Consider the following 53,329-nt stretch of genomic DNA (forward strand, 5'->3'; position numbering starts at 1 on the left):
TGTTGGCCTTGGAGGGCTGCACCAGCAGCTTGGCCTTGTCGCGCGGCAAGTCCAAATACTCGGCAAATGGAGTGCCGGGGCCATAGCGGCGCAATTGCAGTTCTTCAAGCCAATCGGCCGTAACGGTGACCGAAGGCAGCCGGTCCCGGATCTGACCCACCGTGTCCTGCAACGGTGGCAGGTGATCCAGATTTGATCGAAAGTCTTCAAAATCATGGACCTGGCGAATGCGCTCCAGATCATGCGCCCAAAGGCTGCGCAGCCAGCCGCCGCGTTGGCGCAGCGACAGGTAGATCGTGATGTCGACCTCTTGCCCGGAGAAGCGATGGCGGATGGCATCCACCAGACATGCCGCAAGCTCGGGCGCTGCTGCATAGCCGTTTTCGAAATTACGGCTGGGGCGCAACCCGGCGAAGTTTTCTTCGCTGACGATCAGGCCACGTTTGTCGCCAAAATCGATCGAGTCCAAAAAACCGCGAACCTGTGTGCCAAATTCGGACAGCGTGCCGACGGTGCCATAGACTGAGTGGTTGGTGGCCGCCCGCGACAGGCCGGACTTGCGGGTGCGAAAGGGTAGCACCAGTGCGAAATGCGGCCAGATCAGTTCGCGATTGTCATAGAGGAAAGACTGTGCCGCAGTGGTTCCTGTCTTGTGCAGGCCCAGGTGCAGCAGGATGCGGCGCATCAGATCAGCCCTTCGGGCGGATCGGCGATGATGCGACCCTTGTCCAGATCGACTGTCGGCACGGCCTCGAGCGTGAAGGGTAGCAGAACGGTTGCTTTCAGACCCGGCCCGTGCAGTTCCAGAAGATCCGCCGCGCCGTGGTTCTGCACCGACTTGACCCGGCCCAGCAGGGTGCCGCCTGTATCATAAACCTCGAGCCCGATCAGGTCGGTGTGGTAGAATTCGTCATCCGGCAGGGACGGCAGCTGATCACGCCGCGCAAACAGGCGCAGGCCTTTCAGCGCGTCGGCCTCTTCCTTGGTCTCGACCCCGCCCAGTCGTGCGGCGAACCCGTTCTTGATCGAGCGGGTCAGAACCAATGGATACCGCTGGGCGCCGGTCTCATCCGTCAGAGGAGAATACGCTTCGATATCTTCCGGGATCGCGCAATAGCTTTTCAGGCGCACTTCGCCGCGCACACCATACGACCCCGCAACGCTGCCTACGCAGATCAGATCACTCATTTGGCTTGTCCACCGTCACACATAGACCATCTTGCCAGTCGCCCCGCGACGCACAGGCCTCGCGTTGGTTACTACGTTCAAAAAACACGCCGACAATAAATGCGATCAGCAACAGGATGGGAAGCCGTATCAGCCCGAACATCTGCCTATCGTACCTCGACCGGCAGTGTGTCGTAGCGGGATTCCCAGCCGACGCGTTCCAGCTCGGGCGAGTCCAACAGCTCTTCCGGCCAGCCGACGCAGAAGTATCCGATCAGGCGCCAGCCATCCGGAACGTTCAGGTCACGGGTCATCTTGTCGGGGTCCAAAATGGACACCCAGCCCAAGCCCAGCCCGTGTGTTCGCAGGGCCAGCCAGAACAGCGTGATTGCCGAAACGACGGAATAGCGCCGCGCCTCGGGCATCGTACCCGCGCCCAGACCTTGCCCCTTGTCGGTGGCATCGTCGCAGAACACGGCTAATTGCACTGGGGCTTCCTGCATCCCGGACAGTTTCAGACCGCTGTAGATCTGCGCTTTCTCACCGGAATAGCCAGCCAGAGACTCGGCATTGGCAGCCTGGAAATTCTTCAGCGCCGCCGCTCGTGCGGCTTCGCTTTCGACGCGGATCACGCGCCAGGGTTCGCTCAACCCCACCGATGGGGCCAGGCGAAATGCGTCGAGGCAACGCGTCAGCACTGCCTCGTCCACGGGATCTGTGCGGAACCGGCGCACATCGCGCCGGAGCCGCATCAACAGATCGAACTGCGTGCGAAAATCGTCGTTGAAAGTTTGATCCTGCACGCGCTCGCCTTCTTACTCTTCTGCGGTTGCTTCTTCTGCAGGTGCAGCAGCAGCTTCGGCAGCTTCAGCGGCCTTTGCAGCTTTCTCTTCCGCACGCTCCTGAGCTTTCTTGCCCGGGGTACCCTTGTTGGGGTTGTTACGCTCGGCCTTTTCACGGGTGCCGGCTGCTTCCAGCATACGTGCGATACGGTCGGTGGGCTGTGCACCCTGGTCCAGCCAGTACTGAACGCGCTCCATGTCCATTTTCACGCGCTCTTCGCTGTCTTTCGGCAGCAGCGGGTTGTAGGTGCCCAGTTTCTCGATGAAACGGCCGTCGCGGGGCATCCGGCTGTCAGCAGCCACGATGCGGTAGAAGGGACGTTTTTTCGAGCCGCCGCGGGCGAGACGAATTTTCATTGCCATGGTGGTATCTCCTTTGGATGGCGTGACCGGGAAGTGCCCGGTTATTCTTGGTATTCGTGGAAACGGATGATTATTCCTGATGTTTCCGGTGGTGTCGGATGACTTCCTGAATGATGAAATTCAGGAAAGCCTTGGCGAAATCAGGGTCCAGATTGGCCTGTATTGCCAGGTCTTCTAACCGTGCGATCTGCGCGGCCTCGCGCGAGGGATCGGACGGGGGAAGGTCGTGTTCGGCCTTGAGCTTGCCAACGGCCTGCGTGTGCTTGAACCGCTCGCCCAGCGTATAGACGAGGATCGCGTCCAGCCGGTCGATACTTTCGCGGTGTTCTTTCAACAGCGTGGCTGCCCGCGTCACGGGGTTGGTCATTGGCCGGTCCTTTCGGAGGTCAAAGCGGTGTAGGTCATGCGTAGGCCTCCATCCCGCCATTCACCAGATCCTCTGGGGCGGGGTGGCGCCAGATTTCGGTGGTGCCGAATTTCGGGTGCTCATAATGATAGTCGAGCTGGGCGCCCAACCGTTTGGCAACGGCTTTGCTGGCGTCGTTATCCGGGTCGATCAGCGAGATCGCGGTTTCCCAGCCCAGAATGTCATAAGCGTGGGTGCGCGCGGCCAAGGCGGCTTCGGTCGCGTAGCCTTTGCCGGTGGCATAGGTCATCAGCGTCCAACCGACCTCGGGCTCGGGCCAGCCTTCGGGGAACCACAGGCCGACACGACCGACATAGATGCCGGTCTCTTTTTCCTCGACGCCCCAAAAACCAAAGCCGCGAATGGCCCAATGTCCCAGCAGCATAGCGATCGACCGCCATGTCTCATCCCGACGCAGCGGGCCGCCAACATATTTGGCGGCGTCCGAGGCGAAAAACTCGGCCTCGGCGTCAAGATCGGCGACAGACGGCGCGCGCAGGATCAGGCGCTCGGTCTCAAGCCGGGGGATATGTTGGGCGATGGCGGTCATTTACTTCTTCTTGCCAAACCCGCTGAGACCCGGAGGCAGGGCCATGCCGCCGCCCATGCCAGGCATTCCGGGCATCTTGCCGCCCATCGCCTTGGCCGCCTGTTCCAGCGCTTTGGGGTCCATGCCCGCAGCCATTTCCTCGGGGCTTGGGCCGCCCTTGCCGAACATGCCTTTCATGGCTTGTTTCAGCATCTTGCCTTTGCCCATCTTGCCCATCTTTTTCATCATGTCCGACATTTGCCGGTGCATCTTGAGCAGCTTGTTGAGGTCGCTGACCTCCATCCCGGAACCCGCTGCAATCCGCTTCTTGCGGCTGGCTTGCAGCAGTTGCGGGTTCGCGCGTTCGCGTTTGGTCATCGACTGGATCATGGCGATCTGCTGGCGCAGGATTTTGTCGTCCAGACCGGCCTGATCCATCTGCTTGGCCATCTTGCCCATGCCCGGCATCATGCCCATCATGCCCTGCATGCCGCCCATCTGGATCATCTGTTCCAGCTGCATCTTCAGGTCGTTCATGTTGAACTGACCTTTGACCATGCGCTTCATCATGCGCTCGGTCTGTTCCATCTCCATCGTTTCCTGGGCCTTTTCGACCAGAGCAACGATGTCGCCCATGCCCAGAATACGACCGGCGATCCGGTCCGGCTCGAAGGTTTCGAGCGCGTCCATCTTCTCGCCCAGACCGACAAAACGAATGGGCTTTCCGGTGACTGCGCGCATCGACAGCGCCGCACCACCGCGCCCGTCACCGTCCATCCGGGTCAGAACCACGCCCGAGATGCCGACCTTGTCGTCGAACTCCTCGGCCACTTCCACGGCGACCTGACCGGTCAGGCCGTCGACGACCAGCAGGGTCTCGCGCGGGTCAACCGCGTTTCGGACCTGCTCGACCTCGTCCATCAGGACTTCGTCGATATGCAGACGGCCCGCAGTATCCAGCATGTAGACGTCGTAGCCACCCAGTGTCGCCTGTTGCTTGGCGCGTTTGGCGATATCGACCGGTTTCTGACCGGGAACAATTGGCAGGGTGTCCACGCCGACCTGCGTACCCAGAACGGCCAACTGATCCATCGCCGCGGGGCGATAGACGTCGAGCGAGGCCATCAGGACCTTCTTGCCCTCTTTCTCTTTCAGGCGTTTGGCGAGCTTACCGGTGGTGGTCGTCTTACCCGAACCCTGCAGACCAACCATGAGGATTGGAGCAGGCGGGTTGTCGATCTTCAGCTTGCCGGGGTCTTCCTCGCCACGCAGGGTATCGACCAGCGCATCGTGCACGATCTTGACGACCTGCTGGCCGGGCGTGATCGACTTGGTAACGGCCTGACCAGTCGCCTGTTCCTGTACCTTCTTGACGAACTCACGGGCCACCGGCAGCGAGACGTCAGCCTCAAGCAGCGCAACCCGGACCTCACGCAGAGCGGTCTTGACGTCTTCTTCGGACAGAGCACCCTGTTTGGTCAGCCGGTCAAAGACGCCGGAAAGGCGTTCGGATAGATTTTCAAACATGCCTTCGGCCTCCTTAGCCGGTTATCTGGTGGCACTTCCTAGGTAGGAAACACCGGTTAAATACACAATTGCCCCCACGGGCGAAACTCGCTGGTGGGGGGCGATCCCTGAACGACTCAAGGGACCGGAAGGATCGTCTCTTCCGGATGTTGGGCGGTTCATTATGTCCGTTTTCGTCCATAGTCAAGCCGGACGGGCCGGACAGGCCTTGATCCCGGTTGGCTTTAGCGGCATCAGCGGGCGATATTATCAGGAGCCCGCCATGGACGCATCATCCGCCTTTCAGGACACACTGCCGCTCAGCTCGGATGCGCTGCTGGCGCAATTGGACGACTGGGGACTGGCCTATCGGCTTCATACCCATGTGCCACTGCGCACGGTCGAAGATTCGAAATCGGTCGAGGATCAGTTCATGGTGCCGGGCGAAAACGCCCTGCGCCTGAAGAACCTGTACTTGCGCGACAAGAAAAAGCGGAACTATCTGGTTACGCTGGAGCAAAGCCGCGAGATTGACCTCAAGGCGCTGGGGGCGGAGCTAGGCGTGGGCAATCTGTCATTCGGCTCGGCGGATCGGCTGCTGCAGAACCTGGGTATCCGGCCCGGTGCGGTCAGCCCGCTGGCGATGATCAACGGAGTTCAGAACGACGTGCGGTTCTTCATGGATGGGGCGGCGCAGCAGGCCGACGTCATCTACATGCACCCGCTGGTCAATGATCGTACTGTTGCGATGGCGCGGACCGAACTGATGGCGTTCTTCGACCGGATCGGTTGTGAGGTGACCTGGCTGCCCTGAACCCAAGCCATAGAATAAGTGCGCCCAGCCGTTGTAGGAACAGGCTGGGCACGCAGGTTGTTATAGGTACAGACGATCAGGCCGCCAGTTCCAAAACGGCTTTTTGTGCCTTTGCCAACGTGGTTTCTGCGTCCAGAGCCATCTGGTCGGCGGCAACAACATCCACTTCGTGAATGCCGATAAAGCCCAGCACGTGTTTGGCGTAGTTGGTGGCGAAATCGACCTCGGACCCGACAGCGGTACCGCCCGAAGCGATGGCGAGAACCGCGCGTTTGCCTTCCAGCAGGCCCTTGGGTCCGTTCTCGGTGTAGCTAAAGGTCAAACCGACGCGGGCCACCAGATCGATCCATGCCTTAAACGCGGCGGGCACCGAGAAGTTATAGATCGGCAGACCGACGACGATGGTGTCGGCCTCTTGCAGTTCGTTCACCAGCGTATCCGACAGCGCCAGCTGATCGCGCTGGGTCTCGTCTCGCTGATCGGCGGGGGTGAAATTGGCATTGATCCAGTCTTCGGTCAGCAGGGGCAGGGGGCTGGCCAAATCGCGGCGGATGATGCGCGCGGCGCCCAGATGCTTGACGATGCGGTCGGACAGGTCACGGGTCGCAGACCCATCGCGGCGGGCCGAGGCGTCGATATGCAGGATGGTCTTGGTCATTTCACTTGATCCTTTTTGGATAGGGAATTCTCTTCTGCGCCCAATATGGATGTTGCGTGCGTGAACAAAACTCGGATACATCAACAGTTGATGTTGGAAATTGCACAGTAGTGGTGATGCCGTGGACAATTGGGACGAAGTGAGAACCGCCTATCAGGTGGCCCGCATGGGCACCGTCAGCGGCGCGGCCGAAGTTTTAGGTGTTCACCATGCAACGGTGATCCGCCACATCGACGCGATTGAGGCGCGGTTGGGAACCAAGCTGTTCCAGCGCCACGCGCGGGGCTATACGCCCACCGAGGCCGGAAATGACCTGCTGCGCGTGGCACAGGCGACCGAGGATCAGTTCAACCAATTGGTCGGGCGGATGAAGGGGCGTGGCGATGATGTCTCGGGTGAGTTGGTCGTGACGTCTCTGTCCTCATTGGCGCCGCTGGTGGTGCCAGTGCTCAGCGAGTTTCAGCGCCTGCATCCGGGTCTGATCGTACGCTACCTGACCGGAGACCGCCTGTTCCGCCTGGAATATGGCGAGGCACACGTGGCCATTCGCGCAGGGTCGGCCCCGGACCAGCCGGACAATGTGGTACAGCCCTTTGTCACCCAGGAAATCGGCCTGTTTGCCAGCAAGGGCTATGTGAAGCGCCACGGTAAGCCCGCAGGCGTAGAGGATTTCGCCAACCACTATTTCGTCAGCACCGACGACGAAAACAGCCGCGCTCCGTTTTCCCGGTGGTTGCGTGCGACAGTTCCCGCCGAAAACATCACCTTTCGCTGCACTAACAACTTCTGCATCCGCGAGGCAGTGCTGTCCGGTGCCGGGATCGGGTTCATGGCCCGTTGGGAGGCAAGCCGGGATCCCGATCTGATCGAGGTGATCGATCCGCTGCGGGAATGGTTCGGGAACCTATGGCTGGTGACCCATGTGGATCTGCACCGCACAACCAAAGTGCAGAGCTTTCTGACATACCTGAAGGATCAATCCAAAGGCTGGCTGGCGTGAGCCCTCAGGCACAGGGCCATCTGGCCATGCTTGTTTTTTCGGCCCTGGTGGCGGGCAGCTTTTCGCTGGGCTCGCTCGTAGCCAACGAGATCGCACCCGAGGCCCTTACGGCGGCGCGCTTCCTGATCGCCTCGGTCGTGATTGGCACTACGGCGCTGATAACCACCGGCCTGCCATGCAGCGCAGCGCAGGCGCCGTGGCGCTATCTGGTGCTGGGCGGGTTGTTTGCCACTTATTTCGTCCTGATGTTCCATGGCCTGAAAACCGCACCCCCGGTCAGTGCAGCCGCCGTGTTCACGCTGACCCCGGTGATGTCGGCGGTGGCCGGGTGGGTGTTGTTGCGGCAGATCACGACGCCCCGGATGGCCTTGGCCCTGACCGTGGGTGCCGTGGGGGCGCTCTGGGTTATTTTCCGCGCGGACTGGCAGGCATTCACCGCGTTTCAGATCGGCGGCGGCGAGATTATCTATTTCTGGGGCTGTATCGCGCATGCGATCTATACGCCGATGGTGCGCAAGCTGAACAGGGGCGAACCGGCGGTGGTGTTCAGTTTTGGCACTATGGTCGCGGGCTGTGTTTTGCTCACGCTCTACGGCTGGTCCGACATCCGCGCAACCGATTGGATCAACCTGCCTCTGATCGTCTGGGTGGGGCTGCTGTACCTGTCGATCTTTGCCACCGCAGTTAGCTTTGTTCTGGTGCAGTTTGCGACGTTGCGGCTGCCTTCGGCCAAGGTGATGGCCTATACCTACCTGACCCCCAGCTGGGTGATCCTGTGGGAAATCGGGCTGGGTCAGCAGCCGCCTCCGCTGTTGGTTGTTGTAGGTGCAATTCTGACCGTCGTTGCGCTTGTTCTGCTGCTGAAAACCGAAGAACAGCGCCGCACAACGACCCCGATGCCTGAATGAAGCTTGCTTTCCCCTCAAATTGTGCCAGCGTCGGATCCAGGCAACACACGGGCACGAGATGACGAGACCGGCATTCTTTCTGATCACAGCGGCAGGATTGGCTGCCTGTACTCAACCCGGACCGAGCACCGCAGTTTCAGAAGCAGATCTGCAAGGCAGTTGCGAGGCGCTTGTCTCAGCCGAAACCGGGGTGAGACCCGAGGACGTTTCTGCGGTTTCCACAAAGACCGAGCCTACGGGGTCAGTAACCACGCTGTCTGTTGTTGGCGCGCAGGCACCGTGGTTGTGTCTGTCGGACCCGTTCGGCGTCATCACCGGCGTTGAATACAGTCAGGAAGGATAGCCAGCATTCGGCGCAGGCCGTCCGTTGAGGCAGATCAAGGTCGATACATGCGAATATCCCTATGCTTGAGGGCAAGGAGGAATTCGCCATGTATACTCACATAATGTTCCCCGTTGACCTGCATCTTCCGCCAGAAGTTCGCAAAGCGGCTGATGTTGCAGCCGAGGTTGCCAAGTGGCAGGGCGCCAAGATCACTGTTGTCAGCGTGACCGGCACCCAACCCGGTGATCCGGTTCAGACGGATGCCACAATCAACGACGATCTGCGCGCCTTCGCTGAACAGCTTGCCACGAACAGCGGGACGGAAGTCGCATACCTAAACATCCACTCGGTCGATGTCGCGGCCGAGGTCGATGGCGACCTGGCCCGCGCTGCCGAGGAAATCGGAGCCGACCTGATTGTTGTGGGCACCCATGCGCCGCGGATCACCGACTATATCTTTTCGAGTCACGCCGGGTATCTGGCCAATCACGCGAAAGTTTCGGTATTCGTCGTGCGCTAGACTTAGGGATCGTCGGCTGCGGGCAGTTCAGCTTCCAGAAACCGTTCAAACGCATCCAGATTGACCGGTTCGAACTGCCCGAACCCCTGCATCCACACCGACGCCGTACGCAAGGCGTCGGGTTCCAGCTTGCACCATTTCACCCGACCGCGCTTTTCCTGACTGATCAGCCCTGCCTTGGTCAGGATGACCAGATGTTTCGAGATCGCGGCAAGCGACATCTCGAACGGTTCGGCGACATCGGTCACGGCCATGTCATCCTCAAGCAGCATTGCTAGGATGGCGCGGCGCGTGGGGTCGGCAAGGGCCGCGAATACGGTGTCGAGATCGTTTGACATGCCTCCGCTGAACCACAGCGCCCGGGTTTGGTCAACCATTTGGTTGAATATGCGGATTCAATGCATTTGAGCGGAACGGGAATGGGCAGGCGGTTTTGGCTTGCGTGGCGTCGGGTGAAAAATCGATTTAAAACAATGAATTAAGCTGCGGCAATTCGAGCGCTCAACGTCGTTGACTCTGCGCCCTTCGCCCCTTAGCACCGTGCCCAAGACTGAGCGAGGAAAACGCCCGTGACCGATGACGACCAAAAGCAGCGTATGGCGCAGCTGGAGGCTAAGATCGAGGCGGCGAAAAAGGCGAAAGAGCCCAAACCTCGCGCGGACGCTGACGTCTCGGGCGGCGAGCTTGCCTGGAGAATGGTCATCGAAATGGTATCCGGTCTGGGGATCGGATTTGGCATCGGATACGGGCTGGACAGCCTGCTCGGGACGATCCCGATCTTTCTGGTGCTGTTCACATTGCTGGGCCTTGTCGCGGGCGTGAAGGTTATGCTCCGCAGCGCGAAAGAGGTCCAAGAGAAACAAACGGCGGCAGATGCGGCCGAGAAGGACGAGAGGGACTGAACGTGGCAACTGAGACCACCGCAGCAGAAGGCAGCAGCCTGGTATTCCACCCGATGGACCAGTTCATCGTTAAGCCGCTGTTTGGCGACGGAGCGGTCGGCATGTTCACGGTCACCAACGTGACCCTGTGGCTGTTCTTCGCGGTACTGGCTGTGGCTGCTCTGCTGGTTCTGCCCACGTCCAAGCGCGCAATCGTGCCTAGCCGGATGCAGTCGATCGCGGAACTGACCTACGGCTTCATCTACAAGATGTTGGAAGACATCTGCGGCAAGGAAGGCGTCAAGTTCTTCCCCTATGTCATGACCCTGTTCATGTTCATCGTCAGCGCGAACTTCCTGGGCCTGATCCCGACCTCGTTCACCACCACGTCGCACTTCGCGGTTACCATCCCGCTGGCGCTGGCCGTGTTCCTGACCGTGACCATTCTGGGTTTCGTCAAGAATGGCGCCGCATTCCTTGGTCTGTTCTGGGTCTCCAGCGCGCCTCTGGCGCTGCGTCCGATCCTCGCGATCATCGAGCTGATCTCGTACTTCGTGCGCCCCGTCAGCCACTCCATTCGTCTTGCCGGTAACGTCATGGCTGGCCACGCGGTTATCAAGGTTTTCGCAGGCTTCGCCGCGGTCGCCGTGATCTCGCCCGTGTCCGTTCTGGCGATCACCGCAATGTACGGCCTCGAGGTCCTGGTGGCCTTTATCCAGGCCTACGTATTCACCATTCTGACCTGTGTTTATCTGAAAGATGCGCTGCATCCTTCGCACTAAGGTCCGATACCCCAACATCGAAACTTCCAATTCGTAAGGAGATACATCATGGAAGGCGATCTCGCACACATCGGCGCAGGCCTGGCAGCAATCGGTTCCGGCGCAGCCGCAATCGGGGTGGGCAACGTTGCAGGCAACTTCCTGGCCGGCGCTCTGCGCAACCCTTCGGCGGCTGCTTCGCAGACCGCAACCCTCTTCATCGGTATCGCATTCGCAGAAGCGCTGGGCATCTTCGCATTCCTGGTCTCGCTGCTGCTGATGTTCGCCGTCTAATCTGCGGAACCTGATCCTTACGCGCAGGTGGGCCCAAGCCATAGCGGCCCACCTGTTGTAAAGACAACGTTCCGACGGAGGACATCATGGCGACTGAACCCATTAGCGAAGAAGTAGTTGGCTCGTGCGTCGACTCGCATGGCTCTGCCATCGGGATGCCGCAGCTCTGCTTCGATTGGTTCCCCAACCAGATTTTCTGGCTGGTCATCACGCTGGTCGTCATCTTTCTGGTCCTGTCTCGCGTGGCTCTGCCGCGCATCGCGGCAATCCTGGCTGAACGTCAGGGGACCATTACAAATGACCTGGCTGCGGCCGAAGATCTGAAGGCCAAGGCGGTCGAGGCCGAAGAGGCCTACAACAAGGCGCTGGCCGATGCCCGTGCCGAAGCGCAGCGTATCGCTGCCGAAGCCCGTGCTGAAATCCAGGCTGGTCTGGATGACGCGATTGCCAAGGCGGACGCGGAAATCGCTGCAAAGGCGGCTGAATCGGAAAAGGCAATTGCCGAAATCCGTGCCGGTGCGCTGGAAAGCATTCAAGTGGTTGCCAAGGACACGGCGGCTGAACTGGTTACCGCACTGGGCGGCGAGGCGGATGCCTCTGCCATCGACAGTGCAGTTGACACGCAGATGAAAGGATAAGTGACATGCGGAACACTCTTGCTCTTATCCTGACCGTCGGCGCAGCCAGCCCGGCATTTGCCGCAAGCGGCCCGTTCTTCTCGCTTGGCAACACCGACTTTGTGGTCCTTCTGGGCTTCATCGTTTTCATCGCGGTCCTGTTCTACTTCAAGGTCCCGGGCTTGATCGGTGGTGCGCTGGACAACCGTGCCGCTGGCATCAAGTCCGAACTGGACGAAGCCCGCGCCCTGCACGAAGAGGCGCGCAGCCTGCTGGCCTCGTATGAGCGCAAGCAGCGTGAAGTGCAGACGCAGGCGGATGCCATCGTGGCTGCTGCGAAAGACGACGCCGCTCTGGCTGCTGAACAGGCCAAGGCCGATCTGGAAAAATCCATCGCACGCCGTCTGGCGGCTGCACAGGATCAGATCGCATCGGCGGAAGCGTCGGCTGTGAAGGAAGTCCGTGATCAGGCCATCACCGTTGCTGTTTCTGCAGCCAACGCGGTTCTGGCCAAGCAGATGACGGCGACACAGGCGAACAAGCTGATCGACGCGGCGATTGCCGATGTAGGTGAAAAGCTGCACTAAGCTTTGCCCAGAATGAACTTTGTGCGACCCGGCAGTTTCTGCCGGGTTTGCCATTTTGAGGGACAGGAATTTTGGCACGGCGCGACAGTCAGGTAGCTTCGCTACACCCAAACCTGACCTTAGCCGGTGCGGGCTGACCTGTTTCCGCCTGAGAAAAACAGGATTGCAGCCAGAACGGTGATCCCGATCTCAACCACAAACGTCCAATGGTTGAGGAATGAGAGTATCCAGTGCGAATGCGTGGCTTCAACGGTCACGAGCGGGTGGGAAAAGTTCGAAAGCGGCCAAAGCCAGGTGATTTCCCCAACGATGGAATCCAACGCCATATGGACCAGCCCACCGGCGCCGAAAAAGGCTACGACGCGCCCCGCCTGTGGCCAGCGCAGTCCGGCGATCAATCCCGCCAACATAATCCCTGCCCACAAAACCGGGCGATGTGTCAGGTAAGCGTGGTGATGATGGGCGCGGTCGTCGACTAAATAGAACCAAAGCATGTCCAGATCCGGTGCGATCGCGCCGAGCATTGCTGCGGCAAAGACGGCTTTCCCGACGTTCGGTGTGGCGGTTCGAAAGACCAGATAGGCTCCCGGCAAATGCCCGATGAACATCAGGTCTGACCTGTCTCGTGCTGCAGCCGTTGCTGCGCGATGGCTTCGTTGCGCTGGGCTTTCAGATGGTCTTCCATGCAGCGCTGGACAAAGCTGAGATGCCTGTGAATTGCGTCTCGTGCGCCCTCGGGGTCGCGGGCCTGTAGGGCGGTGTTGATGGCGCGGTGCTGATCCAGAATAGCCCCACGCGTGGTCTGCTGCTGGAACATGATCTGGCGGTTGTAGAACACGCCCTGTTGCAGCAGCTCGTACATCGACCGCATCATGTGCAGCATCACCACGTTATGGCTGGCTTCGATGATGGCCATGTGGAACTGGGCGTCCAGCTGTGCCTCATCCTCGCTGGCATTGCGTTCGTGGGCGGCCTGCATCTTGTTGAAAATTGCCTGTACGACCTTCAGATCGCTGTCCGATCCCAGCCGCGCGGCGCGTTCGGCAGCCAACCCCTCAAGGTCCTTTCGGAACGATAGGTAGTCGAACACCGCCTCTTCGTGACTGCCAAACAACCGGACCAGCGCCGGGGAAAAGGCCGAGCCCAGAACCTCGGCTACATAGATGCCTGATCCGGCCTTGGCGGTCAGCAGCCCCTGATCCTGCAGGCTCGAGATCGCCTCGCGCAGCGAAGGCCGGGACACGCCCAACCGGTCCGCCAGTTCACGTTCTGCCGGAAGCCGTTCACCCGGCCGCAGGATGCCGCGCAGGATCAGCATCTCGATCTGTTTTACCACTGCGATGGACAGCTTTTCGGGTTGGATTTTCTGAAAGGGCATGGGGTGTTCCGAAATTGGTCAAATCATATGACCACGTATTTGGGGGCGGTTCAAGGAAAGCTGATCACCTGTTTTGTTACAATAGGTCAGAACTATTGACTTTAATGGTGTGACACCTACGCTGCCGGGCATAAAGGAGGAGACCGATGTCGACGAAAGACCTGTTTGCTACGCGGGCGTCGCGGATGAAGGCGTCCGAGATTCGAGAATTGCTCAAGCTGCTGGATCAGCCGGGGATCATTTCCTTTGCCGGTGGTATTCCCGATCCGGCGCTGTTTCCGGCGGATGGCTTTGCGATGGCATTCCAGAATGCGTTGGGTCCTGAAAGCCAGGCTCAGGCACTGCAATACTCCGTCAGCGAAGGCTATGTGCCGCTGCGCGAATGGCTGGTCGATCACATGCGTCAGATCGGTATCGACTGCGGGCTGGACAACATCCTGATCACCTCGGGCTCGCAACAGGCGCTGGACTATCTGGGCAAGCTCTACCTGTCGCCGGGTGACACCGCACTGGTCGGCTGGCCCACCTATCTGGGCGCGCTGGCGGCTTTCAACGCGTACGAGCCACGTTTTGACCGGCTCAGCATCAACGGTAATCGCGGCGCTGCGGAATACAGGGCGGCCGCGGGAGAGGGGGCGGTGAAGTTCGCCTATCTCTCACCGGACTTCGCAAACCCAACCGGAGAGACCGTGGACTTGCGTGGGCGCGAACGCCTGTTGGATCTGGCCGAAGAATTGAACTGCGCTGTCATCGAAGACGGCGCTTATCAGACCCTGCGCTATGACGGTGAGGCGATCCCCCCGGTTCTGGCTCTGGAACTGGCGCGGAAGGGGTCGATTGAGAGCTGCCGGACGATCTATTGCGGCAGTTTCTCGAAGACTTTGTCTCCGGGATTGCGTGTCGGGTGGGTCGTGGCGGCCAAACAGGTGATCTCGCAACTGGTGCTGATGAAACAGGCCGCTGATCTTCATTCGGCGACGATCAATCAGATGGCTATCAATGACGTGGCGCGGGCCTGCTTTGACACGCATATCCCGATGCTGCGTCGTGTCTACGGTGCGCGTCGTGACGCGATGTTGGCTGCGTTGCAACAGCACATGCCGGATGGGGTCGAGTGGACTAAGCCCGAGGGCGGCATGTTCGTCTGGGTGACGCTGCCCAAGGGCATCGTCGGGGCTGATCTGCTGGCGCGGGCGCTCGAAACGGTTAAGGTCGCCTTTGTTCCGGGTCAGGCGTTCTTTCCGGACGGGTCCGGGGCCAACACACTCCGGCTGAGTTTCTCGAACTCGGATGAGGGTACGATCCGCGAGGGCATCCGCCGGTTGGGGGAAGTGTTGCGCGCCTGAACCGGGAAAGGTTCTGTTAACCATATTGCGGCAAAGCTGTGCGCATGATCCGGTATCTTTCCCTCCTCGTGCTGGCCGCCTGTTCGGCCGGCACGCCTTACTTTCGCGATGTGCCGGCCAGCCGGATCGCGGTGAACGGCAGTGTCTTCGACGTGCGCGTGCGCGGGGAGTTGGCCGAGGCTGTACGGGTCAACACCCAATACGCCCCCCGTCTGGGGCCGATCCGAGACCGTGCAGGGCTGGCCATGGCGAAGGTCTCGGGTTGTCCGATTCTGGATGTGCTGGGCGATGCGGCGGTGACCGTGGGCGTATTGGGCTGCGACCGCGAGGCCGGGGGGCGCTTGCTGCTGACGGCCGTGTCGACCCCGAATTACGAATGCGTCGATTATGGCATCTATGAGAACATTGGCAACGGAAACGGCTATCCGGTATTTGAGTGCACGCCGTATTGATATACGCGTTTTCCTGCGCATTTCGGCAAGATATTGTGGATAAGTCTGGTCGATATCCCATATCCTGCGCAAGTCCGTTGACTCACCCCCAATCCCTTGCGCAGACTTCAAAGACGTAGGAATCATGGGACCCGCTGCCTTTGCGCTTTAGCAAACTCAAACTCACCGGCTTCAAAAGCTTTGTCGATCCGACCGATCTGATCATCGCGGATGGGTTGACCGGTGTGGTGGGTCCGAACGGCTGCGGCAAGTCTAACCTTCTGGAAGCGTTGCGCTGGGTGATGGGGGAAAACCGCCCCAAGTCCATGCGGGGCGGTGCGATGGAAGATGTGATCTTTGCCGGGGCGGCGACACGCCCGGCCCGCAACTTTGCCGAAGTTGTCCTGACCATGGACAACTCGGAGCGTCTGGCGCCTTCGGGCTTCAACGACAGCGATCAGCTTGAGATCGTGCGCCGTATCACGCGCGACGTTGGCAGTGCCTACAAAACCAATGGCAAGGATGTGCGTGCACGCGATGTGCAGATGCTGTTCGCCGATGCTTCAACCGGGGCGCATTCGCCCGCGCTGGTGGGGCAGAACCGCATTGCCGAGCTGATCAACGCCAAACCCCGCGCCCGCCGCCGTATTCTGGAAGAGGCCGCCGGAATCTCGGGCCTGTATCAGCGCCGCCATGAGGCCGAGCTGAAGTTGAAGGGCACCGAGTCCAACCTGACCCGTGTAGATGACGTGCTGGAGCAGTTGGGCGGACAATTAGCGCAGCTTGCGCGTCAGGCCCGTCAGGCCGCGCGGTATCGTGAGATCGGGGAACAGCTGCGTCAGGCGGAAGGCATGTTGCTTTATCGCCGTTGGAAAGAGGCCGACATGGCCCGCCAGCAGGCTGAGGAAAAGCTGCGCGAGCGCATCACCGAGGCGTCCCGCGCCGAGGCTGAGGCGCGCGCAGCCGCCACAAAACGCGCCGAGATCGAAGAAACCCTGCCGCCGCTGCGCGAGGAAGAGGCAATCGCCGCAGCTGTCCTGCAACGCCAGCAGGTACAGCGCGACCAACTGTCGGATCAGGAAACACGCGCCCGTCAGACCATTGAAACGCTGACCAACCGCATCCAGCAACTGGGCAACGATATCGAACGCGAGGCGGGTCTGAACCGCGACGCGGGCCAGATGATCGAACGTCTGGAGTGGGAAGCGCGCGAGCTGGCCAAGGCTGCCGAGGGACATGAAGACAAGGTCGCTGAGGCCGCAGAGATTGCCCGTGAGGCCGCCGCGGTGTTGCAGGACCGCGAAGATCATCTCTCGCAGCAAACCGAGGATATGGCGCGGTTGGTGGCCCGCCACCAGTCGGCGCAGCGTTTGGTCGAAGACAGCCGCAAGACGTTGGCCCGGTCCGAGGCTGAAGAAGAAAAGGCGCGTGCTGCCGTGGATGAGGCGCGCGGTGCACTGACCCGCGCCAGTGAGGCATTCGAGGCTGCGCAAGAGGGAGAAGAAGAGGCCCGCGAAGCCGCCGAAGCCGCCGAAGAGGCGCTGGCTGCCGCCGATGAGCTGCGCAACGATACGCAGGCGCGTGAGGCCGAAGCCCGCGCGCAGAGGTCCGAGGCTGAAGGTGAATTGGGTGCGATCCGCGCGGAAACCACGGCTCTGGCCAAGCTGGTCGAGCGTGACACGGCTGAGGGCGGGCAGGTGCTGGACCTGCTGCGCGTGGAGCCGGGCTATGAAAAGGCTTTGGGCGCGGCTCTGGCCGATGATCTGCGTGCACCACTGGTCGATGGGGATGGCCCCTCGGGCTGGGTGCACGTTACGGGGTACGATGCCGACCAGCCGTTACCGGACGGGGTTGAACCGCTGGCATTGCATGTTTCCGGGCCGGATCGCCTGAGCCGGCGGATTGCACAGATTGGTCTGGTCGATGCGGATCAGGGCGCAAGGTTACAGGCGTCTTTGAAACCCGGCCAGCGGCTGGTGTCGCGTTCGGGTGATCTGTGGCGCTGGGACGGGTTCCGCGCCTGGGCCGAGGATGCGCCCAGTGCGGCGGCCTTGCGTCTGGAACAGCTCAACAAGCTGGAAGCGCTGAAACAGGAACTGACCCGGACCGAGGCGCAAGCCGATGGTGCGCGCGCTGCGCATGAGGCGCTTTCGCAGCAACTGGCGGATGTGACCGAAGCCGACCGCCGCGCGCGTGAGGCCCGCCGTGCCGCTGATCAGCGCATGGCCGAAACCGCCCGTCAGCTGAGCCGGGCCGAGGCGGATCGCAATTTGGCGCAGGGCAAGCTGGAGACACTGACCCTTGCCGTTGATCGCCACAAGGAAGACGCCATGTCGGCCCGCGCGCAATTGCGCGAGGCCGAGGGCGCGTTGAACGGGTTGGGTGACCTCGACAGCGCCCGCGCGCAGGTTGAGGACATCAAACAGACGGTCGAGGCTGCGCGGATCACCATGCTGACCCACCGCTCGACTCATGATGAACTGCGCCGCGAAGGCGAAGCCCGCACCCGCCGCTCGCAAGAGGTGACCAAGGACCTCAGCGGCTGGAAACACCGTTTGGAAACGGCTGAGAAACGGATTTCCGAACTGGCGGAACGCAAGGAAAGCTCGGAAGAAGAACTGTCCGAAGCCACGGCCGCCCCTGCCGAAATCGCTGAGGCACGGGAAGAGCTTAACGAGTTGATCGAAGCCGCCGAAGCCCGACGCGCCGAGGCCGCAGACAAGCTGGCCGATGCCGAGACGCAACAGCGCGAGGTCGTGATAGCCGAGCGGGATGCAGAACGTCTGGCCTCGGAGGCGCGTGAAACCCGGGCGGCGGCTGAGGCACGCTGTGATGCTGCCAAAGAAAGCGTCACCGCTGCGGCGGAACGAATTGCCGAGGACCAGCAGCTGACGCCGAACCAGTTGCTGAACCAGTTGGATGTGAACCCCGACCAGATGCCAGCGGCCGATGCCCTGGAGGCCGAAGTGAACCGCCACAAGCGGCAACGGGATGCGATGGGCGCGGTGAACCTGCGGGCGGAAGAGGATGCCAAGGAAGTTCAGGAAGAATTCGACACGCTGAACTCGGAAAAGGCGGATCTGGAAGAGGCGATCAAGGCCCTGCGCAGCGGCATCGCCAGCCTCAACCGCGAAGGGCGCGAGCGTCTGCTGACTGCGTTCGAACAGGTGAACTCGAACTTTGCGATGCTGTTCAAGCACCTTTTTGGTGGCGGTGAGGCCAATCTGGTCATGGTCGAAAGCGATGACCCGCTGGATGCGGGCCTCGAAATCATGTGCCAGCCGCCGGGCAAGAAACTCTCGACCCTCAGCCTGTTGTCGGGCGGGGAACAGACCCTGACCGCGACGGCGCTGATCTTTGGCGTCTTCCTCGCCAACCCGGCCCCGATCTGTGTGCTGGACGAGGTCGACGCGCCGCTCGACGATGCCAACGTCACCCGGTTCTGCGATCTGCTGGACGAGATGTGCCGCCAGACCGACACGCGGTTCCTGATCATCACCCACCACGCGGTGACAATGGCGCGGATGGATCGTCTTTTTGGCGTGACCATGCAGGAGCAGGGCGTCAGCCAACTGGTCTCGGTCGATCTGAAAAAAGCCGAGCAGATGGTGGCCTGATCGTTCACCGCAACGTTATGATGACCTTGCGGCGCCACAGGGTAAGTTGGTCGCATGACCCGATTTCTGATCCTTGCCCTGTTCACCGCCAGCCCGGCCATCGCCGCTGATTGGCCAACAAAACCCGGAGACGTCCCCCTGTCCCCCGACGAACTGGACGCCCTGGCAGGCCAGACGTTCACCTTCTACGATGACGGCCAGGCCGCTTTTTCGGCCGGAGGGGCTTATTCCTATACCTATTCCGCAGCCAATGGCGGGGGCACGGCCTATGGTTCCTATCGCATCGCTGAGGATGGCAGCGTCTGCATCGCCTATCGCAACGGGTTCAGCCGGTGTGATTTGTATGTGCGCAGTGGTGAGAGGCTGATCCTGATCGATGAGAAAGGGGACCGGTATCCGGTGCGGCCCGAGTGAAGCGGACATGCTCCGTCAGTCGTTTCCACCAGTGGTCGCTGCGCGAGACAAAGCTGACCTCGCCAAATTATACAAGTTTCTCGCTCAGAACTTCTCGAGCTACAGTGTCCACACTTTCGACTCTATCATTGATGTTGGGATTGTTGGCCAAACGCAAAAGCTCGTCTCGTAGCTCTGTGACCACCTCCGGAGTGGAGCGAGCGATGACAAGAACGATAGTCCAGTACTTCCAAACTGCGTCGCTCCCGACCAGTACACTCGTGATATGTGGTACTATTTCTGGTCCAGCTTGCTGCAACACGGACGCAATCGGTTCGGCCACCGGCCAATTCGCGTCTTGAACCCAGAAAAGCAGTTCGGGGATAGCCTCATTGAGTGAAGGGAATCCCATTTCTCTCGCCCGATCAGTTGCGAGCAAATCATGCTTGTCTTTAGGAATGCAACTGAGAACGTTCATATTTCGAAGGTAGCGACCATGCGTAAGCACGACAATGGGTTCCAAGCTGACATGGCGTTACAACCGCCCCAACAACTCCGCCGTGGGCCACGAATCTGCTGGCAGCCCAAGTCGCACCTGTTCCGCCTGAACCGCTGCCCGCGTGCCGGCGCCCAGAATGCCATCAACCTTACCCACGTCATGCCCACGCGACTGTAGTTTGCTCTGCAACTGTTTCATCTGCGCGCCGGACAGGCCCTGTGCCGGGTTGCCCGCGTTGTAGACCTGCGCACCTTCCAACCTTGTACCGAAATAGGCGGCGGTCAGGACGTAGACAAAGCTCTGGTTCCATTCGAAATAGACGTCAAAATTCGGATAGGCCAAAAAGGCCGGTCCGTTGTGCCCCTGCGGCAGGATCAGTGAAGCGGGCAGGTTGGCCAGCGACCCGTTGCGCGCCTGAATGCCCATCGCCTGCCATTCCGACACCGGGCGCGGTTTGCCGGGGCCGGAGAGAGACCAATCCATCTGCGCAGGCACCGTGACCTCTTGCAGCCAGGGCTGACCGGGCTGCCAGCCCAGATGCGACAGCATCTTGGCGCCCGACATCAGCGCATCCGGGGCCGAAGTTTTCAGCGAAACCTTACCATCGCCATCCGCATCCACGCCGTTTTCCAGAATGTCACGGGGCAACATCTGCACCATGCCGATCTCTCCGGCCCAGGCGCCGGTGGTACGGGCGGGGTCGAAATTGCCCTGTTGATACAGCTCAATCGCAGCGAACACCTGCGGGCGGAACAACTCGGGGCGGCGGCAGTCATGAGCCAGCGTCACCAGCGCGTTGCGGGTGTTGAAATCGCCCTGAAACGCGCCGTAGTCGGTCTCGAACGCCCAGAAGGCCAGAAGAACCCCGCGCGAGACGCCGTATTCGGCCTCGATCCGGTTGAACACAGCGTCGTATTTGCGCGACATGACCTGGCCGCGCTCGATCCGGTTTTGCGAGATCAGGTGGCGGGAAAAGTCGATGAACGGTTTCTGGAACACGCCCTGCGCGCGGTCGGCTTTCAGAACGGCGTTGTCCTGCTGCACGCCTTTGAAAAACGCGTTGACGGTGGATTTGTCGAACCCCTGCTGGACGGCCTCGGCCTTTAACCCCTTAACGAAGGAATTGAACCCTCCGCCGCATTGGGCCAATGCGGGCGAGGCAAAGAGGGCGGCGGCAATAAGGCCAGAGAGAAAGCGCATGGTGGCTCCGTCAGAAAAGAAAGTTGAGCCCAACCCACACCGACACGAGGCCGAGCGCAAGCCCCCAGACCTTCCATAGCATGTCACATGCGCGGAAAACCTCCGGCGCGCCGATTTCGCGCGGAGCATTGCCGTTGACCCAGGCCAGATCGCGGACCTGCCCGTCATAGCTGCGCGGGCCGGCAAGGGCGACGTTCAGGGCGCGGGCCATTGCGGCTTCGGGCCACCCGGCATTGGGAGAGATATGGCGGCGCGCATCCGACATCATCTCGGGCCAACGTGCCCATTGACCCGACAGGGCCACGATCATCACGCAGGTCAGGCGGGCCGGGATCAGGTTCAGCACATCGTCCAGACGGGCGGCGGCCCAGCCGAAATCGCGGTATTTCTCAGTACGGTAGCCGATCATGCTGTCGGCGGTGTTGATCGCTTTGTAGATCAGCAGGCCCGGCAGACCGGCGACCAGAAACCAGAAGGCGGGCGCAATGACCCCATCGCTGAGGTTTTCCGCAGCGCTCTCGATTGCTGACCGGGCCACCTGCGCCTCGGTCATGTCGCGCGTGTCGCGTGAGACGATCATGGCGACCTTAGCGCGCCCTTCGGTTAGCGAAGCGCGCAGCCCTTCACCAACTTCCCGCACATGGGTTACCAGAGATTTCTGGGCCAGCAGGATGGCGCAGATGATGATCTCAATCACCGGCCCAAGCAGGGCCAGCAGCCGCCCGACGATCAGCGCGCCGCAAACCAGCAGGATCACGACGACAATACCTTTCAACTGCCGCTGCGCGCCGTGGTTCAGGCGCTGGTCCAGCCAGCCGATGACGTTGCCCATCATAACGGCCGGGTGCTTCACCCGCGACCACAGCCAGTCCGGCTCGCCCAAGGCAGCGTCCAGGCACATGGCGCAGACCAGCAAGAAGGCCGTGCTCACAACGCGGCCTCCAGCCTGCTCCAGCCATCTGCAGGGGGCAGGCCTAGCCGCAGGTAGGTTTGGGAATAGGGGAAGACGCGGCTCCAGATATGGGCTTGGGCAAGACGGTCTTGCCAAGCCTTGGCAATGTCGACTTCGTACAGGCGGAACAGGGTGGTGCCGCCCACAAGGGTTGCGCCTTTGGTGGTCAGCAGATCGTCCAGACGGGCGGTTTCGACGGTCAGCCGTTGGCGGGTTGCCTCGGCCCATTCGACGTCTTGCAGCGCACGGGTTCCGATCCGCAGGGCGGGGCCGGACACAGCCCAGGGGCCGGTCAGATCGTTCAGTCGGGCGATCAGCTCGGGCTGGCCTATGGCAAAACCCAGCCGTAGCCCGGCCAAGCCCCAGAATTTGCCGAAACTCTTCAACACGACAACACCGGGCCGCGCGGCTAGATGGATCAGTGAGGCCTCGGGGGTGACATCGCAAAAGCTCTCGTCGATCACGGTCAGGGGAGCATTTGCGTCTGCCTCGGTCCAGATCCGCCCGTCGGGGTTGTTGGGGTGTACGATGACGCGGGCCTCGGCCGGGGTGTCGGGCTGTATGGACCAACCCTGCGCGACAAAGGCGGCGGCGTGTTCGTTATAGGTGGGCGTCGTGATCTGCACCCGGCCTTGTGGCGCCAGCGCAGGGATGCGGGCAATCACTGCCGAGGCGCCGGGTGCGGGCAGGATCGCAGCCCCTTCCGGGACTGACCAGAACTGGCGTGCGGCTTGTGTCAGGTTCTCAAACGTGCCGTGGTCGGGCAATTCCGCCCAGTCCGAGGAGATCAGGCCGGAAACCTCATACGGGTGCGGGTTGATACCGGTGGACAAGTCCATCCAATCCGCGCGAGGTCCGCCATAGCAGGCGACGGCCCCGTCCAGCCCTCCGCCATGGTCACGCGCGGCGCGCGGGTTCAAGTTGTCGTTTTCGCCTGCCATGGGTTTTCTCGCCGGAATCGCTTGTTTCGGCCTGCTTCAAGCGGATTTTTGCCGTTTACACAAGCAAATCCGCCCGTTCGGAGCCCCTAACGGGTGCTGTTAACACTTTGTTAAGGAATAAGCGGGATCACGATTTACGGGGGACGGCACCAGACGCTTTATCATGTGCCGAGGTTGTTGCGAATGAATGTTTTGATTGTTGAGAGTAACCCCGACCTTGGTCGGGTCTGGAAAAGGCATCTTGAACGGCACGGTGCCGAAGTGACATTGGTGCCGGGACAAGAGGCTGCTATTCTTGCGCTCTATGGCCAGGATTTTGATATCATAGTATTGGATCTGGTGTTGGAAACCGGAAGTGCGTTGGCAGTAGCGGATTTCGCCAGCTACCGCCGCCCCGAGGCGCGGGTGATCTTTGTCACCAACACCACCTTTTTCTCGGACGGGTCGATTTTTGCCCACAGCCCCAACGCTTGCGCGTATGTCCAAAGCGCAACGCCGCCAGAGGACCTAGCGGCGATGGTCGAACATTATGCGGCGGGCCGCTGATCGCGCCTGTGGGGCTCCAGATAATCCAAGACGGGGTTCACCGGGATGATCCGGTTCGGATTAATCGTGTCGTGACTGAAGTGATAGTGGCGCACGATGTGGTTCATGTTCACAGTCCCGGCGACACCCGGCCACTGGTACAACTCGCGGGTATAGGCCCATAGGTTTGGGTAATCGACCAGCCGCCGACGGTTGCATTTGAAGTGAAGGTGGTAGACCGGGTCAAACCGGATCAGGGTGGTAAACAGGCGCCAGTCGGCCTCGGTCACGCGGTCGCCCATCAGGTAGCGATTTCGGGACAGGCGGTCGTCGAGCCAGTCCAGCGTGTCGAACAGGGGGGCTACGGCGGCGTCATATGCCTGTTGGGTGGTGGCAAAGCCTGCCTTGTAGACGCCGTTGTTGACGTCGGAATAGATGCGCGCGTTGACCTCTTCGATTTCATCTCGCATCGCGTCGGGCCAGTAATCGTCGGTATTGCCAGTGATCCCGTCAAAGGCCGCGTTGAACATGCGGATGATTTCCGAACTTTCGTTGGAAACGATGGTCTCTTGCTGCTTGTCCCACAGGATCGGCACGGTGACACGACCCGTGTAGGAGGGGTCGGCCTTGGTATAAATCTGGTGCGCGAAATCGAATCCATAGAGCGTATCGCCGGTTGCACCGTGGTCATCCGTTTCGAAGGTCCACCCCTTGTCCAGCATATCCGGATGCACAACAGAGACCGAGATCAGGTCACTCAGCCCTTTCAGTTCGCGGAAGATCAGCGTGCGGTGTGCCCATGGGCAGGCATGGCTGACATAGAGGTGATAGCGGTCAGGTTCTGCTTTGAAACCGCCCGTACCGGATGGGCCTGCGCTGCCATCGGATGTCAGCCAGTTGCGGAACTGCGAGGCGCTGCGTTTGAAGGCGCCGCCGGTGGATTTAGTGTCATACCAGGTGTCTTGCCATTTGCCGTCGACCAACAGGCCCATTGTGCATCCTCCGCTTGTGCGTTTCCGCAAACATAGGTCTTTGAACGGGGCCTTCCCACATCAGGCGCCGCGCATCAGGTCTGCGTGGACGCACAGGCCGGATTGAGATTTCCGTGCAACAGATCGAATTGGTGCCGCGCTATGTGACCGTCTTCACTGGATTTTTACAGTCAATGCCGCACAATGGAGTCCGTTTTCCGGGGGGAATTTATTATGACAACCTATGTTTCTAAAGAGATGAGCGCCGAATTGGATGCAGCGCGAATCGCAGGATTAAAGAAAACCAGCCGTCTTCGCGTCGAATTTGGCGACAATACCTTTAAAGTTCTCAGATTGTGGAAGGATGGTTTTACGGTTGAGGCAGAAACCACGCCGCAGCTGCGCGGGCTGGTCGATATCTACGATGGCGCGCGCCACCTGTACCAATGTCTGATTATCGCGGATGACGAGGAAGCGGGCGAGATGCGTTACGAATTCAAGCGCAGCACCGCCGCCGCCGACAAGGCTCCGCTGGATTTCTACCGCGCGCCGGATGCTCCGATCGCGCTGTTGGGGTATGAAGACTAGGGGCGGATTTCCACTACTGTGCCGTTGCGTGTCAGGCTCCAAAGCCGCGCCATCTCGGCATTTGACAGGGCGATACAGCCTGCCGTCCAGTCTCCGGGCAATGTCAGACCTGCGACGCCGTTCGGCTGCCCGTGGATGAAGATATCTCCGCCTGGATCAACACCCTGATTTTGGGCACGGTCGATATCTTCGGGCAAAGGGTAGTTGATCCCGAGTGAGAGGTGAAAAGCGCTCTGCGGATTTCGCCGGTCGATATGGAAGATCCCAACAGGGGTCTTGCCATCACCTTCCTGCTGTTTGTCGCCTTCGGGCTCGAACCCCAGCGCAACATCCGCCTGCATGACAATGGCACCGTTCAACGATGCGGTCAGTCGGCGGGCAGATTTCTCAATCAGGATATGGTCGATTTGTGTGGCCTCAGGAGCCATGGGCGGCGCAGGAGGGCGTGGTCCGAACCGATGCCAGCCAAACCACGCCGCGCCAATCAGGCAGATCAGCAGGACTATGCGTGCGATCCGCCGCATGGTCTCATTGCAAATCGGCAAACGCGTGTTTCAGGCGGGCGCAGGCCTCTTCCACCCGTGCGCGTTGGGTGGCGAGGTTGAACCGCTCGAAATTCTCGCCGCCCGGGCCGAAGCCAGGGCCGGAGGAGGTGGCGATCTTGGCGTCTTCGCGCAGGCGGCGGACGAACTCGTCGTGATCCATGCCGGTGCCCGAATAATCGACCCAGGCCAGATAGGTGGCCTGCAGGGGCATCGACCAAAGGCCGGGGATTTCGGAGATGGTCGCGTCGAACAGTTTGCGGTTGCTGTCCAGATGGGCGATCTGCTCATCGACCCAGGCCGCGCCTGCCGGAGAATAGGCGGCGGTGATCATGGCGACACCCAGCGCGCTTGGCGCATAATCCAGCGTGTGCAGCCGATAGCGCATGGCTGCGCGCAGCTCGGGGTCGGGGATGATCATGTTGCCGGTACGCTGACCTGCAATGTTGAACGTCTTGGACGCCGCCGTCAGGGTCACTGTCCACGGCCGCGCATCGGGGGCAGCCACATCCATCGGCACAAACTTGTGGCCGGGGTAAACCAGATCGTGGTGAATCTCATCCGAAACCAGGATCAAGCCGTTCCGTTCGGCAAACGCGGCCACGGCGCGCAACTCGTCCGGGGTCCAGACACGGCCCGAGGGGTTCTGCGGCGAGCACCACAGCAGCATTTTCTCCGACCCGTCCAACCGCGACTGCGCGTCCTCCAGATCGACGCCATAGCTGTCGCCGTCACGAACCAGCGGGCATTCGACCACGCGGCGGCCGGTTTTATTCACCTTGTAAGCGAACTCATGGTAGACGGGCGTGAAAATCACCACCCCGTCGCCGGGCTCGGTCCAGACATCCAGGCACAGGGCGATCGCATTGCCCAACCCCTGAGAGGTCAGCGCCCAATCGGTGTCGATTTCCCAGTTATGGCGGTTCTTCATCCACCACTGGACCGAGGCCAGATAATCTGGGTGCGTCCAGGAATAGCCAAAAACGCCGTGATCGGCCGCTTCGCGCACCGCTTCGATCACACAAGGCGCGGTGGCATAGTCGGAATCGGCCGTCCACATGGCCAGCCCATCCTGCGGCGACACGCCGTACAGGTCTTCCATCTTGTCCCATTTGGAACTGTTGGTTCCGCGGCGGTCGGTCAGGTCGTTGAAAGTCATGTCTGCTCCGTCTGTTGGGTGGAAAGCTAGCCACAATTCCGGCAGGCGCAAGGGGGGCGTTGCGGCGGGGGGCGGGATGGCCTACATCAAGCCCATGAAACGCAATATCCTGATCCATCCCGACCCCCGTCTGAAAAAGGTCTGCGCCCCGGTGGCCGACCTGTCAGACGAGCTGCGCAAACTGGCCGACGACATGCTGGAAACGATGTATGACGCCCCCGGTATCGGGCTGGCGGCACCGCAGATTGGCGTGCTGGATCGCCTGATCGTGATGGACTGCGTTAAGGAAGAAGGCGAAGCGCCGCGCCCGCTGGTCATGTTCAACCCCGAGGTCATCGCGTCCTCGGAGGAAACCAACGTCTATGAGGAAGGTTGCCTGTCGATCCCCGAGCAATTCGCCGAAGTGACCCGGCCCAAAGTGGTCGACGTCACTTGGATGGATCGCGATGGTAATTTGCAGCAGGAGACTTTCGACGGGCTTTGGGCGACCTGCGTGCAGCATGAGATCGACCACCTGAACGGCAAGCTGTTCATCGACTATCTCAAACCGCTGAAACGCCAGATGATCACCCGCAAGATGCAGAAACTGAAACGCGAACAGGCCCGCGCATGACCGTCCGCACCTGCCTGCCTTGGCCCGATAAGCGTCTGCGCACCAAGGCCGAGGACGTGGCCGAGATCACCGATGATATCCGCGCCATCTGGGACGATATGATCGACACGATGGAGGCGATGCCCGGTGTTGGCCTTGCCGGTCCACAGATCGGGGTGATGCTGCGGCTGGCGGTCGTGGATGGCTCAACCGAGCGTGGCAAGGCGGTGCGGTTGGCGAATCCCGAAATCCTGCACAGCTCGATCGAATTGCGCGAGCATGATGAGGCCAGCCCGAACCTTCCCGGCGTGTCCGCCAAGGTGAAACGCCCGCGTGCGGTGACAGTGAAATTCCTGAACGAACAGGGCATGATCGACCGCCGCGATTTCGTGGGGATCGAGGCCACCAGCGTACAGCATCAGATCGACCATCTGAACGGCCGGATGTATTTCGACCGGCTCAGCAAGGTCAAACGCGACATGCTGCTGCGCAAAGCCAAGAAACAGGGGTGACCATGCGCGTTGTCTTCATGGGAACGCCTGAGTTTTCGGTTCCGGTGCTGGATGCGCTGGTCGAGGCCGGGCATGAGATTGCCGCCGTCTACTGCCAGCCTCCGCGCCCGGCGGGCCGGGGCAAGAAGGACCGCCCAACGCCCGTTCACGCACGGGCTGAGGCGCTGGGTCTTGCGGTTCGCCATCCGGCTTCGCTGAAATCCTCTGAAGAGCAGGCCGCCTTTGCCAGTCTGAATGCCGACGTTGCGGTGGTCGTGGCGTATGGGCTGCTGCTGCCGCAACCCATTCTGGATGCGCCCACGCGTGGCTGCCTGAACATCCACGCCAGCCTGCTGCCGCGCTGGCGCGGTGCCGCGCCGATCCATCGCGCGATTATGGCAGGGGATGCGCAAACCGGTATCTGCATCATGCAGATGGAGGCCGGGCTGGACACCGGCCCCGTCCTGTTGCGGCAGGCCACCGATATCAGGCCGCAGGAAACCACGGCGCAACTGCATGACCGTCTTGCGCCCATGGGGGCCGATCTGATCGTCGAGGTGTTGGCCCGTCTGTCGGATCTGACACCCGAGCCTCAGCCAGAGGACGGTGTCACCTATGCCTCGAAAATCGACAAGGCCGAGGCGCGGGTGGACTGGTCCCGCTCGGCGGTTGAGGTTGATCGTCAGATCCGTGGCCTTTCGCCCTTTCCCGGGGCCTGGACCGAAATTGCGGGCGACCGTGTCAAACTGCTGGCCTCGACTCTGGCCGACGGGCAGGGTGCGCCCGGAGAGGTTCTGAACAACACACTCCGCGTGGCCTGTGGCGAGGGGGCGATTGACCTGTTGCGCCTGCAGCGGGCAGGAAAGGGCGCACAGGATGCGGAAACCTTCCTGCGGGGCTGGCCAGTCGCGGCCAGAACCCGCCTGAATTCGGAGTAAGCCAGATGTTCATGATCCTGATGGGCACCGTCGTGATTGCCGGTATCGTGGGATATCTGTCCGAAAAAACCGGGTTCACCCACAATGGATACCTGCCCTCGATCATCATTTGCGTGGGCGGAGCCTTCCTGTTCTATTTCGTCCGCATCATGTTCGGCATCAGCTTTGGCCCGCCCGGCCTGAACGCTGTGATCTCATCCATCGGCGCGCTGATCATCGTGCCGACGCATTGGAGGAAATAACGTGCCCGTCATCGCCCTGATCGTTATTGGAGCCGCCGCCGGGTTTCTGGCCACACGCCTGATGCGGATCGAGGCCGACATCCCCACGACCATGCTGATCGGCATCGTAGGGGCGCTGGTGGGAGGTTTCCTTCTGCGCGCATTGATCACTGTGGCGGGCTGGCTGTCGGGTTTTGTCGGCGCCGTGTTGGGCGCGTTGTTGGTCATCTGGATTTGGCAAACCTACTTGCGTCGCTAACCTCTTGACCTTCGGGTGGGATATCGGCCTGATCGCCGGAACGCTCAACCCGAAAGGTACGCCATGCCCTACGAACTAAACCCCGGTGACGTTGCCCTGATGGGGGTGCCGCTGGATCTGCACTCTTCCTTCCTGCAGGGGCCTGCGTTTGCGCCGGGCCGTATTCGTGAGGCGTTGCATTCCGGGGCGGCCAACCTGACCGCCGAGGATGGCACCGACCTGGGAGCGACTGATCGGTTCAAGGATACCGGCGATCTCGACGTCTTTGAGATGATGGGGCAGGAGCCCATCAACCGGATCGAAGCCGGGGCCGCCGCCCGCATCGCAACCGGTGCGCGGCTGTTGTCGCTGGGCGGCGATCACTCGGTGGCCTATCCGCTGATCAAGGCCCATGCCGAGCGGTATGAGGGGCTGAATATCCTGCATATCGACTCGCACCCCGACCTCTATGACAGTCAACAGATTGGCCCGCTGGGCCATGGTTGCCCTTTCGCGCGCGTAATGGAGACCTGCCAGATCAATCGTCTGGTTCAGGTCGGCATCCGCACGATGAACAAGCACCAGCAAGAGCAGGCCGACAAGTTCGGGGTCGAGGTGATCGACATGCAGAACTGGCGCCCCGATCTTGAGATCAGCTTTGACGGCCCGGTCTATCTGTCTCTGGATCTGGATGCGCTGGACCCGGCCTTTGCGCCGGGCGTGTCGCATCATGAACCCGGCGGGCTCAGCACGCGTGAGGTGATTAACCTGATCCATCGGTTCAAAGGCCAGTTTGTTGGTGCCGATATTGTCGAGTTGAACCCGCACCGTGACCCGTACGGGATGACAGCGATGGTGGCGGCGAAATTCGTCAAGGAAATCGGCGGTCGGCTGCTGTCGCGCTAACGCAATCGGGTTTCGCGGCTCGCCGTCGAACCCGGTGACCGCACGCGGACGCGAATTTAGGGCAAATCGCTGTTGAAGATGGAAATCTTGACCTTCCACGTCCCGTCGGGCTGGCGCTGCAGGATGTTGACGAACTTACCCTGTTCCGGAGGGTCCGAGTCTTCGATGGCATAAGTCCCGACCTGATACGCCGTATCCCCGCTGACCCCGAAATCGATCAATTCGTTTTTATGCGTGCCTCCGGTGTTTTCTTTGATCCGGGAACGGTAGGTTGCAAGAAAAGCTGCCTTGCCGCGCGTCATAGGCTCGCCAGGTGGCAATAGCATAATGTCCTCGGTAAAGAATGCAGCGCAGCCTTCTGCATCACCGCGATTGAACGCCTCGTTATAGGCGGCGTCAAAATCTTCGAGCGTTTTCTTCATATCCATGGGCACTCTCCGTGACGGCTCATGATGAGAACGGAAAGCTGTATCGTGCCACGCAGGGCGCTGAACCACAAACGCGCGTTATTTTGTTCAGCTACTGGCGCGGCGGGCGGCTTTTATATACGGGCAGTTGCCAGCCAAACAGCAGCGAACCGGCCCGCAAGGCCCAACAGATCAGCGCACAGGCGCCAAGGGCGATAAGCTCTTCAAATCCCAGCCGGTTTGCAACCACGGCGGTCAGTGCCCCTGCAAATGCGCAGGAGACATAAAGCTCACCTTGTTTCAGGACTAGTGGCACCTCGTTGCAGACCACGTCGCGCATCAACCCGCCCAGACAGCCTGTTGAGATGCCCATCAGCACGACAATTACGCCCGATTGGCCCAGCGACAGCGCGGCACCCGTACCGGCGGCCACCGCGACGGACAGGGCGAAACTGTCCAGCCAGACCAACCAGTTATAGCGGCTTTCAACCAGATGGGCGGTAAAGAACACCAGCACCGCTGCGCCGACAGCGATGAGGATATAGTCGGGCTGCCCGACCCAGAAAATCGGATCTCGGTTCAGCAACAGGTCCCGCACTGTGCCGCCGCCCACCGCCGTCAGGCAGGCAATGAAGGCAAATCCCACCAAGTCCAGCTGCGCCCGGCTGGCCACCAAAGCTCCGGTCAATGCAAAAACCAGAACCGAGGCATAGTCCAGCAGGGCCAGCCCGCTCACGTCTGCGCCTTTTTCGGCTTGAAAGGGGCCATACCCGCGCGGGCCAGCTCATCTGCTTTTTCGTTTTCGGGGTGGCCCGCGTGGCCCTTGACCCATTCCCAGGTCACATCATGGCGGGTCTGCGCCTCATCCAGCCGCTGCCACAGATCGACATTCTTGACCGGTTTCTTGTTCGAGGTCTTCCAGCCGTTCCGCTTCCACCCGAAAATCCAGCCGGTTACGCCGTTTTTCACATAGGCGCTGTCAGTGACCACGGTGATCTTCGAGGAACGCTCCAGCGTTTCCAGAGCGCTGATCGCGGCCAAAAGTTCCATGCGGTTGTTTGTGGTCTCGGCCTCGCCACCCTTCAGCTCGCGCTCTTTCAGGATTTTGTCGCCGTCGACCGCGCGCAGCAGCACGCCCCAGCCGCCGGGACCGGGATTGCCGGAACAGGCGCCGTCGGTATAGGCAAACAACTCAGGCATGGGCCAGCACCAGAATGAACCCGTCATAGGACCCGGCCAACCCTGTGCCCATGCCCGTGGTGATGCGGTCGATGGTGAAGCCAGCCTGCTCCAGCGCCTCTTCGATCTCGGTCTGTGAGAAATAGGTGTAGTGGCGATCCAGGTCGTCGCGATGTTCACCCGTGCCCAGCTTCAGGCCGAGAAAAAACACACCCTCGGGTTTCAGCGCGCGGTGGATTGCTGCCAGATGGCGGGGGAAATCCGCGCGGGGGGCGTGCAGCAGGGAAAAGCTGGCATAGATGCCGTCATACTCGGCCTCTTCGGTGACATCGTCAAACGTCCCCAGATGCGCATCGACGCCGTTTTCCCGTGCGTGCTCGACAAAGGCGGGGGTTGCATCCAGCGCCCGAACGGTCAGGCCCTCGCGCATGAAAAAACTGCTGTCGGACCCGGGACCTGAGCCCAGATCCAGAATGTAACCCTCGCCCACGGCCTCTGCAAAGGCCATGCGGGCTTCGATCTGTTCCGGCGGCAGGGGAATCTGAAGGTAGTCCGCCACGCGGGTCGCATAGGCGTTGATGGTTCGTTTGTCGGTCACAGGTAAACTCCTACGGCCAGGCAGGCCAGTACGATGACGGTCAGCGTTACGCGCAGCCGCAACCACCAGGTTGGGGTCAGGCGCCAATAGGCAAAGAGGGCGTCCAGAACCAGCACCCCGGCAAACCCGTACATCAGGTTGGTGCCGGTGCTAACCGGACCGCCACCGGTTTTAAAGAACGCCCATAGCGCAGGCAGAACCGACAGCATATAGCAGGTCGCCGCCTTGCTGCCCGAGGTCTTGGTGGCGAACCCCCACAGGACCCCCGACATGAAGCTTAGGATCACCGAGCCGTAGAACAGCTGCACATACGGCCCTACAAAGCGCGATCCAAGCGTCTGCGTTCCCCAGGCGTGTAGATCATCACTCAGATAGGTCAGTGCGCCCCAGATGAACGGGATCAGCCCAGCCAGCCCCAGAAAAAGCGGGGCCCTTGGAATGCCCCTCATGCGGGTTGCCTCAGGACGCGGGGGACTTTGAACTCGACGTTTTCAACAGCCGTTTCGACCAGTTCGACGGTGACGTCGAAATGATCCCGGAATGCATCGATCACTTCGTTGACCAGCACTTCGGGGGCCGAAGCGCCCGCTGTAATGGCGACGGACGAGATACCCTGAAGCGCGCGCCAATCGATATCGGTCGCGCGTTGCACCAGTTGCGCATAATTGCACCCGGCGCGCGAGGCGACCTCGACCAAACGGCGTGAGTTCGATGAATTCGGCGCGCCGACCACCAGCAGAGCATCCGACTTCGGCGCGACGGCTTTCACGGCCTCTTGCCGGTTGGTAGTGGCGTAGCAGATGTCTTCCTTGTGCGGGCCGACAATGGCCGGGAACCGGGCCTCGAGCGCGGCTACGATGTCTTTGGTGTCATCCACCGACAGGGTGGTCTGGGTGACATAGGCCAGCTTGTCCGGATCGCGCACCTGCACGGTGGCCACATCTTCGACGGTTTCGACCAGCAGAACCTCGCCATCGGGCAACTGACCCATGGTGCCGACCGTCTCGGGGTGGCCCTTGTGACCGATCATGATCATCTGCAATCCGGCATCGGCGTGGCGCTGGGCCTCGACATGCACCTTCGAGACCAGCGGGCAGGTGGCGTCGACATAGATCATCTCGCGTTGTGCAGCCGTCGCGGGCACAGACTTCGGAACGCCATGGGCCGAAAAAATCACGGGGCGGTCATCGGGACATTCGTCCAGTTCCTCGACAAACACCGCACCCTGCGCGCGCAACCCGTCAACGACGAATTTGTTGTGCACGATCTCATGGCGCACATAGACGGGGGCCCCCCATTTCTGCAGCGCCATTTCGACGATCTTGATCGCCCGGTCCACACCGGCGCAAAAGCCACGCGGAGCGGCAAGGTAAAGGGTCAGAGGGGGCTTGGTCATGTCGCAGTCTCCATAGGCCACAGGTAAGTCTTTTCCCGGCCTTGGTCCAGACGCCACATTGTCATTTGCCTGACATGAATCAGTGCTAGCCAGAAGGCGTTTTCAGCACCTGTTCTTAGTTAAAAAAGCGCGGTCAGGTTTTCATACCCTGACCGCGCCTGTTTCTTCCCCCGGTTTGGTGTGTGGCCGGGGTTTTACTGACCGCCGGCAGCCGCAACGCTGCGCGGCTCCATCGGCATTTCACGCGGAGGCCGCCCGATCACGTCGCGCAGGTCTTCCAGTTCGATGAAGTTGTCGGCCTGACGGCGCAGTTCGTCCGAGATCATCGGCGGCTGGCTGCGAATGGTCGAGACGACCGACACGCGCACGCCCTGACGTTGCAGGCTTGCAATCAGCGGGCGGAAATCCCCATCGCCCGAGAACAGCACGATATGATCGACGCGCGGCGCCAGTTCCATGGCATCGACAGTCAGTTCGATGTCCATGTTTCCTTTGACTTTCCGACGCCCCATGCTGTCGGTGTATTCTTTTGCCGGTTTCGTCACCATGGTGAAGCCGTTGTAATGCAGCCAGTCAACCAATGGACGGATCGGCGAATACTCGTCATTTTCGAGCAGCGCTGTGTAGTAGAAAGCACGAAGCATCTTGCCGCGGCGCATGAACTCCTGGCGCAGCAATTTGTAGTCGATGTCAAATCCCAGTGCTTTTGCGGCCGCATAAAGATTCGAGCCGTCGATGAACAGCGCTAGCCGTTCGTCTTTATAAAACATAAATAGTTCCTTCCGGTACAAACCAGCGACACCGGGTGTTAGGTGAGTGAGCTAGATAAAATGCGGCGCGCTGATACGTCTATAATTAGGGCATTTGATGTGTATCGCAAGCATGCAATTCGCCGGATATAGGGAGTATTATGAGCATTTCTTCGTCTAAAGCGGTCATTGCACTGGGTGGAAATCTCAGTTTGAGAGAATCTGGACCCAAGGTGACACTTAAAAGGGGAATTGACGCGATTTTGCGTCATGGGGTGGTGATTCGCGCCGTCAGTCGCTTTTTCGAGACCCCGTGCTTCCCGCCCGGCGCAGGGCCCGACTATGTGAATGCAGCCGCGCTGATCGAGACGGACAAAACCCCGGAAGAGCTGTTGCAGGTCCTGCATGAGGTCGAGCATGAATTTGGCCGCGAACGGGTGCAGCGCTGGGGGATGCGCACTCTGGATCTGGATCTGGTCTGTTATGATGATCGGGTGCTGCCGGATCGCACCGTATATGATCAATGGCTTGCCCTGCCGCCCGAGGCGCAGACGCAGCAGGCTCCGGATCAGTTGATCCTGCCGCATCCGCGCCTTCAGGATCGCGCATTTGTGCTGGTTCCAATGGCGGATGTGGCCCCCGACTGGCGCCATCCGGTGCTAGGGCGGACTGTTGCCGAGATGCTGGCAGACCTGCCCGCCGAGGATATTGCGGCAGTGACCCCTCTGTGAATGATGCATTTGCGGTATTTCTTGCTTGTCAAGGCGGGGATTCGCGCTTAGATAAACGTCTTCCTGACATGGATTCAATAACGGAGAGCGCCCCATGGCCCGCGTGACGGTTGAAGATTGCGTAGACAAGGTTCCGAACCGGTTCGAACTGGTGATGCTTGCCGCCCATCGTGCGCGCGAGATTTCCGCCGGTGCGTCGATCACCGTCGACCGTGACAACGACAAGAACCCCGTCGTGTCGCTGCGTGAGATCGCGGACGAGACCCAGAGCGCCGACGAACTGCGCGAGCGCCTGATCGAGGCCAACCAGACCCAGATCGAGGTCGATGAGCCCGAAGAAGATCAGATGGCTCTGCTGATGGGTGCGGAATCGGATAAACCGGCCGAGGACGACATGTCGGAAGAGAAGCTGCTGCGCGCTCTGATGGAGGCTCAAGGCCAGGGGTAAATCCCAAAAACGAAGGTGCGGACCGGATGATTTCTGCTGACGACCTGATTGCGCTGGTCCGCAACTACAACCCAAAAACCAATGCTGATCGCATCGCCCGGGCCTATGACTTCGGGCAAGAGATGCATGAAGGGCAATTCCGTCATTCCGGAGAGCCCTATTTTACCCACCCCGTTGCCGTTGCCGCCATCCTGACCGAACAGCGTCTGGATGATGCGACCATCATCACGGCGCTGTTGCACGACACGATCGAGGACACCAAGGCCAATTACGGCAAGGTGTCCGAGCTGTTCGGCGATGAGGTCGCCAAGCTGGTCGATGGCGTCACCAAGCTGACCAACCTTCAGCTTTCCAGCCGCGAGACCAAGCAGGCCGAGAACTTCCGTAAGCTGTTCATGGCCATGTCCAAGGACCTGCGGGTCATTCTGGTCAAACTCGCTGACCGTCTGCACAACATGCGCACGATCAAGGCGATGCGCCCGGAAAAGCAGATCGTCAAAGCGCGCGAGACGATGGACATCTACGCACCGCTTGCAGGCCGGATGGGGATGCAGTGGATGCGCGAGGAACTGGAAGACCTCGCCTTCCGCGTTCTAAACCCCGAAGGCCGTCAGTCGATCATCCGCCGGTTTATCACTCTGCAACGTGAAACCGGCGACGTGATCCATCGCATCACCGGTGACATGCGGCACGAGCTGGAAAAGGCGGGGATCGACGCCGAGGTGTTCGGACGCGCCAAGAAACCCTATTCGATCTGGCGCAAGATGCAGGAAAAGGACCAAGGCTTTTCCCGCCTGTCCGATATCTATGGTTTTCGCATCATCACCCAGACCGAGGAAGACTGTTACCGGACGTTGGGTGCGATCCACCAGCGTTGGCGTGCGGTGCCGGGGCGGTTCAAGGATTATATCAGTCAGCCGAAATCGAACGGGTATCGCTCGATCCACACCACGGTGTCGGGGCGTGACGGCAAAAGGGTCGAGGTTCAGATTCGCACCCGCCAGATGCACGACGTGGCCGAAACCGGCGTTGCAGCGCATTGGTCGTACCGCGATGGCGTGCGCTCGGAAAACCCGTTCGCAGTTGATCCGGCAAAGTGGATCGCCAATCTTACCGAACAGTTCGACAGCGAGGATGATCACGAAGATTTCCTCGAAGCTGTGAAGCTGGAAATGTACTCGGACCAGGTGTTCTGCTTCACCCCCAAGGGGGACGTGGTCAAGCTGCCGCGTGGCGCCACACCGATTGATTTTGCCTATGCAATCCACACCCGGATCGGCCACGCCTGTGTAGGCGCCAAAGTCGATGGTATCCGCGTGCCGCTGTGGACCCGGATCAAGAACGGGCAATCAGTGGACATCATCACCGCTGACGGCCAGACCCCTCAGGTCACATGGCTTGAGATCGCGGTGACCGGCAAGGCACGTACGGCTATCCGCCGCGCCCTGCGCGAAGTGGATCGCGAGCGGTTCATCAAGCTGGGCAAGGAACTGGCGCGTTCCGGTTTCGATCACGTGGGCCGCAAGGCCACCGACAAGGCTCTGGACACCGCCGCCAAACACCTGCGCCTGAAGGATCGGCACGAACTGCTGGCCCGTCTCGGCAGCGCCGAGCTGACAGCGCATGATGTGGTCAGCGCGGTCTATCCGGAACTGACGCAGGACGAGGGCGACGCTATCTCGCCGCGCCGCGCGGTGATCGGCCTAGAGCCAGGGCAGAAGTTTGACCGTGCGCCCTGCTGCCAACCGCTGCCGGGTGAACGTATCGTCGGCATCACCTATCGTGGCAAGGGCGTGGTCGTGCACGCCATCGATTGCGACCGCCTGTCCGATTACGAAAGCGAGCCCGATCGCTGGGTCGATTTGCACTGGCATTCAGGCACGCATCCGGCCGTTTATGGTGTGACGCTGGATCTGACCATCGGCAATGACGCCGGGGTACTGGGGCGTATTTGCACATTGATCGGCGAGAAAAAGGCCAATATCTCGAACCTGGAATTCGTTGATCGCAAACCGGATTTTTACCGTCTGCTGATCAGTGTCGAACTGCGTGACCTTGAACAGCTGCACTCGCTGATGCTGATGCTTGAGGCCGAAAGCGACGTTGCCGCGGTCGAACGGCATCGGTACAGGGAAAAAACCGCGGTTGCGGTTGGCTGAGAAGGGGTGATCAGGAGTGGTTTTCAAGCGCCGAGACCGACGCTCGCCCATTCGGATCGCTTCGGAGTTTGTCTATCCGCGCGGTGGCTGGACTCGCGCCTTTCACTACGTCAAACACCGCATCCGGCGCCTGCCGGATTCACCTGAACGCATCGCGCGCGGCGTCGGGGCGGGCGTGTTCACCGCGTTCACGCCGTTTTACGGGTTTCACTTCGTTATCGCGGCCGTTATCAGCCGCCTGATCAACGGCAACCTGCTGGCGTCGCTCAGCGGTACATTTTTCGGCAATCCGCTGACCTATGTGCCTATCGGCGTCGTCTGTCTGCAAACCGGAAACTACCTGCTGGGTGACGAGTTTGACGAAGGCGAAACCCACGGCCTGATGGACAGTTTTTTCAAGGCGTTGAGCGACCTGAAGAACAATTTCCTTGCGATGTTCACAGACCGCGTTGCCGATTGGCGCGGCCTTGCCGTGTTTTACGATGAGGTGTTCTTTCCCTATCTGATCGGAGGCATCCTGCCCGGGCTTCTGGCGGGGTTCATCTGCTACTATCTCAGCCTGCCGGTGGTTCGGACCTATCAGCAGCGCCGCCGCGCCCGGATCAAGGCAAAATTCGATGAAATCAAACGGCTGGCGGAAACCAAGGTGGCCGTGCCGGTTGCTCCTCCTGTAGGCTCGGAGCGTAACTCGGAAAAGGAACCAAGCGATGTCTGACAACCACCTGCGTTTGGGTGTGAATATCGACCACGTGGCCACTGTGCGCAACGCACGTGGCGGCGCTTATCCCGACCCGCTGCGTGCCGCCAAACTGGCCGAAGAAGCCGGGGCTGACGGCATCACCGCCCATCTGCGGGAAGACCGCCGTCATATCTCGGACGCTGATATCGACGGGTTGATGGAGATTCTGTCGGTGCCGCTGAACTTTGAAATGGCCGCAACGCCCGAGATGCAGCAGATCGCGCTGCGACACAAACCGCACGCGGTCTGCATCGTGCCCGAAAAGCGCGAGGAACGGACCACCGAAGGCGGGCTTGAGGTCGCGCGCGAGGAAAACAAGCTGGCCCATTACATCGCGCCGCTGCGCGAAGCGGGCTGCCGCGTATCCATCTTCATCGCCGCCGATCAGAGCCAGATTGAGGCCGCTCACCGTATTGGGGCCGAGGTGATCGAATTGCATACCGGCGCCTATTGCGACGCCCATGCCGAGGGCCGTATGGACGAGGCCGCTCGCGAGCTTGAAAGCTTGCGTGACATGTCCGCCTTTGCCCATTCACTGGGTCTTGAGGTGCACGCGGGTCATGGTCTGACCTATGACACGGTGAAACCCATTGCTGCCTTCCCCGAGGTGCGTGAACTGAATATTGGCCACTTTCTGATCGGAGAGGCTATCTTTCGCGGCCTCACGCCCGCCATTGCCGAGATGCGCCGGCTGATGGATGAGGCGCGGGCATAATGGCTCGAGAGATTCCCTCTCCCACGAAAGAAGCCACTGTAAGGCTTGACCACGTCACTTATGTCGGTCTCGTCTTTGCGGTTCTGGTGGTCTTTTCCATCATCAGGCGCGTATTTGAATTTGATCTGCCTTTCCCGCTATTGCCAATGAGTGTCGCACTTGTGGTTGCGGCATTCCTATACGGGTTGTGGGCCGGTCGGACCGGCAAGCACTGCGACCCGTCATTCAAAAGCTGGGTCGTTGCCAGAAAGATGGTGTTGACCGGGCTTTGTATCGTTCTGGCGCTATTCCTGTTTCAGGTTTTCGCGTTGGGGCTTTGGACGCTGATGGCCGACGAAACCGCGCTGATGCGATACGCCGTCCAGATCGGCGTTGTCGGTTTCATCTCATTCGTTCTGTGCCGATTTGCCTTTATGCTTGGCGTCAAAAGGGGCTTTGCGATGTTCCTGAAGAAAAAGAACCGAAGCGTATGATCCTGGGCATAGGCACAGATCTTGCGAATATTGACCGCATTCAGGGCACGCTCGACCGCTTCGGGGATCGGTTTCGCAATCGCGTATTCACTGACATAGAACAACGTAAGGCCGAACGCCGTGCCGATACAGCGGGAACCTATGCCAAACGCTGGGCCGCGAAAGAGGCCTGTTCCAAGGCGCTGGGCACCGGTCTGCGCATGGGCATCGCGTGGAAGGATATGGCGGTCACCAACCTCCGCACCGGCCAGCCGGTCATGCACGTTACCGGCTGGGCCGCCGAACGTCTGAAAGAGATGACGCCCGAAGGGCACGAGGCAATCATCCACGTCACCCTGACCGATGATCACCCTTGGGCGCAGGCCTTTGTCGTGATCGAGGCGCGACCGCTGCAAGAACAAGGCGGGCAGCCTTGACTTGCCCCCCTCGGCCCCGCATGTAGCACCCAACAACGCAAGGACCGGAGAGCAGTATGGCCGAGGACGTCAAAACCGGAAATCCCGTATGGGAGACGATCAAAACCATCGTCTATGCCCTGCTGATCGCGGGCGTTTTCCGCACCCTGTTCTTTCAGCCGTTCTGGATTCCCTCGGGGTCAATGAAGCAAACCTTGCTGATCGGGGATTTCCTGTTCGTCAACAAGATGGCCTACGGCTATTCCTACGCGTCCTGCCCCAGCCTGATCATTCCCCGCATCGGCCTGGACATCGACGCCGAGGACATCTGTGGCTGGATGCAGGGCGACGAAAACACCCGCTTTCTGGGCGGGGAGCCCGAGCGTGGCGACGTCATCGTCTTCCGTCACCCTGCCACCGGGCGTGACTATATCAAACGCCTGATCGGCCTGCCGGGTGATCGCATTCAAATCCGCGAGGGTCAGATCATCCTCAATGGCACGCCGGTCCCGCAAAAACCTGATGGCGTCTTCACCGAAACGGCCGCTCCGCAAGGCCCGCAACGCCTGCGCCCGCGCTGTGAAAACGGACCGGTGGGTGTTGGCGCCGAGTGTGAAAAATCCCGATCGATTGAAACCCTGCCAAATGGCGTTAGCTACGATGTGCTGAATATCGGCAATCAGGCGTCCGACAACACCGGCATCTATACCGTGCCCGAAGGCCACTATTTCTTCATGGGTGACAACCGCGACAATTCCAGTGACAGCCGCCTTCCGCTCTCCGCCGGCGGGGTGGGCTATGTGCCTTACGAAAACCTGATCGGTCGCGCCGATCGGATCATGTTCTCGTCCGCGGGCCGGTCGATGCTGTTCTTCTGGACATGGCGCGGTGATCGTTTCTTCAAGGCGGTCAATTGAAGCTCTCGGCAGACATAAAAGCGTTTCAGCAGCGTTTGGGGTATGAATTTTCCAACCCCGGACTTCTGGTCCGCGCGCTGACGCATGGGTCCGTCTCGTCGGCCACCCGGCCGGATAACCAGCGGCTGGAGTTTTTGGGCGACCGTGTTCTGGGCCTTGTGATGGCCACCGCGCTGCTTGAGGCCGACAAGAAAGCCTCAGAAGGCCAGCTTGCCCCCCGTTTCAATGCGCTGGTTCGCAAAGAGGCCTGCGCCGACGTTGCCCGACAGATTGACCTGGGTGCCGTGCTGAAACTGGGCCGGTCCGAGATGCTGTCCGGAGGTCGTCGCAAACAGGCTCTGCTGGGCGACGCGATGGAGGCCGTCATCGCCGCCATCTACCGCGATGCGGGGTTCGAGGCCGCGCGTGACGTGATCTTGGCGCTTTGGGGCGACCGCATCCACACGGTCGAGGCCGATGCCCGTGATGCCAAGACCTCGCTTCAGGAATGGGCGCAGGCGCGGGGGCAGAAGCCGCCCAGCTATGTCGAGGTCAAACGCAGCGGCCCGGACCACGCGCCCGTGTTTACCATCGCCGCCCGCCTGCAGGACGGGACCGAGGCGCAGGCCACCGCGGGATCAAAACGTCAGGCCGAACAGGCCGCGGCCAAGGCCTTGCTGGAAAGCCTACCGAAGTAACCGCCCCGAGCGACAAAGGGATTCTCTTCATCTGACCAAAAATATCTCGGGGGTGGCCGGATGAAGTCAGGGCAAGGGGGCTGGCCCCCTGCCGGTCGGATTGGCGTAGCCAATTCGAAACTCAGATGACCCGGATAAAGCCCGTCAGCCCGGTTTTCTGATGCTCGATCACATGGCAGTGGAACGCCCAGTCGCCGCGATTGTCCGCAACCAAGGCAATGTCCACGACTTCATCCTTCAACAGCAGCATCGTGTCTGTCATGAGGGGTGGCAGGCTGCGCTGGTTCGATTTCAACGGTAAGAAGGCCAGACCGTGCAAATGTATTGGATGCAGGTTCGGCGACTCGTTGCGCAGCCGCAGGACATAGCTTTTGCCCTTCGCCAGCGTCGCCAGAGGGCCAACCCTCTGTACCGCGTCACCGGGCCATGGTTTCCGGTTGATTGACCAGAAATTGGCCCCGAGAGAGCCACAGAACCCATTGGTCGGTTCTCCCCCTTCGGGCGTCCAGCCAAAGACAAACTCATGCATCTTGGCCTTGCTCAGATCGGGTTTGGTCACCGGGTTTACCGGCAAGGGCAGCAACTCGCGCAGGTCGCGCGACACAGACGCCCCGGTTGCTCGCAACCGCATCATTGCGCGATGTGGTTGGCCCGGGAACTTTGCCATCAGGTCAACGGTCTGCCCTTCGCCTGCAGGCATCTGTACCGCGAAATCCACCCTTTGCCCGGGGCCAACCAACAGTGGGGCCTCGGCGTTGGGCATTGGCACCTCAATCTCGACCGGGTGGCCGTCCCAAGCGATGATCCGGGCCTCGGCGCCCTGCAAATGGATCTTGTAGATGCGGGCCGTGTCCGTGTTGACCACCCGCAACCGCACCAAACCACCAGCAGAGTGATCATAGATCGATCCGTTCAGCCAGTTCGCCGTCTGCACATTGCCGAATGTACCCGCCCGCGCGGCTCCGCGCGTCGTGTAGGCAGGCAGGAAGGATCCATCATCATCCAGTCGGAAATCGCGCAGATTGACCACCTGTTCGCTGTCAAACCCGGGGTCTTCAGCTTCGGCTATCACCATCACGCCGGTCAGGCCATGGGCCATCTGTTCCATCGTCATGCAATGGGGGTGATACCAATAGGTGCCCGCGTCCGGTGGCGTGAATTCATAGTCAAACACCTCACCCGGTCCGATCGGCATCTGGGTCAGATAGGGCACTCCGTCCATACCGTTGGGAATTCGCAGCCCATGCCAGTGCATCGCCGTGTAGTCGGGCAGGGTGTTGCGCACCGGCAGCCGTATCACTTCACCCTGTTTGCCATACAGAACCGGTGGTGGTGCGTCCGGCGATAGGCTGACCATACCGGTGGTCACCTGATCACGCAGCGCAAAGCTGGCGGATTGAACAACCAGTTCCTGTTCCCCCGCTGCCAGTCCGAATCCACCCAAGCCCAACGCGCCGGCGGCGGCTCCGCTGCCGAAAAGAAACTCGCGACGTTTCATTGTTGCCTCACATAAGAAGAATTGCCTGGCTGGGACTGGCGCGGCTTGATCGGGTTTTGCCACCGTAACCGCATGGCGGCAATGCGACAAATCCCTCTGGCCCGCCGGGCCTTTCTGCTATAGGGATGCGCACTTGCAAACAGGATCGCATTGAACATGACCACACGCGCCGGATTTATCGCCCTGATCGGAGAGCCCAACGCAGGCAAATCCACCCTTCTGAACCGCATGGTCGGGGCCAAGGTCTCGATCGTGACGCATAAGGTGCAGACCACGCGCGCCCGCATCCGTGGCGTTGCGATGGAAGGTGATGCGCAATTGGTATTCGTCGATACGCCCGGCCTGTTCAAACCGCGCCGCCGACTGGATCGCGCCATGGTTGCAGCCGCGTGGGGCGGGGCTGCGGATGCCGATGTCGTTGTGCTGATGGTTGAGGCGCATCGTGGCATTACTGAAGGGGTCGAACGCATCCTCGAAGGCTTGGAGGAAATCGGGCAGGGCCGCACCGTCGCGCTGGCGATCAACAAGATCGACAAGGTGCCCTCCGAGAAGCTGCTGGCACTGACCAGCGACCTGAACGGGCGCTATCCCTTTGCCGAAACCTTTATGATTTCAGCCGAAAAAGGCTTTGGTGTGGATGATCTGCGCAAATGGCTCGCTTCGGAACTGCCCGAAGGGCCGTGGCTGTACCCCGAAGACCAGATCGCTGATCTGCCCTTGCGCATGATCGCGGCCGAGATGACGCGAGAAAAGCTGACCCTGCGCCTGCATCAGGAACTGCCCTACCAACTGACCGTCGAGACCGAGAATTGGGAGGAGCGCAAGGACGGTTCCGCCAAGATCGATCAGGTCATCTATGTCATGCGCGACGGCCACAAAGGCATCGTTCTGGGCAAACGTGGTGAGACGATCAAGGCTGTTAGCCAGGCCGCGCGGGCCGAGTTGGAAGAGTTCCTTGACCGCAAGATCCACCTGTTCCTGCAGGTCAAGGTCCGGCCCAACTGGCTGGAGGAATCCGAACGCTATTCGGAAATGGGTCTGGATTTCAAAGACGGCAACACATGAGCCGCCTGACGGCTGAATTCTGGGTCCACGCCTATCTGGCGCGGCTTCGTTTTCAGGAAATCCCGGCCTTTGTCGTGGCCCATGGCGACGACACGGCGGGGGCGGTTCTAATCAAACTGAACACGCTGGATGGTCAGGCAGCGGCCTTCCAGCGCAGCTTTGACCTGATGAGTGGTGAGCGGAAATGGGTCGAACTGTCCTCCGGCCCCGAGGCGGATGTGGACACCGCAATCGGACGCCAGCGCAGCTTTGACCCCGACCTCTGGGTGATTGAGGTCGAGGACCGGCAGGGGCGGCATCTTTTGGGCGAAGACGGGTTGGAGTAGACTTCTCATTTGCACAGAGTTTTAGCAGGGCCCTGAAGCTTCCTCCATAACGCTGTCGCCTGAACTGTTGTAGACATTGATTTTTAGCACGCCGCCCAGTTCTAGGAACTCTCGGATGGCTTCATCTCGACAACCGTCGAAGTGGTCTGCAAGTCTGATGTTATCCGGGCTCATTGACGGTAACGAGTTGTATTCATCAAATTGTGCATCAGGGATAGACGCTTCAATAAAAACCGTCTTTCCATCAGTGGTGACCTCAGTTACTTCGAAACCATCTTTGTCGGGTTCTCCAACAAGCGTTCCAAACGCCAAGACAAAGACGTTTGCGTAGGTGCAAAGCTGTTGGCCGTTGCAGCTTTCAGTGATTTCCCAGAATTGTTTGTCAGTAAGCCCATCTTCCGTAGAGCACGCCGTAAGTGAAAATGCTGCGAAGCAGATTAGGAGCGATCTTAGGAGCATTCTTAGTCTCGTAATGGGTTCGTTAAATGAGAAGTTCTTCGGAATACTCTCTTGTCATGGATGATTTGAGTGTTGAACGCGAGTAAGTCATAAATGAAATTGTTGTATATGAATGTGGCGCGTTTGCTTCATAGTCACTCTGAACTGGGTAGCCTGATCTTCTGTCTTGGAAGGCAGTAGGTACATTTCGGCATCCACAATGCTTTGGGAAAACAGCTTTCGGCAATGGACTGGCGCGACCACGGCATACTTCTGACCTCTCGCCGCCATGGTGAGACAGCGGCGATCATTGAGGTCTTTACCGAGGGCCACGGTCGTCATGCTGGTGTCGTGCGCGGTGGGACCAGCCGTAAGATTGCTCCGATCCTGCAGCCTGGCGCGCAGCTGGATGTGCTCTGGCGCGCGCGGCTTGAGGAGCATATCGGGACGTTTCAGGTGGAACCCCTGCGGTCGCGGGCGGCGGCGGCGTTTTCGGGGCGGCTGGCACTGGCCGGGTTGAACGCGGTGGTGTCGTTGCTGTCGTTCTGCCTGCCCGAGCGCGAGCCGCATCCGGCGATCTACAAGCAGACCGAACAGTTGATGGACCTGTTGGGCCAGGATGAGATCTGGCCGCTGGCCTATTTGCGCTGGGAACTGGCGCTGCTTGAGGAGTTGGGTTTTGGTCTGGACCTGTCCGCCTGTGCGGCGACGGGGACCACCGAAGGGTTGGTCTATGTCTCACCCAAGACCGGTCGGGCCGTCAGCGCCCAAGGGGCGGGGGAGTGGGCGGACAAGTTGTTGCCCCTGCCGCCTTGTTTGCGTGGCGAAGGGGCCGCGCCGGACGCCGAAATTGCTGATGCCCTAAAGACCACCGGGTATTTTCTGGAGCACCGGGTCGCGCCGTCGCTGGGCCATCATCCGCTGCCCGAGGCGCGAGCGCGGTTTGTGGATCGGTTCACTCGACGGCTGTGAACACCATCTCGTGCCCGTCATCGTTGCGCAGGATCAGCACATCGCCTGACACTTCGGATAGGGTCATGGCCATGAGGGCGGCGAAATAGAAGCCCTCGGCCTCGAGCCCGGCACAGGCGGCGCGGGTGGCGGTCAGATCCGTGACCTCAAACCACGGGTAGGGCGCGTTCAGGGTGCCGCTGTAGCTGTTGCAGGGGGCGTTGCCTTCGATCTTACCGGTCTCGGGAAAGCGCAGCAGGGCACTGGCCTCGTAAGGCTGCCCGTCAATCTCTTGCAGCGCCCATGTCTGGTCTGCCGCGCCATAGGCGGCGACCGTCTCATCCTTGTCGCATTGAAACAGGGCAAGCAGGGGCAGGATCAGGATCAGGCGTGTCATGGGTCGGTCTTAGCGCAGCAGGGCGGTCGACGGAACCGCTAGTAAGGCAGTTCGCCGCTGATCAACTCTTCCCGCACTTCCAGACGCGGACGCCAGTTGTACTTGGTATCCTCTCGCACAGAGGCCCATGTCAGCGCGCCACTTGCACGCCACGGGTCAAGGATGATCCCATCATACATGGAATCCCCCTTGGCGCTGATCAGGGCCGAGTGGTGGATGATCCGGAATTGCGTCGGAGGAGACGTGGCCCAGTGCAGGTCCAGCGTACGGAAGTTTTCCTGCCGCAAGCGCGTCGTCATTGCTTGTGCCCAGTCGTTGCACAGGCCCTTTTCACGGAAGCCATTGATGACCTTGGCATTGTGAATGATGGCCGAGTCGGTGACGTTCCATTCCTGCTTCAACCGTTGTGAATAGGTGTAGGCGATTGTCGCGGCCTTTTGCGCCTCGGCCGGATCGACCTTTGGGTCGAGGGATTGAATGGCCTGCGCCAGATCGTCGATATCGTTCTGTGTGGCGGTTGGCTGTGTCTTGGCGCAGCCGCTCAGGACGAGGGCCGCAAGGACCGCCCAAAGTGCGAAAAGTCGTCTGGTCATTCCTGCAGCCATTCCTTTTGAAGCGCAGGGTGCTGTAACCGGGTTGCCGTCTAAGATCAAAGGGGAAGTTTGCGCGTCAGCGGATCACAACCGGCACCCAACAGAAAAAGACCCGGCACAAAGGCCGGGCCAGTCGGGGAAACAGGAATGCCGAGAAAGGTCAGCCCAGCAGACGCCGCGCGATGACCTGTGCCTGAATTTCGGCAGCCCCTTCGAAAATATTCAGAATGCGCGCATCGCACAGGACACGGCTGATCTTGTATTCCAGTGCAAAGCCGTTGCCGCCATGAATCTGCAGACCGTTATCCGCAGCCGCCCAGGCCACGCGCGCGCCCAACAGCTTGGCCATCCCGGCCTCAAGGTCACAGCGCTGGCCGTGATCCTTTTCCCAAGCCGAGAAATAGGTCAGCTGACGGGCAATCATGATCTCAACCGCCATCATCGCCAGCTTGCCGGACACGCGGGGGAAGTTGATCAACGACTTGCCAAATTGCTTACGATCCTGCGCGTATTGCATGGCGATATCCAGCGCGCACTGGGCCACACCGATGGCACGGGCTGCGGTCTGGATACGGGCGGATTCGAAGGTCTCCATCAGCTGTTTGAAGCCTTTGCCCTCTTCGCCGCCCAGCAGGTTCTCACCCTTGACCTTGAAACCGTCAAAGCCGAGCTCGTATTCCTTCATGCCGCGATAGCCCAGAACCTCAATCTCGCCACCTGTCATGCCGGGGGTGGGGAAGGGGTTCTCGTCGGTGCCCGGCGTTTTCTCGGCCAGGAACATGGACAGACCACGGTGGTCGGTGGTGTCGGGATTGGTGCGGGCCAGCAGGGTCATCACATGGGTGCGCGCCGCGTGGGTGATCCATGTCTTGTTGCCGGTGATTTCATAATCGCCATCCGCGTTCTTGACCGCGCGGGTGCGCAGGCTGCCAAGGTCCGATCCTGTGTTAGGCTCGGTGAACACGGCAGTCGGCAGGATTTCCGCGCTGGCCAGTTTCGGCAGCCAGTTGGCCTTCTGTTCGTCGGTGCCGCCCGCGATGATCAACTCGGCCGCGATCTCGGAGCGGGTGCCCAGCGAGCCGACGCCGATATAGCCGCGCGAGAGTTCCTCGGACACCACACACATCGAAGCTTTGGACAGGCCAAAGCCTCCAAATTCTTCGGGGATGGTCAGGCCAAAGACACCCATCTCGGCCAGTTCCTCAATGATCTCGATCGGAATCAGCTCGTCCTTGAGGTGCCAGTCATGTGCATTGGGTTCGACCTTTTCCTGCGCATAGCGGCGGAATTGGTCGCGGATCATTTCCAGCTCTTCATCCAGACCCGAGGCGCCGAACATGGTGGCCCCCGCCTGATCTTCCATCAGCGCCACCAGACGGGTACGAGCGGCCTGCGAGTTGGCCTGCGCCATCAGCGTCTGCACTTCAGTGCTTTGGAAGCCCGACAGCGCGTCCCAGCCGAGGCCCATATCCTGCAGGCGTACGACCTCACCCTGATTCATCGGGATGCCGCCTGCGACCTGATGCAGGTACTCACCAAAGGCGATCTGGTGCAGCAACTGCTCCATCTCACCGAACTTGCCGTCCGCCGCCAGCGCATCGGCCCAGCGTTGCATCTGTTGCAGAGACTGGTTGTACGTCGCCAGCCAAGCCAGACCATGCGCGGCGGTCTGGTTCGCCTCGATCAGCGCGCCAGAGACCCGGCCGTCTTCGGTGACCATCTCACGAACTGCATCGCGGGCGCGTTCGAAAACGGTTTCGACCGCGGGCAGGGCGGCACGGGTCAACGTCAGAAGCTCGGGCAAAATCGCGGATGTTGTCATCTGGGTCATATCCTGTCCGTCATGGGCCATGAATCAGGTCCTTCTCTGGTGTCGTCCGGTCATATCATGCTGCACGTGCAGCGCAACAAAAATACGTGAACTGCGGCTAAAAAGTTCGAAAATTGCTTTGACGATTTTGCAGTGCAGCGCCCGCCAAGAGTGATATCACGGGCGTATGACGCTGTTTTCCCTGCTCACTCCGCAAGATCTGATGCTGGCCCTGATCGTCGCCTTCGTGGCGGGGTGGGTCAAAGGCATGGTTGGGTTTGCCATGCCGATGGTTCTGATTTCCGGGCTCAGTATGTTCCTGCCGCCCGATCTGGCGATTGCCGGGCTGATCCTGCCAACACTGGTGACCAACAGCGTTCAGGCCCTGCGTGAAGGACTGCCCGCCGCCGTTTCGGCAATCAAGCAGTTCCGAGTCTTTCTGATCGTCGGGTTTGTGTTCCTGCTGCTCGGCGCTCAGCTGGTCAGCGCCGTACCTGCCCGGACCTTTTTGCTGATGATCGGCATACCGGTCACGTTTTTTGCGCTGATACAGGTGCTGGGGGTGCAGCTGTCCCTTGGTAAACAATCTGCACGGATTGAGGTTGGGATTGGCGCGGTTGCCGGGTTTATCGGCGGGATGTCCGGCATCTGGGGGCCGCCGACCGTTGCCTACCTGACTGCGTTGAACACGCCCAAAGCGGTGCAGATGCGGGTGCAGGGGGTGATCTACGGTCTGGGGGCGGTGGCGCTGATGCTGGCGCACCTGGGCTCTGGCATTCTGCGGGCCGAGACGGTGCCGTTTTCCGCAGTCCTGATCCTCCCGGCGCTGGCCGGAATGTGGATCGGGCTGGGGCTGCAGTCACGCATTGATCAGGCAGTGTTTCGCAAGGTTACCCTGTTGGTTCTGCTGATTGCAGGTGTGAACCTGTTGCGGCGCGGGTTGCTGGGTTAGCTGTGACGGTCGGCGAACCGGAACGTGAAATACAGACCCAGCATCAGGAAAAACAGGCCCGAGATGTCGCCGATCAAAAAGGCAACGTATTCCACGCGCGCACTGCCGAAGGCCAGATTAGTCAGGCCGGCAACAAGAAAAGATGTGATGATCCCAACCCCCATGACACAAGACCAGCAGGGCTTGCGATCGGGGCGGGGAAACAGGTCCCAGCCTGCCCATTTGCACAGATAAAACACGGCTGGCACCGTGGTGACGGCAATGACGATCGCCATTAACCGGCTTGGAAGGAATACATCACTGCCGCCGAGAAAGGCAAAGACCAGAAAAACCCCCGGCAGAAGTGCGAAGATCGCCCGCCATCCCAGCAGCCACGCCGACAGAACCCGCACGCCGTGCGGCAGGAAAAGAAGACTGGCCCTACTTGGATATTCCGGAAAGAACACATTCTGAAGTGGCATCAGTACCTGAAATGTAAGGTACGATGCCACAACATAGGCCAGTGAGGCCCAGAAAGTGTCAGTCACCCAACTGCGCAAGTCGATCATCAGCTACCTGTGCGCAGGTTCAAGGCGTCATTTGGGGGCATGAACGATATACCGGCCCCGGTTGGCGCTGCCGCTTTGCGACAGATAGCCTTTCTGCACCAGCGATTTCAGCGCGCGGAAGAAGGTCGGGCGCGAGACGCTTTGAACAAGTGTGTGCTCGATCAGTCCGAAGGTGCGCACCTCTTCGTCGGATTTGGACAGCTCTTCGGCAGCATAATAGATATCACGCTCAACCGGAGACAGCTGCTCCAGCCCCAGCGTCCGCTCCATGCTTTGCATCAGCTTGCGCAGTTCGGTCAGTTTCGAGATTTCAGTCATATTCTACCCATCGATTCCGGTGCCATCAGCCGCGTGTCCGCGACGAATGCGACACACTGATCTGAGTGATTTCAGCACGTCTCATCTTGACACTTTTTCCCTTTGTAATACAGTACATATCTGATTAGGTTGCTCAATTTGCTGATGTGATCGTCTGCTCGAGCCGCCCCAAGGTCTTTTCAAGTTCGGTCCGGTGCGGAAATGCGCCGGACCTTTTTGTCATAATGACGTCATCAAATAACCCATGAAGCGGTCCCGGGCAACGGATTTGTAACCGTTTTGTGCGCAATACAACCTGCGGGAGATATCTTCGCGACGATACATCCAAAAGAAAAAGGGGGCGAAACCGCCCCCTTTTCCGTTAGCCGATTGCGACAGCTTTGATGTCTTCGTCGATGAAGGGCAGGTACTGCTCGAAGTTCTCGGCGAACATCTGCACCAGTTTTTCCGCCTGTTTGTCGAACGCGGCCTGATCGTCCCAGGTGCGGCGCGGGTCCAGCAGAACCTCGGCCACGCCAGGCACCGAAACCGGGACGTCAAAGCCGAAATTGGCGTCCTTGCGGAATTCGGCATCGCGCAGCGACCCGTCTAGCGCCGCGGTCAGCAGGGCGCGCGTGGCCTTGATCGGCATACGCGAGCCAACGCCATAGGCGCCGCCGGTCCAGCCGGTGTTCACCAGCCAGCAGGTCGCGCCGTGCTGGGCAATCTTGTCCCGCAGCAGGTTGCCATACGCCTCGGGCCGACGCGGCATGAACGGCGCGCCAAAGCAGGTCGAGAAGGTCGGCTGCGGCTCGGTGACGCCACGCTCGGTCCCGGCGACCTTCGAGGTGAAGCCGGACAGAAAGTGGTACATCGCCTGCGCCGGTGTCAGCCGTGCGATCGGAGGCAGAACACCAAACGCGTCACAGGTCAGCATGATGATGTTCTTGGGGTGACCGCCCAGAGCGCTGCTGGAGGCGTTCGAGATATACTCGAGCGGGTAGGCGCAGCGCATGTTCGCGGTCAGCGAGTCGTCGTCGAAATCCAGTTCCTTGGTCTCGGGGTCAAAGACCATGTTCTCGATCACGGTGGCGAACTTGCTGGTGGTCGCGTAGATTTCGGGCTCTGCTTCGGCGTTCAGGTTGATTGTCTTGGCATAGCAGCCGCCTTCGAAGTTGAAGGTGCCGCGATCCGACCAGCCGTGCTCGTCATCGCCAATCAGGGTGCGCGACGGATCGGCGGACAGGGTGGTTTTGCCGGTGCCCGACAGGCCGAAGAACACAGCGGTGTCCACCGGGTTGCCAACGGCGTGGTTGGCCGAGCAGTGCATCGGCATCACGCCTTTTTCCGGCAGCATGTAGTTCAGCAGGGTGAACACGGATTTCTTGTTCTCGCCGGCATATTCGGTGCCGCCGATCAGGATCATCTTGCGATCAAAGTTCAGCGCGATCACGGTCTCACTGCGGCAGTTGTGCTTGGCTGGGTCGGCCTGGAAGCTGGGGCAGTTGATGATGGTAAAGTCGGCGATGAACTCGTTCAGATCCTCGCGATCCGGACGGCGCAGCAGGTGGCGGATGAAGAGGTTGTGCCAAGCCAGCTCGGTGACCATGCGCACGTTGATGGAGTAGGCCGGATCGGCACCGCCGACGAGGTCTTGCACGAAATAATCGCGGCCTTTCATATGGGCCAGCATATCATCGTAGAGTGCGTCGAAGCCCTCGGGGCTCATGGCGGCATTGTTTTCCCACCAGATGCTGTCGGCAACACTGTCGGTTTTGACGACGTGCTTGTCCTTTGGCGACCGGCCAGTGAACTTGCCGGTGGTGACCAGAAAGGCTCCGCCATTGCCAAGGGTGCCTTCGCCACGCTTCAGCGCCTCTTCGATGAGTGCAGGTTCCATGAAGTTGTAATAGACATTGCCCAGACCCTCGATGCCCTGATCTTCGAGGCGGAATTGCGGGTTAACCCGTCCAGATGTCATGTGTGTCTTCTCCTGTGGCGGCGCTGCGGCAGTTGGGGCCACGTGCGCTCTTGGGGCAGTGTGCCGGGAAGGTCCGGCGGCTGGGCGCGTCTTATCACGGTCGTTTGGGGCATGAACAGGAGGGTTTGACGCAGTTAGCGCAACCAAGCTCAGGTTTAGCGCCATCAGGAATTTCCTGTCGAAAAACAAGGCGCTTTTCTGCGCCGATTAACGGCTTTTTTGCCGCAGCTGTGTGACAACAATCGTGCGATTCGCAGATACGGATTGATTCGCAGCCGTAAAACCGACAAAGATGCCTTACTAATAAGCGAAATATTGCATGAGTGAGCAGGAATAGGGGTAATCCCGATGTCAAAGATTGCACTGGTGGACGACGACAGAAACATTCTGACGTCTGTGTCCATGACGCTCGAAGCCGAGGGATTCGAGGTCGAAACCTATAATGACGGGCAAGCGGCCCTGGATGCATTCAACAAGAAACTGCCAGACATGGCCGTGCTGGATATAAAGATGCCGCGCATGGACGGCATGGACCTTCTGCAGCGGCTTCGGCAAAAAACCCAGATGCCGGTGATCTTTCTGACCTCGAAAGATGATGAGATCGATGAAGTGCTGGGCCTGCGCATGGGCGCGGACGACTATGTGAAAAAGCCTTTCTCGCAGCGTTTGCTGGTCGAACGTATCCGCGCGCTTTTGCGCCGGCAGGAAGCGACCGCAGGCGATGTGACCAATGCCAATACCGGCGACACCAAGGTGATGGAACGTGGCGAATTGCGGATGGACC

General features: G+C 60.3%; 69 protein-coding genes (2 of these 69 only partly in view). 36 read left to right on the top strand and 33 right to left on the bottom strand.

Features of this window, described 5'->3' with window-relative positions:
- The 7 genes from GOX63_RS21575 to ffh all read right to left on the bottom strand — a co-directional run.
- Positions 1–685, bottom strand: the 5' portion of a protein-coding gene (locus tag GOX63_RS21575; protein ID WP_170328365.1) for a hypothetical protein. It extends 131 nt beyond the left edge of the window; the window shows 685 of its 816 coding nt (coding positions 1–685); the start codon lies at positions 683–685; its stop codon lies beyond the left edge, outside the window.
- Positions 685–1,188, bottom strand: a complete 504-nt coding sequence (rimM, locus tag GOX63_RS21580) for a ribosome maturation factor RimM (protein WP_170328364.1) — start codon at positions 1,186–1,188, stop codon at positions 685–687. The genes GOX63_RS21575 and rimM overlap by 1 nt, the downstream gene beginning before the upstream one ends.
- 146 nt (positions 1,189–1,334) lie before the next feature.
- The gene (gene bluB, locus GOX63_RS21585) at positions 1,335–1,970 is read right to left on the bottom strand and encodes a 5,6-dimethylbenzimidazole synthase (protein WP_170547195.1); all 636 of its coding nucleotides are present in this window, start codon (positions 1,968–1,970) and stop codon (positions 1,335–1,337) included.
- Positions 1,971–1,982: 12 nt separating this feature from the next.
- Positions 1,983–2,372, bottom strand: coding sequence for a 30S ribosomal protein S16 (gene rpsP / locus GOX63_RS21590; RefSeq protein WP_170328362.1), 390 nt, complete (start codon positions 2,370–2,372; stop codon positions 1,983–1,985).
- A gap of 70 nt (positions 2,373–2,442) precedes the next feature.
- On the bottom strand, positions 2,443–2,739 hold the full coding sequence (locus tag GOX63_RS21595; protein ID WP_170328361.1) for a chorismate mutase: 297 nt from the start codon (positions 2,737–2,739) through the stop codon (positions 2,443–2,445).
- 34 nt (positions 2,740–2,773) lie between these two features.
- Positions 2,774–3,328 carry a GNAT family N-acetyltransferase gene (locus GOX63_RS21600; RefSeq protein ID WP_170328360.1) on the bottom strand — a complete coding sequence of 185 codons (555 nt, stop codon included), beginning with the start codon at positions 3,326–3,328 and terminating at the stop codon, positions 2,774–2,776.
- On the bottom strand, positions 3,329–4,834 hold the full coding sequence (gene ffh / locus GOX63_RS21605; protein WP_170328359.1) for a signal recognition particle protein: 1,506 nt from the start codon (positions 4,832–4,834) through the stop codon (positions 3,329–3,331). It lies immediately after the preceding gene.
- Between the two features lie 262 nt (positions 4,835–5,096).
- On the opposite strand from ffh, the gene GOX63_RS21610 reads away from it, so the two are divergent.
- A complete protein-coding gene (locus GOX63_RS21610) occupies positions 5,097–5,627 on the top strand; it encodes a prolyl-tRNA synthetase associated domain-containing protein (RefSeq protein WP_170328358.1) in 531 nt (176 codons plus the stop codon).
- A gap of 76 nt (positions 5,628–5,703) precedes the next feature.
- Here the strand turns inward: GOX63_RS21610 and GOX63_RS21615 are convergent, their stop codons facing one another.
- The gene (locus GOX63_RS21615) at positions 5,704–6,285 is read right to left on the bottom strand and encodes an FMN-dependent NADH-azoreductase (RefSeq protein ID WP_170328357.1); all 582 of its coding nucleotides are present in this window, start codon (positions 6,283–6,285) and stop codon (positions 5,704–5,706) included.
- 121 nt (positions 6,286–6,406) lie between these two features.
- Here GOX63_RS21615 and GOX63_RS21620 point away from each other — a divergent pair, with 121 nt between their 5' ends.
- From GOX63_RS21620 to GOX63_RS21635, 4 genes are all read left to right on the top strand, one after another.
- Positions 6,407–7,285 (top strand): LysR family transcriptional regulator, encoded by an 879-nt coding sequence (locus GOX63_RS21620; protein WP_170328356.1) that lies wholly within the window; start codon positions 6,407–6,409, stop codon positions 7,283–7,285.
- Positions 7,282–8,193: a DMT family transporter gene (locus GOX63_RS21625; protein WP_170547197.1), complete on the top strand. Its 912-nt coding sequence runs from the start codon at positions 7,282–7,284 to the stop codon at positions 8,191–8,193. The genes GOX63_RS21620 and GOX63_RS21625 overlap by 4 nt, the downstream gene beginning before the upstream one ends.
- Before the next feature lie 58 nt (positions 8,194–8,251).
- Positions 8,252–8,536: a hypothetical protein gene (locus tag GOX63_RS21630; RefSeq protein WP_170547200.1), complete on the top strand. Its 285-nt coding sequence runs from the start codon at positions 8,252–8,254 to the stop codon at positions 8,534–8,536.
- A gap of 88 nt (positions 8,537–8,624) precedes the next feature.
- The gene (locus tag GOX63_RS21635; RefSeq protein WP_170328354.1) at positions 8,625–9,038 is read left to right on the top strand and encodes a universal stress protein; all 414 of its coding nucleotides are present in this window, start codon (positions 8,625–8,627) and stop codon (positions 9,036–9,038) included.
- Between the two features lie 2 nt (positions 9,039–9,040).
- On the opposite strand, the gene GOX63_RS21640 is transcribed toward GOX63_RS21635, so the two are convergent.
- Entirely contained in the window at positions 9,041–9,376 is a 336-nt protein-coding gene (locus GOX63_RS21640) for an ArsR/SmtB family transcription factor (protein WP_170328353.1), read from the bottom strand.
- Between the two features lie 231 nt (positions 9,377–9,607).
- Here GOX63_RS21640 and GOX63_RS21645 point away from each other — a divergent pair, with 231 nt between their 5' ends.
- From GOX63_RS21645 to GOX63_RS21665, 5 genes are all read left to right on the top strand, one after another.
- Positions 9,608–9,940 (top strand): AtpZ/AtpI family protein, encoded by a 333-nt coding sequence (locus GOX63_RS21645; protein WP_170547203.1) that lies wholly within the window; start codon positions 9,608–9,610, stop codon positions 9,938–9,940.
- 2 nt (positions 9,941–9,942) lie between these two features.
- Positions 9,943–10,701 carry a F0F1 ATP synthase subunit A gene (locus tag GOX63_RS21650; protein ID WP_170328351.1) on the top strand — a complete coding sequence of 253 codons (759 nt, stop codon included), beginning with the start codon at positions 9,943–9,945 and terminating at the stop codon, positions 10,699–10,701.
- Positions 10,702–10,749: 48 nt separating this feature from the next.
- A complete protein-coding gene (locus GOX63_RS21655; RefSeq protein WP_005981269.1) occupies positions 10,750–10,974 on the top strand; it encodes a F0F1 ATP synthase subunit C in 225 nt (74 codons plus the stop codon).
- Positions 10,975–11,060: 86 nt separating this feature from the next.
- Positions 11,061–11,612, top strand: coding sequence for a F0F1 ATP synthase subunit B' (locus GOX63_RS21660; RefSeq protein WP_170328350.1), 552 nt, complete (start codon positions 11,061–11,063; stop codon positions 11,610–11,612).
- A gap of 5 nt (positions 11,613–11,617) precedes the next feature.
- A complete protein-coding gene (locus GOX63_RS21665; RefSeq protein WP_170328349.1) occupies positions 11,618–12,178 on the top strand; it encodes a F0F1 ATP synthase subunit B in 561 nt (186 codons plus the stop codon).
- A gap of 119 nt (positions 12,179–12,297) precedes the next feature.
- Here the strand turns inward: GOX63_RS21665 and GOX63_RS21670 are convergent, their stop codons facing one another.
- Both GOX63_RS21670 and GOX63_RS21675 read right to left on the bottom strand, forming a co-directional pair.
- The gene (locus GOX63_RS21670) at positions 12,298–12,786 is read right to left on the bottom strand and encodes a metal-dependent hydrolase (RefSeq protein WP_170328348.1); all 489 of its coding nucleotides are present in this window, start codon (positions 12,784–12,786) and stop codon (positions 12,298–12,300) included.
- Positions 12,786–13,556, bottom strand: coding sequence for an FCD domain-containing protein (locus tag GOX63_RS21675; RefSeq protein ID WP_170547206.1), 771 nt, complete (start codon positions 13,554–13,556; stop codon positions 12,786–12,788). The genes GOX63_RS21670 and GOX63_RS21675 overlap by 1 nt, the downstream gene beginning before the upstream one ends.
- Before the next feature lie 146 nt (positions 13,557–13,702).
- On the opposite strand from GOX63_RS21675, the gene GOX63_RS21680 reads away from it, so the two are divergent.
- The 4 genes from GOX63_RS21680 to GOX63_RS21695 all read left to right on the top strand — a co-directional run bounded on the left by GOX63_RS21680 (position 13,703) and on the right by GOX63_RS21695 (position 19,364).
- A complete protein-coding gene (locus GOX63_RS21680) occupies positions 13,703–14,902 on the top strand; it encodes a PLP-dependent aminotransferase family protein (protein ID WP_170328346.1) in 1,200 nt (399 codons plus the stop codon).
- A gap of 44 nt (positions 14,903–14,946) precedes the next feature.
- Positions 14,947–15,354: a hypothetical protein gene (locus tag GOX63_RS21685; RefSeq protein WP_170328345.1), complete on the top strand. Its 408-nt coding sequence runs from the start codon at positions 14,947–14,949 to the stop codon at positions 15,352–15,354.
- A 140-nt stretch (positions 15,355–15,494) separates the two neighbouring features.
- A complete protein-coding gene (locus tag GOX63_RS21690; protein WP_170547209.1) occupies positions 15,495–18,950 on the top strand; it encodes a chromosome segregation SMC family protein in 3,456 nt (1,151 codons plus the stop codon).
- Between the two features lie 54 nt (positions 18,951–19,004).
- The gene (locus tag GOX63_RS21695) at positions 19,005–19,364 is read left to right on the top strand and encodes a hypothetical protein (RefSeq protein ID WP_170328343.1); all 360 of its coding nucleotides are present in this window, start codon (positions 19,005–19,007) and stop codon (positions 19,362–19,364) included.
- A gap of 67 nt (positions 19,365–19,431) precedes the next feature.
- Here the strand turns inward: GOX63_RS21695 and GOX63_RS24175 are convergent, their stop codons facing one another.
- Genes GOX63_RS24175 through GOX63_RS21715 form a run of 4 tightly spaced genes read right to left on the bottom strand, consistent with a single transcriptional unit; the run spans position 19,432 to position 22,935 of the window.
- A complete protein-coding gene (locus tag GOX63_RS24175) occupies positions 19,432–19,821 on the bottom strand; it encodes a DUF5071 domain-containing protein (RefSeq protein ID WP_367646762.1) in 390 nt (129 codons plus the stop codon).
- Between the two features lie 57 nt (positions 19,822–19,878).
- Positions 19,879–21,042, bottom strand: coding sequence for a lytic murein transglycosylase (locus GOX63_RS21705; protein WP_170328341.1), 1,164 nt, complete (start codon positions 21,040–21,042; stop codon positions 19,879–19,881).
- A gap of 10 nt (positions 21,043–21,052) precedes the next feature.
- Complete coding sequence (gene cbiB / locus GOX63_RS21710; RefSeq protein WP_170328340.1) at positions 21,053–21,973, bottom strand: adenosylcobinamide-phosphate synthase CbiB; 921 nt, start codon at positions 21,971–21,973, stop codon at positions 21,053–21,055.
- Positions 21,970–22,935: a threonine-phosphate decarboxylase gene (locus GOX63_RS21715; protein ID WP_170328339.1), complete on the bottom strand. Its 966-nt coding sequence runs from the start codon at positions 22,933–22,935 to the stop codon at positions 21,970–21,972. The genes cbiB and GOX63_RS21715 overlap by 4 nt, the downstream gene beginning before the upstream one ends.
- A gap of 183 nt (positions 22,936–23,118) precedes the next feature.
- Between GOX63_RS21715 and GOX63_RS21720 the strand changes: the two genes are divergently transcribed.
- Positions 23,119–23,481: a response regulator transcription factor gene (locus tag GOX63_RS21720; protein ID WP_170328338.1), complete on the top strand. Its 363-nt coding sequence runs from the start codon at positions 23,119–23,121 to the stop codon at positions 23,479–23,481.
- Here GOX63_RS21720 and GOX63_RS21725 read toward each other — a convergent pair.
- Entirely contained in the window at positions 23,463–24,452 is a 990-nt protein-coding gene (locus GOX63_RS21725) for a glutathione S-transferase family protein (RefSeq protein ID WP_170328337.1), read from the bottom strand. The two genes, GOX63_RS21720 and GOX63_RS21725, sit on opposite strands and share 19 nt — an antisense overlap.
- Positions 24,453–24,665: 213 nt before the next feature.
- Between GOX63_RS21725 and GOX63_RS21730 the strand changes: the two genes are divergently transcribed.
- On the top strand, positions 24,666–25,019 hold the full coding sequence (locus GOX63_RS21730) for a hypothetical protein (RefSeq protein WP_170328336.1): 354 nt from the start codon (positions 24,666–24,668) through the stop codon (positions 25,017–25,019).
- On the opposite strand, the gene GOX63_RS21735 is transcribed toward GOX63_RS21730, so the two are convergent.
- Both GOX63_RS21735 and GOX63_RS21740 read right to left on the bottom strand, forming a co-directional pair.
- Positions 25,016–25,543: a L,D-transpeptidase family protein gene (locus GOX63_RS21735; protein WP_170328335.1), complete on the bottom strand. Its 528-nt coding sequence runs from the start codon at positions 25,541–25,543 to the stop codon at positions 25,016–25,018. The two genes, GOX63_RS21730 and GOX63_RS21735, sit on opposite strands and share 4 nt — an antisense overlap.
- 4 nt (positions 25,544–25,547) lie before the next feature.
- Positions 25,548–26,720: a MalY/PatB family protein gene (locus tag GOX63_RS21740; protein ID WP_170328334.1), complete on the bottom strand. Its 1,173-nt coding sequence runs from the start codon at positions 26,718–26,720 to the stop codon at positions 25,548–25,550.
- A 94-nt stretch (positions 26,721–26,814) separates the two neighbouring features.
- Between GOX63_RS21740 and def (GOX63_RS21745) the strand changes: the two genes are divergently transcribed.
- The 6 genes from def (GOX63_RS21745) to speB all read left to right on the top strand — a co-directional run bounded on the left by def (GOX63_RS21745) (position 26,815) and on the right by speB (position 30,106).
- Complete coding sequence (gene def / locus GOX63_RS21745) at positions 26,815–27,333, top strand: peptide deformylase (RefSeq protein ID WP_170328424.1); 519 nt, start codon at positions 26,815–26,817, stop codon at positions 27,331–27,333.
- The gene (def, locus tag GOX63_RS21750) at positions 27,330–27,824 is read left to right on the top strand and encodes a peptide deformylase (protein ID WP_170328333.1); all 495 of its coding nucleotides are present in this window, start codon (positions 27,330–27,332) and stop codon (positions 27,822–27,824) included. Before def (GOX63_RS21745) ends, def (GOX63_RS21750) begins: the two co-directional genes overlap by 4 nt.
- A 2-nt stretch (positions 27,825–27,826) precedes the next feature.
- Positions 27,827–28,741, top strand: a complete 915-nt coding sequence (fmt, locus tag GOX63_RS21755) for a methionyl-tRNA formyltransferase (protein ID WP_170547212.1) — start codon at positions 27,827–27,829, stop codon at positions 28,739–28,741.
- Between the two features lie 5 nt (positions 28,742–28,746).
- Positions 28,747–28,983 (top strand): hypothetical protein, encoded by a 237-nt coding sequence (locus GOX63_RS21760; protein ID WP_170547215.1) that lies wholly within the window; start codon positions 28,747–28,749, stop codon positions 28,981–28,983.
- A 1-nt stretch (position 28,984) separates the two neighbouring features.
- Positions 28,985–29,221, top strand: a complete 237-nt coding sequence (locus GOX63_RS21765) for a GlsB/YeaQ/YmgE family stress response membrane protein (RefSeq protein WP_170333744.1) — start codon at positions 28,985–28,987, stop codon at positions 29,219–29,221.
- Between the two features lie 63 nt (positions 29,222–29,284).
- Positions 29,285–30,106 (top strand): agmatinase, encoded by an 822-nt coding sequence (speB, locus tag GOX63_RS21770; protein WP_170547218.1) that lies wholly within the window; start codon positions 29,285–29,287, stop codon positions 30,104–30,106.
- A 56-nt stretch (positions 30,107–30,162) separates the two neighbouring features.
- Here the strand turns inward: speB and GOX63_RS21775 are convergent, their stop codons facing one another.
- From GOX63_RS21775 to GOX63_RS21805, 7 genes are all read right to left on the bottom strand, one after another.
- Positions 30,163–30,534, bottom strand: coding sequence for a YybH family protein (locus tag GOX63_RS21775; protein ID WP_170328328.1), 372 nt, complete (start codon positions 30,532–30,534; stop codon positions 30,163–30,165).
- A 91-nt stretch (positions 30,535–30,625) separates the two neighbouring features.
- A complete protein-coding gene (locus GOX63_RS21780) occupies positions 30,626–31,249 on the bottom strand; it encodes a trimeric intracellular cation channel family protein (RefSeq protein WP_170328327.1) in 624 nt (207 codons plus the stop codon).
- Complete coding sequence (gene rnhA, locus GOX63_RS21785) at positions 31,246–31,713, bottom strand: ribonuclease HI (RefSeq protein ID WP_170328326.1); 468 nt, start codon at positions 31,711–31,713, stop codon at positions 31,246–31,248. Before rnhA ends, GOX63_RS21780 begins: the two co-directional genes overlap by 4 nt.
- Positions 31,706–32,290 (bottom strand): class I SAM-dependent DNA methyltransferase, encoded by a 585-nt coding sequence (locus GOX63_RS21790; protein WP_170328325.1) that lies wholly within the window; start codon positions 32,288–32,290, stop codon positions 31,706–31,708. Before GOX63_RS21790 ends, rnhA begins: the two co-directional genes overlap by 8 nt.
- Entirely contained in the window at positions 32,287–32,739 is a 453-nt protein-coding gene (locus GOX63_RS21795) for a DUF3429 domain-containing protein (RefSeq protein WP_170328324.1), read from the bottom strand. The genes GOX63_RS21790 and GOX63_RS21795 overlap by 4 nt, the downstream gene beginning before the upstream one ends.
- Positions 32,736–33,686 (bottom strand): 4-hydroxy-3-methylbut-2-enyl diphosphate reductase, encoded by a 951-nt coding sequence (gene ispH / locus GOX63_RS21800; protein WP_170328323.1) that lies wholly within the window; start codon positions 33,684–33,686, stop codon positions 32,736–32,738. The genes GOX63_RS21795 and ispH overlap by 4 nt, the downstream gene beginning before the upstream one ends.
- A 194-nt stretch (positions 33,687–33,880) precedes the next feature.
- Positions 33,881–34,456 carry a LabA-like NYN domain-containing protein gene (locus GOX63_RS21805; RefSeq protein WP_058283597.1) on the bottom strand — a complete coding sequence of 192 codons (576 nt, stop codon included), beginning with the start codon at positions 34,454–34,456 and terminating at the stop codon, positions 33,881–33,883.
- A 140-nt stretch (positions 34,457–34,596) separates the two neighbouring features.
- On the opposite strand from GOX63_RS21805, the gene folK reads away from it, so the two are divergent.
- The 9 genes from folK to rnc all read left to right on the top strand — a co-directional run bounded on the left by folK (position 34,597) and on the right by rnc (position 41,689).
- Positions 34,597–35,166 carry a 2-amino-4-hydroxy-6-hydroxymethyldihydropteridine diphosphokinase gene (gene folK, locus GOX63_RS21810; protein WP_170328322.1) on the top strand — a complete coding sequence of 190 codons (570 nt, stop codon included), beginning with the start codon at positions 34,597–34,599 and terminating at the stop codon, positions 35,164–35,166.
- 94 nt (positions 35,167–35,260) lie between these two features.
- Positions 35,261–35,614 carry a DNA-directed RNA polymerase subunit omega gene (gene rpoZ, locus GOX63_RS21815; protein ID WP_170328321.1) on the top strand — a complete coding sequence of 118 codons (354 nt, stop codon included), beginning with the start codon at positions 35,261–35,263 and terminating at the stop codon, positions 35,612–35,614.
- Positions 35,615–35,640: 26 nt separating this feature from the next.
- Positions 35,641–37,773, top strand: a complete 2,133-nt coding sequence (locus tag GOX63_RS21820; RefSeq protein WP_170328320.1) for a RelA/SpoT family protein — start codon at positions 35,641–35,643, stop codon at positions 37,771–37,773.
- Positions 37,774–37,789: 16 nt separating this feature from the next.
- On the top strand, positions 37,790–38,488 hold the full coding sequence (locus GOX63_RS21825; RefSeq protein ID WP_170328319.1) for a DUF2062 domain-containing protein: 699 nt from the start codon (positions 37,790–37,792) through the stop codon (positions 38,486–38,488).
- Complete coding sequence (locus GOX63_RS21830; protein ID WP_170328318.1) at positions 38,481–39,227, top strand: pyridoxine 5'-phosphate synthase; 747 nt, start codon at positions 38,481–38,483, stop codon at positions 39,225–39,227. Before GOX63_RS21825 ends, GOX63_RS21830 begins: the two co-directional genes overlap by 8 nt.
- On the top strand, positions 39,227–39,700 hold the full coding sequence (locus GOX63_RS21835; RefSeq protein ID WP_170328317.1) for a hypothetical protein: 474 nt from the start codon (positions 39,227–39,229) through the stop codon (positions 39,698–39,700). Before GOX63_RS21830 ends, GOX63_RS21835 begins: the two co-directional genes overlap by 1 nt.
- On the top strand, positions 39,697–40,116 hold the full coding sequence (gene acpS / locus GOX63_RS21840; RefSeq protein WP_170328316.1) for a holo-ACP synthase: 420 nt from the start codon (positions 39,697–39,699) through the stop codon (positions 40,114–40,116). Before GOX63_RS21835 ends, acpS begins: the two co-directional genes overlap by 4 nt.
- A gap of 56 nt (positions 40,117–40,172) precedes the next feature.
- Complete coding sequence (gene lepB / locus GOX63_RS21845) at positions 40,173–41,012, top strand: signal peptidase I (protein WP_170328315.1); 840 nt, start codon at positions 40,173–40,175, stop codon at positions 41,010–41,012.
- Positions 41,009–41,689 carry a ribonuclease III gene (gene rnc / locus GOX63_RS21850; protein WP_170328314.1) on the top strand — a complete coding sequence of 227 codons (681 nt, stop codon included), beginning with the start codon at positions 41,009–41,011 and terminating at the stop codon, positions 41,687–41,689. Before lepB ends, rnc begins: the two co-directional genes overlap by 4 nt.
- A 121-nt stretch (positions 41,690–41,810) precedes the next feature.
- Here the strand turns inward: rnc and GOX63_RS21855 are convergent, their stop codons facing one another.
- Positions 41,811–43,187 carry a multicopper oxidase family protein gene (locus GOX63_RS21855; RefSeq protein ID WP_170547221.1) on the bottom strand — a complete coding sequence of 459 codons (1,377 nt, stop codon included), beginning with the start codon at positions 43,185–43,187 and terminating at the stop codon, positions 41,811–41,813.
- Between the two features lie 156 nt (positions 43,188–43,343).
- On the opposite strand from GOX63_RS21855, the gene era reads away from it, so the two are divergent.
- Together era and GOX63_RS21865 are read left to right on the top strand one after the other, a co-directional pair.
- The gene (gene era, locus GOX63_RS21860) at positions 43,344–44,252 is read left to right on the top strand and encodes a GTPase Era (protein ID WP_170328312.1); all 909 of its coding nucleotides are present in this window, start codon (positions 43,344–43,346) and stop codon (positions 44,250–44,252) included.
- Positions 44,249–44,578 carry a DUF1491 family protein gene (locus GOX63_RS21865; protein ID WP_170328311.1) on the top strand — a complete coding sequence of 110 codons (330 nt, stop codon included), beginning with the start codon at positions 44,249–44,251 and terminating at the stop codon, positions 44,576–44,578. The genes era and GOX63_RS21865 overlap by 4 nt, the downstream gene beginning before the upstream one ends.
- A 21-nt stretch (positions 44,579–44,599) precedes the next feature.
- On the opposite strand, the gene GOX63_RS21870 is transcribed toward GOX63_RS21865, so the two are convergent.
- Positions 44,600–45,037: a hypothetical protein gene (locus GOX63_RS21870; RefSeq protein ID WP_170328310.1), complete on the bottom strand. Its 438-nt coding sequence runs from the start codon at positions 45,035–45,037 to the stop codon at positions 44,600–44,602.
- A gap of 225 nt (positions 45,038–45,262) precedes the next feature.
- Here GOX63_RS21870 and recO point away from each other — a divergent pair, with 225 nt between their 5' ends.
- Positions 45,263–45,988: a DNA repair protein RecO gene (gene recO / locus GOX63_RS21875; RefSeq protein ID WP_170328309.1), complete on the top strand. Its 726-nt coding sequence runs from the start codon at positions 45,263–45,265 to the stop codon at positions 45,986–45,988.
- On the opposite strand, the gene GOX63_RS21880 is transcribed toward recO, so the two are convergent.
- The 3 genes from GOX63_RS21880 to GOX63_RS21890 form a co-directional block, all read right to left on the bottom strand.
- A complete protein-coding gene (locus GOX63_RS21880) occupies positions 45,972–46,364 on the bottom strand; it encodes an META domain-containing protein (RefSeq protein ID WP_170328308.1) in 393 nt (130 codons plus the stop codon). The two genes, recO and GOX63_RS21880, sit on opposite strands and share 17 nt — an antisense overlap.
- Before the next feature lie 38 nt (positions 46,365–46,402).
- Positions 46,403–46,957: a hypothetical protein gene (locus GOX63_RS21885; RefSeq protein WP_170328307.1), complete on the bottom strand. Its 555-nt coding sequence runs from the start codon at positions 46,955–46,957 to the stop codon at positions 46,403–46,405.
- A 160-nt stretch (positions 46,958–47,117) separates the two neighbouring features.
- Entirely contained in the window at positions 47,118–48,809 is a 1,692-nt protein-coding gene (locus tag GOX63_RS21890) for an acyl-CoA dehydrogenase family protein (RefSeq protein WP_170547224.1), read from the bottom strand.
- 145 nt (positions 48,810–48,954) lie between these two features.
- Here GOX63_RS21890 and GOX63_RS21895 point away from each other — a divergent pair, with 145 nt between their 5' ends.
- Entirely contained in the window at positions 48,955–49,719 is a 765-nt protein-coding gene (locus GOX63_RS21895) for a sulfite exporter TauE/SafE family protein (RefSeq protein WP_170328305.1), read from the top strand.
- On the opposite strand, the gene GOX63_RS21900 is transcribed toward GOX63_RS21895, so the two are convergent.
- From GOX63_RS21900 to GOX63_RS21910, 3 genes are all read right to left on the bottom strand, one after another.
- The gene (locus GOX63_RS21900; RefSeq protein ID WP_254436060.1) at positions 49,716–50,267 is read right to left on the bottom strand and encodes a hypothetical protein; all 552 of its coding nucleotides are present in this window, start codon (positions 50,265–50,267) and stop codon (positions 49,716–49,718) included. The genes GOX63_RS21895 and GOX63_RS21900 overlap by 4 nt on opposite strands.
- Before the next feature lie 27 nt (positions 50,268–50,294).
- Positions 50,295–50,585, bottom strand: a complete 291-nt coding sequence (locus GOX63_RS21905) for a hypothetical protein (RefSeq protein WP_170328304.1) — start codon at positions 50,583–50,585, stop codon at positions 50,295–50,297.
- Positions 50,586–50,946: 361 nt separating this feature from the next.
- Positions 50,947–52,545, bottom strand: coding sequence for a phosphoenolpyruvate carboxykinase (locus tag GOX63_RS21910; RefSeq protein WP_170328303.1), 1,599 nt, complete (start codon positions 52,543–52,545; stop codon positions 50,947–50,949).
- Between the two features lie 348 nt (positions 52,546–52,893).
- On the opposite strand from GOX63_RS21910, the gene GOX63_RS21915 reads away from it, so the two are divergent.
- Positions 52,894–53,329: the 5' portion of a response regulator transcription factor gene (locus GOX63_RS21915; protein WP_170328302.1), read on the top strand. It continues 269 nt past the right edge of the window; the window shows 436 of its 705 coding nt (coding positions 1–436); it begins with the start codon at positions 52,894–52,896; the stop codon falls past the right edge of the window.

It is taken from the genome of Ruegeria arenilitoris, from assembly GCF_013031355.1.
Classification (GTDB): Bacteria; Pseudomonadota; Alphaproteobacteria; order Rhodobacterales; family Rhodobacteraceae; genus Ruegeria; species Ruegeria arenilitoris_C.

Coding starts and splice junctions, on each gene's coding strand:
- rimM (WP_170328364.1), bottom strand. CDS start 1,188: ATGAGTGATCTGATCTGCGTAGGCAGCGTTGCGGGGTCGTATGGTGTG.
- rpsP (WP_170328362.1), bottom strand. CDS start 2,372: ATGGCAATGAAAATTCGTCTCGCCCGCGGCGGCTCGAAAAAACGTCCC.
- GOX63_RS21595 (WP_170328361.1), bottom strand. CDS start 2,739: ATGACCAACCCCGTGACGCGGGCAGCCACGCTGTTGAAAGAACACCGC.
- GOX63_RS21600 (WP_170328360.1), bottom strand. CDS start 3,328: ATGACCGCCATCGCCCAACATATCCCCCGGCTTGAGACCGAGCGCCTG.
- ffh (WP_170328359.1), bottom strand. CDS start 4,834: ATGTTTGAAAATCTATCCGAACGCCTTTCCGGCGTCTTTGACCGGCTG.
- GOX63_RS21610 (WP_170328358.1), top strand. CDS start 5,097: ATGGACGCATCATCCGCCTTTCAGGACACACTGCCGCTCAGCTCGGAT.
- GOX63_RS21615 (WP_170328357.1), bottom strand. CDS start 6,285: ATGACCAAGACCATCCTGCATATCGACGCCTCGGCCCGCCGCGATGGG.
- GOX63_RS21630 (WP_170547200.1), top strand. CDS start 8,252: ATGACGAGACCGGCATTCTTTCTGATCACAGCGGCAGGATTGGCTGCC.
- GOX63_RS21635 (WP_170328354.1), top strand. CDS start 8,625: ATGTATACTCACATAATGTTCCCCGTTGACCTGCATCTTCCGCCAGAA.
- GOX63_RS21640 (WP_170328353.1), bottom strand. CDS start 9,376: ATGTCAAACGATCTCGACACCGTATTCGCGGCCCTTGCCGACCCCACG.
- GOX63_RS21655 (WP_005981269.1), top strand. CDS start 10,750: ATGGAAGGCGATCTCGCACACATCGGCGCAGGCCTGGCAGCAATCGGT.
- GOX63_RS21660 (WP_170328350.1), top strand. CDS start 11,061: ATGGCGACTGAACCCATTAGCGAAGAAGTAGTTGGCTCGTGCGTCGAC.
- GOX63_RS21665 (WP_170328349.1), top strand. CDS start 11,618: ATGCGGAACACTCTTGCTCTTATCCTGACCGTCGGCGCAGCCAGCCCG.
- GOX63_RS21670 (WP_170328348.1), bottom strand. CDS start 12,786: ATGTTCATCGGGCATTTGCCGGGAGCCTATCTGGTCTTTCGAACCGCC.
- GOX63_RS21675 (WP_170547206.1), bottom strand. CDS start 13,556: ATGCCCTTTCAGAAAATCCAACCCGAAAAGCTGTCCATCGCAGTGGTA.
- GOX63_RS21680 (WP_170328346.1), top strand. CDS start 13,703: ATGTCGACGAAAGACCTGTTTGCTACGCGGGCGTCGCGGATGAAGGCG.
- GOX63_RS21685 (WP_170328345.1), top strand. CDS start 14,947: ATGATCCGGTATCTTTCCCTCCTCGTGCTGGCCGCCTGTTCGGCCGGC.
- GOX63_RS21695 (WP_170328343.1), top strand. CDS start 19,005: ATGACCCGATTTCTGATCCTTGCCCTGTTCACCGCCAGCCCGGCCATC.
- GOX63_RS24175 (WP_367646762.1), bottom strand. CDS start 19,821: ATGAACGTTCTCAGTTGCATTCCTAAAGACAAGCATGATTTGCTCGCA.
- GOX63_RS21705 (WP_170328341.1), bottom strand. CDS start 21,042: ATGCGCTTTCTCTCTGGCCTTATTGCCGCCGCCCTCTTTGCCTCGCCC.
- GOX63_RS21715 (WP_170328339.1), bottom strand. CDS start 22,935: ATGGCAGGCGAAAACGACAACTTGAACCCGCGCGCCGCGCGTGACCAT.
- GOX63_RS21720 (WP_170328338.1), top strand. CDS start 23,119: ATGAATGTTTTGATTGTTGAGAGTAACCCCGACCTTGGTCGGGTCTGG.
- GOX63_RS21725 (WP_170328337.1), bottom strand. CDS start 24,452: ATGGGCCTGTTGGTCGACGGCAAATGGCAAGACACCTGGTATGACACT.
- GOX63_RS21730 (WP_170328336.1), top strand. CDS start 24,666: ATGACAACCTATGTTTCTAAAGAGATGAGCGCCGAATTGGATGCAGCG.
- GOX63_RS21735 (WP_170328335.1), bottom strand. CDS start 25,543: ATGCGGCGGATCGCACGCATAGTCCTGCTGATCTGCCTGATTGGCGCG.
- GOX63_RS21740 (WP_170328334.1), bottom strand. CDS start 26,720: ATGACTTTCAACGACCTGACCGACCGCCGCGGAACCAACAGTTCCAAA.
- def (WP_170328424.1), top strand. CDS start 26,815: ATGAAACGCAATATCCTGATCCATCCCGACCCCCGTCTGAAAAAGGTC.
- def (WP_170328333.1), top strand. CDS start 27,330: ATGACCGTCCGCACCTGCCTGCCTTGGCCCGATAAGCGTCTGCGCACC.
- fmt (WP_170547212.1), top strand. CDS start 27,827: ATGCGCGTTGTCTTCATGGGAACGCCTGAGTTTTCGGTTCCGGTGCTG.
- GOX63_RS21760 (WP_170547215.1), top strand. CDS start 28,747: ATGTTCATGATCCTGATGGGCACCGTCGTGATTGCCGGTATCGTGGGA.
- speB (WP_170547218.1), top strand. CDS start 29,285: ATGCCCTACGAACTAAACCCCGGTGACGTTGCCCTGATGGGGGTGCCG.
- GOX63_RS21775 (WP_170328328.1), bottom strand. CDS start 30,534: ATGGATATGAAGAAAACGCTCGAAGATTTTGACGCCGCCTATAACGAG.
- rnhA (WP_170328326.1), bottom strand. CDS start 31,713: ATGCCTGAGTTGTTTGCCTATACCGACGGCGCCTGTTCCGGCAATCCC.
- GOX63_RS21795 (WP_170328324.1), bottom strand. CDS start 32,739: ATGAGGGGCATTCCAAGGGCCCCGCTTTTTCTGGGGCTGGCTGGGCTG.
- ispH (WP_170328323.1), bottom strand. CDS start 33,686: ATGACCAAGCCCCCTCTGACCCTTTACCTTGCCGCTCCGCGTGGCTTT.
- GOX63_RS21805 (WP_058283597.1), bottom strand. CDS start 34,456: ATGTTTTATAAAGACGAACGGCTAGCGCTGTTCATCGACGGCTCGAAT.
- folK (WP_170328322.1), top strand. CDS start 34,597: ATGAGCATTTCTTCGTCTAAAGCGGTCATTGCACTGGGTGGAAATCTC.
- rpoZ (WP_170328321.1), top strand. CDS start 35,261: ATGGCCCGCGTGACGGTTGAAGATTGCGTAGACAAGGTTCCGAACCGG.
- GOX63_RS21820 (WP_170328320.1), top strand. CDS start 35,641: ATGATTTCTGCTGACGACCTGATTGCGCTGGTCCGCAACTACAACCCA.
- GOX63_RS21830 (WP_170328318.1), top strand. CDS start 38,481: ATGTCTGACAACCACCTGCGTTTGGGTGTGAATATCGACCACGTGGCC.
- GOX63_RS21835 (WP_170328317.1), top strand. CDS start 39,227: ATGGCTCGAGAGATTCCCTCTCCCACGAAAGAAGCCACTGTAAGGCTT.
- acpS (WP_170328316.1), top strand. CDS start 39,697: ATGATCCTGGGCATAGGCACAGATCTTGCGAATATTGACCGCATTCAG.
- lepB (WP_170328315.1), top strand. CDS start 40,173: ATGGCCGAGGACGTCAAAACCGGAAATCCCGTATGGGAGACGATCAAA.
- GOX63_RS21855 (WP_170547221.1), bottom strand. CDS start 43,187: ATGAAACGTCGCGAGTTTCTTTTCGGCAGCGGAGCCGCCGCCGGCGCG.
- era (WP_170328312.1), top strand. CDS start 43,344: ATGACCACACGCGCCGGATTTATCGCCCTGATCGGAGAGCCCAACGCA.
- GOX63_RS21865 (WP_170328311.1), top strand. CDS start 44,249: ATGAGCCGCCTGACGGCTGAATTCTGGGTCCACGCCTATCTGGCGCGG.
- GOX63_RS21870 (WP_170328310.1), bottom strand. CDS start 45,037: ATGCTCCTAAGATCGCTCCTAATCTGCTTCGCAGCATTTTCACTTACG.
- recO (WP_170328309.1), top strand. CDS start 45,263: ATGGACTGGCGCGACCACGGCATACTTCTGACCTCTCGCCGCCATGGT.
- GOX63_RS21880 (WP_170328308.1), bottom strand. CDS start 46,364: ATGACACGCCTGATCCTGATCCTGCCCCTGCTTGCCCTGTTTCAATGC.
- GOX63_RS21885 (WP_170328307.1), bottom strand. CDS start 46,957: ATGACCAGACGACTTTTCGCACTTTGGGCGGTCCTTGCGGCCCTCGTC.
- GOX63_RS21890 (WP_170547224.1), bottom strand. CDS start 48,809: ATGGCCCATGACGGACAGGATATGACCCAGATGACAACATCCGCGATT.
- GOX63_RS21895 (WP_170328305.1), top strand. CDS start 48,955: ATGACGCTGTTTTCCCTGCTCACTCCGCAAGATCTGATGCTGGCCCTG.
- GOX63_RS21900 (WP_254436060.1), bottom strand. CDS start 50,267: ATGATCGACTTGCGCAGTTGGGTGACTGACACTTTCTGGGCCTCACTG.
- GOX63_RS21905 (WP_170328304.1), bottom strand. CDS start 50,585: ATGACTGAAATCTCGAAACTGACCGAACTGCGCAAGCTGATGCAAAGC.
- GOX63_RS21910 (WP_170328303.1), bottom strand. CDS start 52,545: ATGACATCTGGACGGGTTAACCCGCAATTCCGCCTCGAAGATCAGGGC.